We start from the raw sequence: 57,671 nt of genomic DNA, 5'->3' as shown, positions 1-57,671 counted from the left end.
CGGGCAGCCGCAGAAAAACATCTACCAACAAAATTATTTAAGCTTCTGCCTTTGCTAACTCTACAGGTATAGGAACCTTTGTCAGGATTCGTGCTAGGCAAAAGTGCTGGAAAATGCGATTTTCTATTACTATATTTATTGCTATACCTTACAAATAGCTAGACAATATTTTTGCTAAATGATAGAATATCCCTTCTATCCTGCAAGAGCAGAAGACGCTTAAGATCGGCGTAAATATTGGTCTATTTCTCTAGGAACTATCGCTCCTCAGCCTCTTTTAGCAGCAATGAAACACACCCTTTCGGTTTTGGTGGAAGATGAAGCTGGCGTGTTGACCAGAATTGCCGGACTGTTTGCCCGTCGCGGATTTAACATCGAGAGTCTTGCAGTTGGCCCAGCAGAGCAAGTGGGCATTTCGCGGATTACGATGGTAGTGCCTGGAGATGACCGCGTGATCGAGCAGCTGACTAAGCAGCTTTATAAACTGATCAACGTGCTGAAAGTGCAAGATATCACCGATACGCCGTGTGTAGAACGGGAGTTGATGCTGGTTAAAGTTAATGCCAGCAGTTCCCATCGCTCGGAAGTTATTGAACTTTCTCAGATTTTTCGCGCTAGGGTGGTAGACATTGGTGAAGATTCCCTAACTCTAGAAGTGGTGGGAGATCCGGGCAAAATGGTTGCGATCGTGCAAGTGCTAAACAAGTTTGGCATTCGCGAAATTGCTCGTACTGGTAAGGTTGCTCTCGTCCGCGAGTCGGGAGTTAATACAGAGTATCTCAAGTCTTTGGAAGCAAAAATTTAGAATGGGTTAATGAGTTTTGAGTTGAATGATAACTAGCGCGATCGCTCCATAACGTTCCTTTAGACACAGCAGCAGCCCTAAGAGTCTGAGTTAAATTTAGGTAAAAGAAACTCCTATAAACTCAGAACTTGCTGCTATGCTATCCCAAATCGTGCGGCCAATGGTACGCACCCAAATCAGAATGCTAGCTAGCTCTCAGGCTACTCGCGACACCCTCATTGGAACCGTAGCTCAGTGGCTGGGGTTTTTGGGCGTGAAGTCACAGGTTACTCATCTTGAGGGCGATTCAGATGACAAAATTCGCATCTGTCTAACAGTAGATAAGCCCGAAGGCTGCGACAACCAAGACTGGCAACAGATTCTGCACAATATCAACAAAACCCAGAACAGATCTGCAACCTCCCAGCTAACACCCCAGCAACAGAGTAAATTGCAGCGATTGTTCGCCTACCTGATTCAGGTAGCGGAACCAGAATTAAGAGTTGGCTGGGATGTGCGCTACGGTCAGCTTAAGGCTCTGGGGTTGGACGAGCAAATGCTGCTAGGTATAAAATCGGCGCTAAAAATACCGCAGTCTTTACAGCAGTTGATGCAAGGACTCGATGCAGAATTAGCAGCGATCGCCCTTCCCAAAGCAGTAAGCATAGTATGGCTTGACGGACAGGTCAACCCCGACGAAGACGACGCCTTGACAGCACTGTTGCAGGTAATGAAACAACCCGCCGAAGTTCAACCTACTATTAATCGTCGATAAGCAAAACTATTTTGCCCCTTATCGATCCAGCTTCTAACATCTCGTGGGCAGCAGCAGCCTCCTCTAGGGGGAAAGTTTTGCTGACGTGGATTTTCAGCTTGCGCTCATCAATTTGACGCGCACACTGTTCGAGAATATCAGCCTGATGTTTCTGTGCTTCCACCAACCCTTGCAACATCGGTGTCAGCATCAGTTCAAAACTAATCCGCTGGTTCCGCAGTCTGGCAGTTTTCCAGTCAGTAGCGGGGTCTGCTTCTAGAATTGTCACTATATCGCCATAAACTTGCACTGCGGCGAAGGTTTTAGAAAAGATTTCTCCGCCTACGGTGTCAAAAGCTAGTTCTACTCCCTCTCCTTGAGTCCAATCCAAAGTAGCTTGTACAAAGTCGGTTTGCTTGTAAAGGATGGCTAAGTCAGCACCGAGTTTGCGGACAAAATCAGCATTTTCTTCTGAACCGACAGTAGTACAAACTTCAGCACCTTGCAGTTTAGCCAGTTGGATAGCGACATGACCGACACCGCCAGCACCAGCGTGAATGAGTATTCTATTGGTTGTAGAAATACGATTCATTCCATCTCTCAGTCGTGCCCGGTCATAAAGAGCTTCCCATGCAGTAATTAAAACTAAAGGTGCTGCTGCTGCTTCAGCAAAGCTCAGAGATTCTGGCTTGCGAGCAACAAATCGCTCATCTACAACAGCAAATTGAGCGTAATTCCCCAGTTTAGCGCCGATTCCACCTTGGCAGAAATACACGGCATCGCCGACACGAAAGCGGCGGACATTTGCACCGACTGCTTGGACGACGCCAGCACCATCACACCCTAAAATAGCTGGCATTTGGTCTGGGTAAAATGTGCCGCGCTTGCGTAGTTTAGTGTCGATTGGGTTAACACCTGCGGCGTGGAGTCGCACGAGGATTTCTGTGTCTTTTTCGATGGTGGGGTCTGGCACTTCTTGAAGTTTTAGAACTTCTGGTTTACCAGGGGCTGTCATTAATACTGCTTTCACAAGGTTTTCCTGGGGTTTGGGGCTAAAGGCTTTTATGAGAACTCTACCGCAACTGGGAGTAGCACAGTGGTGCGATCGCTTCAAAGAACCTTGCGATCGCACCACTCAACTATTTGCTCTAACCAAACTCCGCTCTTTAGCCAAAGCTTTACTACGCAGTTGAGAAAAAGCACTGCGCGGCAAAACTCGCAACACTTCCTCAACCGTTGTCACGCCCGTCGTCACCTTTTCCACAGCTGCCATACCAAACGAGGCGAAGTGAATTTCCCTCAAATACCGCTGCAACTGAGTCATCGTCCCTTCATAAATAAGATCCCGCACCGTATCATCAACATCTAGCAACTCAACGATCGCTTCTCTCCCCAAGTAGCCAGAATTAAAACACTTAATGCAACCCTTCCCGCGCCGCCATCTGGATAAATCTGCTTGCTGCCGTTCTATCCCCAATACGTGCAAATCTGCATCAGTTGGCTTGTAAGACTCCGCACAATGGGGACAAACCTGCCGCAACAAACGCTGTGCTACAATCCCCAACAGCGCGTCGCTGATTAAACCAGGATCGGGGCCAATATCTTTTATCCGAGGAATTGCACCGGGAGCATCGTTGGTGTGCAGCGTGGTAAATACCAAGTGTCCCGTTAGCGCCGCCCGCACCGCCGTTTCCGCCGTCTCTTTGTCGCGTATTTCCCCCACCATGATAATATCTGGGTCTTGGCGCAAAATCGCTCTCATCCCAGCCGCAAAAGTCATCCCCGCAGTTTCGTTAACCTGGGTTTGAGTAATCCGAGCCAAGACGTACTCTACTGGATCTTCTACAGTTACTACGTTGACGTGTTCCGTCGCTACAGCTTGCAGGCTGGTGTACAGCGTACTGGTTTTACCCGAACCAGTAGGGCCAGTCAAAATAATCATTCCTTGGGGCTGCTGCAACCAACTTTTGTAAATGTCTAGCGTCTTCTGGGAAAATCCCAAGTCTTCAATTTTAGAAAAGGGGTTTTGTCGCGGCAGCAAGCGAATTACGGCTTTTTCCCCGCCAACGCACGGCAAGGTACTCACCCTCATATCCATTCCCAATTCTGCTTGTTCGGCGGCTGCATATTTCTCGCCGATTCTCCCGTCTTGGGGTCGCCTACTTTCTGCAATGTCCATATCTGACATAACTTTGAGGGCGACGACTACTCGACGGCTGATCTCTAAGGGCAGTCTGGTAATATCCCGCAAGACGCCATCAATGCGATAGCGGACTCTTAAGCCTTCTTGCATGGGTTCGAGATGGATGTCGCTGGCGCGGTTACGCAATGCACCAGAAATAAGGGTTTTAATTCTGCCAATCTGATTGACGGCTTTGGAGAGGTATAGATCTGTTGTTTCGCCAATGTCTTCTTTCTCCAACTCGCCTGTCAGGGGATTCACCAGGGGGGCTGAACTGATGCGGTTGGGGTCGAGTTTTTCTTTGTGAAACCAACTGCGATAGCTTTTATCGGCGACGGGGATAATTTTAATTTCCGTCAGGGTGCGATCGCTCAGTTGTTTAACGATCTCTGGTGTCAGCTGTACGGGGCTGCCCAGGTAGAAGCAGTTCCGCCACAGCAGTAAGGGAATTACTGGCGGTAGAGAATTCCTATCCTGAAATTCCCTTAAAAATCGGAAGCTTACTTCTCTGTCTAGCAACGTTGGGTTGACAACTCCATGCTCGTCTACCAGGAGTTTCAGCGCTTCTTCTATGCTAATTTCTCGATTTCTCAGCCTAACCCAGGCGGATGCATTGGTAACGGTAGTCTGCATTTTTGTGTCCAGCTAAAAATTACAGCTGGGTAAAGGAGTTCCTTAGCCTAGCTTAGGCGATCGCCTTGGGTGCTTAAGTTGGCGCTCTCGCTGACTTCTTGAGTAGCCGCTTAAGCAGTTCCAACATCTCTAGAGGCAATGCCCAAAAGTTTTAAAGCTTCTCTCCCAAACCCCGGTTTCTTGTTTCCACCTAAAAATTCACGTTTATACAAGCTTCCACAAACCCTGGTTCTCAAATTTCGTGTTTGTGTCAGATTGCTCGCCTTCTCATAACCTTTATAAATACTCTTCTCTATATAATTTTAATATAAAAATTTTTCCTAGCTTTATGGCCTAAAAACTTATTGACTTTATTCTCAACTATTGACGAAGGCACGCCATTTGAGGTACTTTACATAAAATAATACTCAGGGCGCAGTGTGAGAAATTTTGTACAAGCAAGGCTGTAATTATAATAAACTCGTGGAATTAAGGCTGATTTTGTGATTTTAGAGCGCGATCGCCCAGTGCAACTGAAAACAATTTTTTCTATATAAGATTGACTTTGGCTTGACTAATACTTATTTCTATGATATTGAAAAAATATTTTTAGTAATGTAGAGGTGGGCGCTGCCCACCCTACGATTGTAATCTAGGGCGGGCATTGCTAGGCCGAAATGCTACATAGTCAAAGACTGAGCATTAGTCTCAATCAACTTAGCCAAATCTTGCAGGAACGCCGCACCATGAGCGCCGTAAATAATCCGGTGGTCGGCTGTGAGATTTACCTGCATCTGTTGCCGCACGCCCAACAATCCGTCAGCAGTAGCTACAACAGTAGGACGCGATGCTCCAATCGCCAAAATTCCACCTTGGCCGGGTGGCAAAATAGCATCAAAGCGGTCAACGCCGAACATCCCCAAATTAGATAGAGTAAACGTGCCAGAGTTGTACTCTTGAGGCTGCAACTGCTTGCTCCTAGCGCGTTCCACCAAATCCTTCCAGTTGCGAGACAGCGAGTAGATATCCTGCTGGTCGGCATTTTGCAGAACTGGGGTGATTAAACCACCGTCATCCATAGCTACAGCTACAGCAACGTTAATAGCACCGTGATACTGGATGCCTGCATCGGTGTAGCTGGCATTAACCAAAGGATGCTTTTGCAACGTCACGGCAACCGCCTTGGCTAGCAACGCCGTCATCGTCACGCCTTTAGACTTAATCTGCTTGTAGAGCTTGTCCAGATTATCGGTCGTGATGGCGTAACCAACGTGGAAGACAGGCACTTGCAAACTTGCCATCATATTCCGCACGACAGCGTTTTGCAGCGTCGTCAACGGCACGGTCTGACCGGGGACTGCGGCGGGTGCTGCTGGTGCTGGTGCTGCTTTAACGGGTGCTGCTGGTGCTGGTGGCGGTGTAACGGTTGGGGCAGCAGGTGTCGCAGGTGCTGAAACAGCGGCGGCAGGTTGTTTACCTTTATTGGCGGCGCCTTCTACATCAGAGGCGACAATCCGACCGTGAGGGCCGCTGCCTTTGAGGGAGTTCAAATCGACGCCCATATCTTTGGCTAATTTGCGGGCGCGGGGCGAGACAATGGGGCGTCCGTTTTGACGAGCTATTGGCGCTACTGCCTCTTGAATTGCAGGGGCAGAAGTTCCTTGAGTTTGGGCAGGTGCGGGAGGGGTTTCGCTTGCAGACTGGGAGGGAACGCTAGAGCCTGGTGCCTGTTGTTTGGCCGTTTCTATTTCAGCTTCGGTTTCTGCTACCAGAGCGATCGCCGCACCAACAGGAGCAACGCCTCCAGCAGGAACAACTATGCTGGCAAGATAACCTTCGTAGAAGGACTCGACATCCATATCGGCTTTGTCGGACTCGACAACCACTACGGTTTCGCCTTTTTCCACTTTGTCACCAGGCGATTTAACCCAGGAAACGATTTTTCCTTCGGTCATGGTTGAGCTAAGAGCTGGCATGAAAACTTCGTGGATCATGGGGTGGTTTCCGAATCGACTGTCTATTAAAACAAAGGTTAAGCCAGATTGAATTGTATCTTGAAGCTTAGCGCGATCGCTATCAGACCACAAAAGGTTCTATGAAGTTGTCTGGCCGCTAACCCCTTGTCGTTAAGATCCTCCGGAGGCGGGAGCATCTGGCTAGAATGTGGTTAGCATCAGTGGTTGAAGGGGCGAATGAATCTGATGTTTGGCAAATTTAAAATTTCGCTAATTGTTTTAGCAAGTATTGCTGCTACTCTTGCTGCTTGCCGCACTATCGATACTAGCACTCAGGTAGCCCCAACCCCGCCCCCCTCTAACGATGGGCAAGGACCTGGAAAACTCAGCCAGAATGCCCCAGGTACTACGGAAGGGCGATCGCAATACAAAACTATTTCATTACAAGATATTAAGCCCGCTGAATCTTTAAAAGGCACAGATCCAAAAGCGATCGCTCTCAAAGCATTTGGACAAATCGAGTCCGAAGGTGGATCGCGCCAAGTTGAGATGACCAACCCCCAACCCAATAAGGCAGTAGTTACCATCACCCAAACTGGCGTTGCAGATGACTCTATTGGTGCTATAAGATATCGCGTTGAATTTGTCAGCACTTCTGGCACAGCCCAGACTGGTAAGCAATGGCAAATGGTATGGGCTGGCTCCCAACAAAAGTGTCATGTTGGGCGAGGTCATCAAGATTGGTCGAATGAAATTTGTCGGTAGATGACCCAAAATCAAGTTATAACAAGTTGATTGTTCATCGTTCATTGAGGGAATGCCAATGAACCATGAACTATGAACCAACAGCGCTAGGAATTATAAATCGCCGCGAATCTCTTCAACAACTCCATCGCGCAAGAGAACTTCTACCTGCATTTTCCGCACCAAGTTGTCTCCCGGTTCCACTCGGAATAAACCTTCAATCTGACCGTGATTTACCTCTTGATTGAGTTCGATCATTTGCACTTGTTGCAACTGTTGGAGTAGTTGATTTTTCTCCTCTAGCAGCTCGCTTTTCTTTTGATTGACCTGAATTTGAATATTGTCAATCTGCTGCATCACTTGAGGCCCTGGGGGTTGTAGGTTCTGCTTTTGTAGTTCGGAAATTGCCCGCTGACCTTGCATATCTAGCTGTTGCAGTTGCGAGTCAAGTTGGTTGATTTGTGATTGAAGTTGCTGTTGAGCCTCCTCCTTCCAACGGGGGGTGACAACGGCTTTGATAGTAACAGGCCGCTTTAGGAGTAGGTGTGATTGAGAAACATCCATAAACATTTAGCTTGGGAGTGGATTTGAGAAAAGAAGTTGATTGGTATGGGTAATTGGTAATGGCGAGATTATGACCCATCCGCGTTTTGTTTGTGCTGCACGCGGATAGCACCGCAATCTTGTGCGCCAATTAATCATCACCCATAAATAAATTATCCGTGCATCCGCGTTCGGAATCCGTATGGTGCGCCAAATACTACTTTTCAAACATCCCTGAGATCATATCGCGATAGCGTTCCATTACGACGTTGCGGCGAATTTTCAAGGTTTGGGTCATCAAGCCATTTTCAGTGGAAAACGGCTCTAGGATCAATTTAAAGGGGCCAACGCGGTCATCTGCACGGTAGCCAGGACGGTTTTGCACCTCGCGATTCAATTCTTGACGGAACAAGTCTTGGATTACTTTACTATCCAGGGCAGATGCTTCCTGGGGAGTCGTTAGTTTATCTGGAATGTGGAGGGGTGGGTTTTGCAAAGCAGCCCACTTGGAGAGTGATTCTAGATTGGGCACGATCAAAGCGCCAAGCGATCGCTCATCTTGCCCTACCAGCATAATCTGGTCAATATACGCACTCCGCAGGCAAGCATCTTCTATCGGCTGCGGCTCGATATTTTCGCCATTAGTTAAAACAATCGTATCCTTAGCCCTTCCGGTCAGCACCACGTCATTTTCAGCCGTTATCCAACCCAAATCCCCCGAATCAAACCATCCTTCTGCATCAATTGCCTTGGCAGTGGCTTGGGGATTTTGATAATATCCCTGCATAATTTGCGGGCCTCGCAACAGCACCAAGCCAACCTTACCGACGGGGAGAGGTTTGCGGGTTTCCGGGTCAACAATTTTAGCTTCTGTCCCTGGAAGCGGTTTGCCAGATGAACCCCGCATATTACTCCAATACCGCCGTGCGTGGGTAACGGGGGAAGTTTCTGTCAAACCGTAGCCTACCAGCACCTCAAGCCCGACAATTTCAAAAAAGTTTTCTAGGTGCATGGCCAGGGAACCACCGCCGCTAATCACGTATTTCAGCTTTCCTCCAGTCGCCTCCCGCACTTTTTTATATACCAACTTTTCTGCAACAGCGTGGAGAGGAGCAAGAGCAGCGGTTTGTATCCCAGCTACTACCCGTTGGGGAAGTGAAGCGGGTTGGGGAGATAACGATAAGGCTTGAGAAACGCGCCTGCTTTCAATGTAGCGCTGACTTAAACTCAAGAGGTTGTTAACCAGTCGCTGCTTGGATGGGGGTTGTTCGCGGAATTGTTTTTGCACCCCTTCATAAATGGATTCCCAAAGTCGGGGAACGCCTACTAAATATTGGGGTTGAAATTCTTTTAAGTCTTTTTTGATGTAGCGGATATTAGTGTAAACTTGGGTGCAACCTTGTGAGAGGAGAAAGTATTCGCCAGTACGTCCGAAGGTGTGCCAAGTAGGGAGGATTGTAAGGGCGCGATCGCCTAATTGCGGTTGAATTACTGCCCCTATTGTAATAACTTGGTGCAGCAAGTTACCGTGAGTTAGCATTACGCCTTTGGGTTTGCCAGTAGTGCCGGAAGTGTAGAGTAAGGTTGCTAAGTTTTCCCGGTTTCTACTAACTGGCTTTAACGTGTTTTTTGCCCCAACTTCCGTTACTTGGGCAAAGTTGAGCATCTTGAGGCTGGAGTCGCGTTCTGGCTCTTCATTTGACAGCAAGATTACCAGTTGAATGGGCAGGTCGTCTAGGCGCTCTCTAAGTTTTTTCAGCGTCTTGCGGTCTTCCACTACTAAGGCTGTGCTGCCGCTATTTGCAAGTATAAATAACAATTCTTCGCGCTCTGCCTGCGAACTACGCACGACATCAGCTGCACCCACTGTCATAATGCCTGCATCGGCGATGAACCAGCGGGGACAATTATCGGAAAATAAAGCAACGCGATCTTCTGGCTGTACTCCTAATGCTTGCAACCCAGCGGCAAATTGTTGAATTTGTTGGTATACCTGGGTGTAAGTTAGACTAACTTCTGGTTGGCTGTGGGGGTCGAGGAGGGCGATCGCATCACCAAATCGTTCTCGCGCTATTGACCAAACCTCTGGTAAAGATTGCGCTGAGGAATAGTCTACCAAACGCGCTAGGTTAGCTCGCTCTTGCTCGGTGAGTTGGAACGAATTGGAAGATTTCGACATACTCAATCCTGGTATGGCTAATTAGTTGTGTTTCTACAATACTCCTGTCTTGGCATAAATTAGCCGTCGTGTGTGGACAGAATACTTTCTGTCTGGTACTTGGCTTTAGGTGATGCTGCACGCGATCGCGCTGCACCCTCTATCCAAAATTAGAACCTAAAATTACACAATATTGTATTGCTTTCTTAATTCTTCAACCGGGCAACTTATAACATCCCAGCTATCCCAATTATCCGATAAATCTATATTCATAGCGGTTCCCCGTAAGAACGCTCTAATAAATTTATCAGGAGCATCCGGTAAATCTAAAACGCCCCTTCTAGCTTTTGATAAAAATCCCACATTAACTCCAAGGTGTTGTTGTAGGAGAATGAAAAAAATTGAAGCAAGGGGATCTCCTGTTTTTTTATACCCCACAGTCATAGCCACAGTCTGGAGTTCTCCTAGAGGACTGGTATCATAACCTGCCAGGATATGTGTTATGTCGTGATAGGAAGTATTTTCATGCGCTCCACCTTTTTCGCCAGGAAAGGGGTATTTGTTCTCTTGGTGAAATTTCCATAACTGATATCCTAAACTTTCTTGGGGCAAAAACTCTAGTTTTCTGTAACTCGAAGCAAGCCTGCTATCCTCCTTAATTCCTGTATAGCTAATCAAACCTTTGAGCAACCATCCAATTCCTTGCTTGTCTACTTCTTGCTTATATTTTTGCCCTATGAAGCAATGGCGATAAACATCAATTTTTAAAGGTAATATTTGCCGCTTGCATAACATTCTTAAATATTTCAAAATATCTTCGGAAACTTCTAGCGCTTTGGCGTAGCTTTCAATAATATGCAACTGTGGAAGCCTAGCTTCACCAGCAGACAAGATAACTACGATCGTTGCCTGCAATAATTGCTGGCGTATTATAGGATCGGTAATGGCGATCGCAACTTCTTCTGGACTGATAAATTCTAAATAATCTATATCATATTCTGTCAACAAAAAGTATTTTTGAATGGCGGTAATAAGGGCACGCGGAGTTGAGGCGAGATGCCCGTCTAGTGTACCTGCAACTTTCATTACCCGCAGTATATATTTTGCCTGGTCGGGAGTTGTTTTGGCGATTTGCATATATTTTCTTCTTTTATATTTGATTAAATTTTATGCTAAGTTTTTAACCAGCGATCGCGCTCCAGCAATTTTACTTTTTAACCTCAAATATAAGGACAACCTATTTATTTAACTTCCTTAACGTCTTTTCCACTTTTCAAACTTAATGATAACATTGGAACTGAATAATGCCCGCCTGACAAAACATAATTCAAAATCGAAGCGACGAACTTGTTTAACAAAACAAAATCAAAATCTGAAAACATATGAACTTTAGCCTACCACTTCTTCCCTGGATGTGGCTTGACATTGTAGGTACGATTTTCGGCAACGGGGTAGCATTGAGTGCTATAACCGTAGCAGCATCGACAAGCCTATTTATGCGCCGTCGTGGGACAGGCGATCGCGCTAGAAAAGACACTACTAACCTGCCAATGGTAAGCATTCTTAAACCACTCAAGGGTGTGGACTATCAACTTGCAGAAAACTTGGCTGCATTCGTCAATTTAAAAGGCCACCCTTACGAAGTTTTAATAGGTATTGCTGATAAAAACGATCCAGCAGTTGCAGTTGTCGAGCAATTTATTACCGAGAACCCCAACGCGCCTTTTAAATTAATTATTACGAGCGATCGCCCCAGTTGCAACCCAAAAGTTATCAACCTCATTGGTTTAGAAACGCACGCCAAAGGTGAGATAATTATTATCAGCGACGGCAACACCAGACCTCATCAAAACAGCCTTTTACGCTTAGTCGCCGTATTTGACGATCCGCGTGTTGGATGGGCTTGCACTCCCTTTTTCGTGCGTAAACCTAGTACCCTCGGCGCGCAGTTGCGGGCTGTACATATTGGCACCGAATTATTATCAATTCTCTGCGGCGTCTATTATTTAACCGGAATCCCGCTAATGATGGGCAAGTGGATGGCGGTCCGCAAACAAGCACTCTTAGATATGGGAGGATTTGCCACATTAGAAAGCTACTTAGGAGAAGATGGTGCTATCGGCCCGATATTAACTAAACTTAATTGGAAGGGCGCGATCGCCCCCGATATTATAGATATATATTTTGGTGACTGGCGCATCCAGCAAGCTTGGGCGCAATTATTGCGGTGGGGGCGACTTATTCGGTCTTTTAACCCAGCAGGCCCTTTTAATTTACTTTTGTGGAACGGCACGTTTTGGTTATTTGCGGCTGCTATTTTTTGGCTTGCAAAGGCACGTTTGGGTGCGGCATTTTTGGCCTTCGCTGGTATTGCAAGTTGGCTTTGTAATTCTTTCACCTACGTGAGATTTGGCGGCGACGCAAGGCATTTGATTACTTTGCCTCTTGCGGACATCAAAGCTATATTAATTGTGCTTTTTTCGTATATTAGTAGAGATGTTATATGGCGCGGTCAGCGCTTTCGGTTGGGCAAAAATTCGCAAATTTTATCGTCTGAACCCATTACTTTTAAGGACGGTGCTACTAAATCAAATGATGATTTAGCAACAAATAGCAGATAAGTTAATACTTATTTTTCCTAACCTTCAACTTAGTTGGAGGAGGATATATAAAATTATGCAAAATGAAGGCAAGATCGCCGACTTCTTAAAGAAGTCGGGTATCTGAAACTTTGACATAGATGCGTTTTAAATCGAAAGACCATAGTGCTGGCGATGCGATCGCCACTGATATAAAAAATGCTAATTATTAACGACTACTATAATTTTCTGGCAATTTAAGAGGTAAAAGACAAGGCACGGGCATCATGCCCGTGCCTGTCAATACATTTATAGTAAACTATAATTTCAAGAGTTTGTCAAGCAAATTGTTGATGAATTAACAAGCTTTAATTTATCACTTTCAACGCCTATTCTGCTGTCGCCACCAACTGCGTACAAGTTTGATTTCTTCATAGCTAATCTGTTCGCCCAAATGGGTATAAATCGGCTTCAAAACATCAGCCCCAACTGCTTTAATAGCCTCCAAAATGTGTAATTGACGTTCTGGCGAAACCATCTGAGTTATATCCACAAGCTGATTAATTTCAATCAACTCGCATAAGTGATTGACGATAGTAGTAACGCGCACATTGCGTTTTTCTGCAATTTCTTCAACCGTAAAACCTTGCCGATATAATTCCAGGGTATTTAACTGCGTGTATGTTGGTTGGGGAGTAATGCTTTTATTCTTTACGGCTGGTTGTGCTGTTAGCCCATGTTCTTGACAATAACCTTGAATTTCCCTAAGAAAAATATCACCATACTGCGCTAATTTATAATCGCCTACACCAGAAATTTTGCCAAATTCTGATAAAGTTTGCGGACGTTGCTGCGCCATTAACTTGAGAGTGGAATCAGCAAAAACTACATAGGGTGCAACCCCTTGAGAATCAGCTAGCTGTTTGCGTAAACTTCGCAACCTTTGCAGCAGCATTTCTACTTCCGCTTCCGCCCTATCTCTATATTCTAAAGTAGGCGTTTGTTGTGCGGGTACGGCAAGATAAACCTCACGCTGACGGCGGAGAATTTGCCAGCTCAAATCGTTGAGTTTTAAAACAGAATAACCATCAGCAGTTTGTTCAACTAAATTTTGATGCAATAGCGATCGCGCCAGCATCTTCCACTCATCCGCACTTTTATCCTTACCAATTCCATAAGTAGAAAGTTCTTGGTGTCCGTTCTGGGCAATCTTTTGATTTTTAGCTCCCCGCAGCACATCAATAATGTAATTAATCCCAAATCTTTCTTTACAACGGGCTACGCACGATAAAAATTTCTGCGCTTCAATAGTCCAATCTTCTTGCGGTTTTGGATGGCAGCAATTGTCGCAGTTTCCGCAATTTCCAGCAAAACGTTCCCCAAAATAACTGAGTTGAATCGTGCGACGGCAATCTGTACCTTCTGCATAATCAATTACCCGGCGCAATTGTTGACGCGCAATCCGCTGCTCCTGCTCGTCTGATTTTTGATCTATTAGAAACTCAATAGTTTTGATATCGCCATAATTAAAAAATATAGTACAGCGAGCGGGTTCTCCATCTCTTCCAGACCTGCCAGCTTCTTGATAATAACTTTCTATATTGCGCGGTAAATCGTAATGAATTACAAATCTTACATCTGGCTTATTAATTCCCATCCCAAAAGCAATAGTTGCCACCATAATCTGCACGTCATCGCGCAGAAAGCGAGTTTGATTGGAACTACGTTCTTCATCGCTCAAACCAGCATGGTAGGGCAGCACTTTTACCCCATCTTGCTTTAAGCGAAACGCCAGTTCATCAACTTTTTTGCGACTGAGACAATAGATAATCCCCGAACCATCTGTTGTGCGGATTTGCTGTAATAATTCTGAGTAGGATTGTTTGTGTTTTGGTCGCACCTCATAGTAGAGATTGGGGCGGTTAAAGCTGGCAATATGAATGGTGGGTTGACGCAGCGCTAGCTGTTGGCTGATATCTTCGCGGACGCGACTGGTAGCGGTAGCAGTCAAAGCTATAGTGGGGACATTTGGGTAACGCTGGCGCAGTTGTTGCAGTTGGCGATATTCTGGGCGAAAATCGTGTCCCCATTCAGAGACGCAGTGGGCTTCATCTATAGCTAGTCTAGAAATGCCAATTTGGTGCTTAACGAGATCTAAAAACGGCAGGAATTTTTCACCCAGCAGTCGTTCTGGAGCAACATAGAGTAGCTTAACCCTACCAGCGAGAATCGCTTCTTCACGCGATCGCACCTGTGCCCAACTAATACTGCTATTGAGAAATGTCGCGCCAATGCCGTTATCTTGCAAGGCTTCTACTTGATCTTGCATCAAGGCAATCAACGGCGACACCACGACCGTTAAACCGGGTTTTAGCAGTGCTGGCAGTTGAAAACACAAAGACTTCCCGCCGCCGGTCGGCATAACAACTAGCAAATCTTGATTTTGAAGCGCTTGTTCTACGATTTGCCGCTGTCCCGGACGGAAGGTGTCGTAGCCAAAGAAGTGTTTGAGGGCGTGTTCTAGGGAACGAAACTGAGCCATGATTGACGGGTTGTGTGCGGGAGGCGGTAGTGCCCACCCTACATTAATTTGCCATTAGCTTCATAATGTAATTTGTAAACTTTCTTTAACAACGTTGTTAATTATGGCCAAAGCAATTTGGAACGGTACTGTTTTAGCACAAAGCGATCGCACCGAAGTTGTAGAACGCAACCACTACTTCCCGCCTGAAACCATCAACAAGGAGTATTTCAAAGACAGCAGCACTCACACCTCCTGTCCTTGGAAAGGCGTCGCCAGCTATTACACCATCGTTGTAGATGGGCAAGAGAATAAAGATGCTGCTTGGTACTATCCCCAAACCAAAGATGGCGCCAAGAACATCGAGGGATATATAGCCTTTTGGAAAGGCGTCAAAGTAGAGCCTTAAGGCATTGGGTATTGGGCATGGGGAATGGGGCATTGGTACTATTCCTATTCCCCATTCCCTATTCCCCGTCCCCACTACTGTGGTTGTAAAAAGGTTTGCACCTTGCCGTCAGGAGTGAGAACCACGCGGATGGTGGGAGAACCGCCAGACTGGACGGCAGAAACAAAAGGTTCGCCCAATAAAGGCATACCAGTGCGGTCTATATAATTTCCAGATGCCTTACCCAGGGGTTTAATGCGTTGAATAGAGCCATCAGGATTGAGCTGCAAACTGTACTCCAGAGTTTGCGTAAGGTCTTTGGGGGGTTGCCAGCGCTGCTGAAAAAAGCTTCTAGCTTCTGCTACCTGGGGGATAGAGTCAAGCAACGAGCCTGTTGCCACCTTATTATCCCCAGCGCTACTAGCAGCGCGATCGCCCTGAGCTGATACTGTACCCCTGGTAGCAGCACTTATATTTGCTTGATCGTTCGATAATGTCTCTCCAGACCGATCCGGAACAATAGCAACACCAGGATTAGAGCTTACTTCCGGCAGTGGCTTTATCGCCGTAATTTTAGGCTGCTTCCGCGCAGTAATCCGAGGAGCAGGCGGCAAAGGTGGAATCAGCGGGGCGGGCGCAGGCGCAGGTACAGATGCAGCTTCGTCAGGGGCAGATGTATCTGCACCCAGATTGGGTAAAGGTGCAAGTGCCGCAGCGCCCTCTTCCTGATTAGGCGGCTCCATCGGAGGTAGCTCTTGCTCTGGCGGTGCGACGATGCGGGGGAGGTTGGACTCTTGTGGGGCAGTTATCCGCCGTAGAGGTGGCGACTGAGAACTGCTAGGGCGGCGCGGTAGCTCCGATTGAGGTATTAGCACCCGTTGCGAACTAGAACGGGGAGGCACATTATCGTTGTTAGTTTTAAACGTTGGTTGCGAATTGGAACGGGCAGATCGATTATCGTTGTTAGGTATCAATACCTGCTGCGAACTGGAACCAGAAGAGCGTGGGGCTGTTCCAGGTATTTTCAAAGACTCCGACCCCGAAGGCGCAGGCTGTTGAGCCGAGCCACCACCAGGTATATTCAAAGACGGCGGCGGACTCGCAATATTTGGGGCGGCTACAGGAGACGGTGGCTGTAATTTTGGGGGGAACGGCAACGGCGTCGGTACTGCTGTCGTCGGTAGTGGCGAACCAGTCGGCAGCGGTGGTGTTGGCAGCCCTAGTATTAGTGGGGGTGGCGTTTCTGTTGGTGTTGCTTGGGCGACAACTGTCGGCGAAGTGGCAGGGCTGGGTACCAGTACCACAGTTTGGGTACTTGGTTTAGGCTTATTAAGCAGCGCGATCGCCCCTGTGGTCACGCCGACTCCCAACACAAGCATCGCCGCCACATTAGTCCAAGCAGGGAAAGGTTGACGCCCTGCGGTGCCCAGAGCAGGTAACGCTAGCAATTCAGCAGCGTATTCATCTAAAGCTGTCGCTAGGTCAAATAATTGCAGCACGCTCAGGGGAACTACTGGCCCTGATTCTGGCGTCGCTAGCCTTCCCAGGAACAGATCGTGCCCTAGCAAACCGCGTGGTTGCAGATAAGGGATGAGGAGTTGGGGCTTAGAAGCGTGTCGCCCTGAAAGTTCTAAATTGCCGTTTGATGATGCTGTATGTGGCGATCGCTCCGAGTTGGAATTTTCTTGCCCATTGCGGTACGCAGACATATCTCGCACGTTGTCGCGATCGGGAATTGAAATAATTTTTTCCTCTTGGGGCAATTCCTCGGCTGGTTCCATTGCCTCGTTGTAAGGCTGCTTTGCCGCGATCGCTGTATCTTCTTGTCCAAGCGATTCCCTTGCCCCGTTGCCATCCGCGTCACTATGAGAACGTATACTGCCAACAAGCTTGGCAGCGCTGCCCAGCGGCATTTGGGCAGGGGACTGTTCGAGGAAGTCCTGCACGTAGGTAGTAACGGCTTCGTGCAAAGCTTCTAAGTCAGCGCGATCGCCAAAAATTGAAATCCGTTGTTCTTCTGGTTGCCTTGGATCGTCGAAGCGAAGCTCAAAGCGCAACTGCTTGAATACTGGTCTCCTCGCCCATCGAGACAGGGGCGAGTCTTTCGCCTGAATTTCCAGCGTGCAAGTGGGTGGGGTGTATCTTCGCAAAACCATTTTAAAACAGGGGTTAGGGACTACTGGCTGGGCTGGGAAAGCAAAAAAAGAAATAATAATAATTTTTTCTTTTCTACTTCTTGCTTTTGCCCTCGTTCCCAGGCACAGCCTGGGAATGCTTTTGCCTTTCTATCGGGCGCGGTCGAGGAGTGCTAACCAAAAACGCCGATGGCCATTTGGGCCGCTGTAAAATAACAGATCGATCAGCAGTTTAAGTGCCAACCCATTCAACTGTTCGGGCGATACATCTTCCACCTCCTCCATGCGATCGGAGTAAGTGTTGCTGAAGGCATCGAGATAATCTCCTAGTAAAGCTGTGCGGTGCGGTTCCTTGTTTTGCTCTGCTAGTTGTTCTAGTAGGGCAACAGCACGACGAATTAGCTCTTGGTGCTGTTTAGCTAAGTGGCAGACAATGAGAACCAGCGATCGCGCTTCTTCCACATCCAGCTTTTTCCTACCGCCGGAACTCTTCCTCATTGGGTTTGACTGTCTCAGCCGCCACAAGGCCACCCTATCTGCGATGGTTGACTCTAGATTCAGTTCGGCTGCTGCCTGGAGCATCGCCTCAGAACCTATACCTGCTAATGCTTCTATTGCCAACAATACTAAATCCAGTTGGGCTTTGATGTTGTCCCACTGTACCAAGTCGGGCGCGGAAGTAAGGGGCAAATCTGACCACTGGGGAGTTGGCGAGGGCATCTTTACAGTCGAGGTCATATATTCAGAGTAGGTGACGACACTAATTGGAACTTCACCGTTACAAGTCTTGAAACCAGACTACCTCGGTTTTGCCAAAGTTTCTTTTCCTAGTCTAGTTTGGCATTTGGCAATTAACGCGATCGCTCTGGGATTCACGTTATTAGTCTAGATCGGTTATTTTCCCAAGAGCGCAGGCAAAATGTGCGCCATTGGCGCACATTTTTTCCTAGCGAACCGTACAGAGAAAAAAAAATGTCCACATTTGTGGACATTTTGTGCGCGGGGTTTAATGGCTATTTAATATAAACAACTGTCACCCCAGCGCCACCATCAGCCGACTCAGCTAAATCAAAACGCTCAACTTGAGGATGCTGCTCTAAAAAGGAATGTACTCCGCGCCGCAACTGTCCCGTACCCTTGCCGTGAATAATCCACAACGGCTCTCCTGACATTTTCCCTATTGTGCGATCTAACTCCATCTCCGCATCAGCTACCCGGCTGCCGCGAATATCAAGCGTATTTTTGCTAGTCCGAACTACTGGTGCTGGTTGCTGCTGGACTACTGCTGCTGGCGGTGGTGCAGGCTTTGCTTTAGCTGGCTGTTCAACTTTCTGCCCGTCGAGGGACTCAATATCCGTCAGCGGTAGGGTCATTTTCATCAACCCAAATCTCACAGTCAATTGCCCATCCGCTTCAGAAACGCTCAACACTTCGGCTGTTTGTCCGAAATTAGGCAGGCGGACGCGATCGCCCTCTTTTGGTTTAAAGGCAGGTTTCGGTTTTGCGGGTTGCTGTCTCGACGGCAAATTTCGCTGTGCAATTTCATTAAGGGCATTAGTTGCACTTTGAGCATCGCCAGCCGTTGCCGTTCCTTGCTGCAAGCGGCGAATTACACTGGCGATTTCACCCTTTGCCTGCGCGATCGCATCCTGCACTGCCCGTTCTTGGGAAAGCTTTAATTCCCGTTCCCGTTCCTGCAATGCATTTGCTTTGCGCGAAACCTGTTGATGCAGTTGTTCTGCCTGTTGTAACAACTTGGCAGCTTCTTGCGCCTTGGTTTCCTGACGCCGCCGCTGCGCTTCCAACCCAGCAATCACCTGGTTTACGTCCTCAGATGCTTCACCTACATGGGTTTTAGCCTCTTCGACAATTTCTGGCTTAAGTCCCAGCCTTCTGGCGATCGCTAGGGCGTTAGAACGCCCTGGAATTCCCCACAGCAGGCGATAAGTAGGCGAAAGACTTACATCATCAAATTCTACCGATGCATTTTCAAATCGCTCGTCTTCATATTTCAGCGCCTTGAGTTCGCCAAAGTGCGTGGTGGCAATACTCAGCGTCGCATTGTCAGCCAGATAATGCAAAAGAGCGATCGCTAACGCACTCCCCTCCGCAGGATCGGTTCCTGCTCCCACTTCATCGAGCAAAACTAAAGACGATTTTAGATTTTGGATTTTGGATTTTGGATTTGATGGTCGATCGTTAGTTTCCGAGGATTGTGGATTTTCATCATTATTCTCCACTTCCAACTCGCCAGACTCATCAGTTTTAATCGCATCCAAAACGCGACTTATGCGACGAATGTGACCAGAAAAAGTAGATAAACTCTGCTCTAGCGACTGTTCATCGCCAATATCCGCCAGCACCAAGTCGAACCAAGGCAGTTCCACTGGCTCCCGCGCCGCTACAAATAATCCCACCTTCGCCATCAGCGCTGCTAATCCCAGCGTCTTCAGCGTGACAGTTTTTCCACCTGTATTCGGCCCCGTAATGGTTACAACCCGAATTTGCGGCTGAATTAGCAAATCTACCGGAACCACCGCCGTGCCTTGTTCGTGCTTTTGCTGCCAAACTAGCAAAGGATGGCGCAGTTGGCGCAGGGTGATGGTTTGTGCGATTTTGGAATCTGTGAACTCTTCCTGTTGCCTGTCGTTTCTATTAATAAATCTAGGTGGATTAGCTTCTAACCAATAGCTGTAACGTGCCCTAGCTGTTGCTAAATCCAAAGTAGTAGCAACTGCTAACACCTGCTCTAAGTCGGGTTTAACTGCTGCCACTTGCATAGTCAAAGCACTCAGAATCGCTTCAACTTCTGCTTGCTCTCGCCGCTGTTCTTGCCGCAGTTGATTGCCTAACTGGACGATCGCCTGCGGTTCTATATATAGTGTCGCGCCGCTAGCAGAAGTGTCGTGGACTATACCGGGAATCGCGTCTTTCTGGGGTGCTTTGACAGGAATCACGAAGCGATCGCCACGTTGGGTAATTACCTGTTGCCCAACTGCATTCGCTTTTCGTTGCAAAATTCCTTGCAATACGCTGTAAATTCTGTCTCGCAACCGCCGCAGTTCGATGCGAATTTCGGCAAGTTTGACACTAGCCCTATCTGCGACATCGCCCCGTTCGTCTATGCAGCGGTGAATTTCTTGTTCCAGTTCTGGGTAAGTCCGCACTTCGGCAACTAATGCCGTTAATACTGGCATATCCGTCTGGTCGTCAATTATGCGACGCAGACGCCTGACGCCGGAAAGAGTAGTGGCGATCGCCAATAGTTCTTCCCCAGACAACATCCCCCCCAGTTCTGCTCTTTCTAGGGAATCTCCTATGTCGCCAATGCCTTCAAAGGTCAAAGCGTTGGGCTGTCTGCTTTCCAGGTTATAGACTTCTTGAGTTTGGGCTAAAAGATTGCCCGATTCAGCTTGAGTCGTTGGAATTTGCAGATGACGAGCAGCGATCGCCCCCAGTTTAGTAGCGGCAAAAGTAGCTAGGTGCTGGCACAGACGCGGCCATTCTAGTAGTTCTAGAGTCTCAGATTGTATCAAAGCCTAAAAGCTAATTGGGGAACGTTAAGTACCTTTAGTTTCAGATATTGCATCCTTCTAAGGGCAGACTATGAGCCTGTTATATAAGTGGTATGAAACGCAATGCCCGTCCCAATATCGAATAGTGCAAAATCTGAATCTATATTAATTTTAAGCTTTGATTACTTGGAGTGCGGGGGGATTGCCCTACCTCTATCGGGGAGAATGGGTTATGGATAATTGATAAAACTTATGAATTGTGACCGATAGAATTATTAAATTTAATTAACTGCTCGTTCATCAATTATCCATCCTGCGATCCCCCCTCGCGAAACAGGCTAGGCTGGAGAACCAATTTCTTCCCAAGACCCCAAGAAAGACATTGCTTCGGACTCCCAAACAATTTCTGGCTGTTCTAGTTGAGTGGCGTCCAAATTCTGGAATACGTCATCTAAAGCCTTCCAGTCCTCCTGGCTCAAAGGCATCAGGGGTATGGCGTGATTGACAGTAGTTGTAGACATAGTAGATGCACCGAGATGATTTGACAGTTCGATTATTTCAAGCTATCCCTCTTAAGGCTGTCGCGCTTCCATCAAGTTGCTTAAACTAATTAAAAAATTTTTCTTTTTCCTTGAATAAGCGTGGAAGCCCAGCTATGTTGGCAGCCAAGCCACTTGTTGCGATCGCATCCAAAACATCCATACTATCTAATACCAACCAATTTCCCACATTGGCTGTTTATTCGCATGGGAGTTCTGTTGTGTGTATCGACCGTTACTTCTTTAAGAGAGATGCAGATGTAGATGTAGATGCGAATACAGACGGTTATAAAGGTGGGTTAGAAATACTAGGATTGGTTAGTACTGCTACAAGGCACCTGAGTTTGTTAAGGGCAATACATTTTAGTTTCGTTGCTTCATTGGCTGGATTCTCGAAATTTGGGTAGAGAGTATCCCTGAGAGCGTTTTATTGGGGTTGAGGGTATGCAGTATAGCTAGCTATAAGCCTATCTAGTGGTAGTGGAATTGCTAAAACTGTTGGGAAGATTGTCGCATCTTTTGGCAAAGATGCAAGTAGCGATCGCTTCAGTGGACAATCGAATGTGTGAGTTTCGCCCTAATTTTCTCCACTATTGGGGCAAAATTGGTCAAATTGACGTTATCACTCCAGCAGGTAAGGAATAAAATTTATAGTTATTGAGATTCTCAATAAAAACCTATATGGCGATCGCGCTCTGATAGTCAGTTGCCAGTGCATTGGTTACAAAATTTCACCAAACACGCCTAAACAGCGATCGACAACCTTAATTACAGTTTTTGTCTAGATTTTTATAGTTTTAATAAATTGAGCTAAGGAAGCGCGATCGCGCAATTACATATTATAAAAAATGTAAAATATATTATTCATCTCAAATAATCGTCCCCTGTCGCGGGTTGTCATTGTGGAAAGGCAGTATTGAGTCGTTTAGCAAGTTGAATACTCGTTGAGTTAGTCATAGAATTAAAGTTGCAAGTGCCCAAGAAAGTAAATATGTTTTTGATAAGTGCGCGTAACTGAATTTCTTACTTTATATTCAGGCTAGCATTACCAGATTAGCCACTTGGGTAGGGGCGATCGCGCTTTTACTCCCTAGCCCGTAGCAACCGCCGCTACACCTAACAACATTGCAATATACTTTCTTACCCAGACACATTTTCGCTGCAAATTTGATACTCTAGCTTAAATAATCTTGGGAACGGGTAGAAGAGCGTGGACATTCAAATTGGGCGGGGTAAGACAGCTCGCAGAGCTTACGGTATTGATGAAATAGCCCTAGTACCAGGGACTAGGACGCTAGACCCTAGTTTGGCAGATACTCGGTGGCGCATCGGCGGGATTGAGCGGGAAATCCCCATTATTGCCAGCGCCATGGATGGCGTGGTAGATGTACGCATGGCAGTCCTCCTATCTCAACTCGGAGCATTGGGCGTACTCAACTTAGAGGGCATCCAAACTCGCTATGAGAACCCAGAGCCGATTTTAGATCGCATCGCCAGCGTCGGTACAACTGAGTTTGTCGGGCTGATGCAGGAACTCTATGCAGAACCAATCAAGCCAGAACTAATCGAAAAGCGGATTCACGAAATTAAAAGTCAAGGCGGTATTGCCGCAGTAAGCGCTACCCCTGCTGGCGCAACTAAGTACGGAGAGTTTGTCGCTAAAGCTGGTGCTGACTTATTTTTTGTCCAAGCTACCGTCGTCTCCACCGCTTATTTGTCACCCAGTTCGATAACGCCGCTGGATTTGGCGCAATTCTGCCAGGAAATGCCCATCCCAGTTATCTTAGGCAACTGCGTCACCTACGAAGTAACTCTAAGTTTAATGAAGGCAGGCGCAGCAGCGATATTGGTGGGAATTGGCCCTGGCGCAGCTTGTACTTCGAGGGGTGTATTGGGTGTAGGGATACCTCAAGCAACAGCAGTTGCTGACTGCGCTGCGGCTAGAGATGACTATTATCAGGAGACTGGCAACTACGTCCCAGTCATCGCCGATGGCGGTTTAATCACTGGTGGCGATATCTGCAAGTCTATAGCCTGCGGTGCTGACGGTGTGATGATTGGCTCTCCGTTTGCCAGAGCTAAGGAAGCACCAGGACGGGGATATCATTGGGGAATGGCAACGCCCAGCCCAGTTTTGCCGCGTGGTACTCGCATTCGTGTCGGTACTACTGGTACACTAGAACAAATTCTCCGAGGCCCAGCAGTACTCGACGATGGTACTCATAATTTGCTGGGAGCCTTGAAAACCAGTATGGGGACTCTGGGGGCCAAGGATATAAAGGAGATGCAGCAAGTAGAAGTAGCGATCGCCCCCTCCTTGCTTACCGAAGGCAAGGTTTACCAAAAAGCACAGCAATTGGGCATGGGTAAATAAACTCACGGCCGTAATTGCAAATATTAAAATTTTCCGGACTCCCTTTAGTGAAGGCTGGAAAATCTCAACCTGTCGCTTACAATAAAGAAAGCGGAGACGCATGTTTCCGTTCACTCCTCACACCACACTCCGCCCGGACAGAGTTCGGGCGGTTCCTTTTTTTTTGCCTGAAAATAGCTATGCACCGCGATAAAAAGCTGCCAATAGTAGAAGTTATGTCTAAATGTATATATTTTCTATAGAAAACGTCGGTTTTCGCTGTGGTAGAATTTGCTAGAAACATAGATACAGTTACGCAAGGATTTCCAGGCAATGTCAGCAGCAGCACCAGTTACAGACGCCTCGTTTAAGCAAGATGTGCTTGAGAGTGAAATTCCAGTTTTAGTAGATTTTTGGGCACCCTGGTGCGGTCCTTGCCGTATGGTTGCTCCTGTAGTTGATGAAATCGCCCAGCAGTACGACGGTCAGGTGAAAGTCGTAAAGCTAAACACCGATGAAAACCCCAACGTTGCTAGCCAATACGGTATTCGCAGTATCCCCACTCTGATGATTTTCAAAGGCGGTCAGCGAGTTGATATGGTTGTGGGTGCAGTTCCCAAAACCACATTGGCTAATACTTTAGAAAAATATATCGATCCCGCCTAACACTCGCTCCAGTTTCAATAAACCTGATGGCTTTGGCAACGCTACAGGCCACAAGCCTTACTGGACGGTCAACTCTTAAGTTGGTCGCTCAATTCTGGCATCTACCCAAACAACCCGTAATAAGGGAAGTATGCTGGCGCGAGACTTACTAGCCCAATTAACATGGCCGGGTGTTCCCCCTGGTATTCCCCCGCTACAATCGGCGCCTTGAGGCTAATGCTTCAAGGCGCTTTTTGCATTTTACTGCTGGGGCAGGCTAACAAGGCAACATAAATTTAGTATTCTTTGATACAAAAGGCTACCAGATCGCCCCTAAATCTAGCTAGAATAGAGTCCCGCTTTGAGACAAGTAATGACCATCACTCCTCCTACCACTGAGCTTGAGTCGCTAGAGACAGACATAGCTGCACTGATTGAGCAGTTGCCTTCCCTAAAGAATGGCAAATGGATTCAACGGGCACTGAGTACCTTAGTGCGGATTGCTGGGAGCGAGATCGATCGGTTGGACTGGAAAATATTAAGTGCATCCCTGCAAGATATGGAGCGGGGGTTTCAAGTCTTTTATCCCTATCGACACGTCCGCAAAGTGACTATTTTTGGTTCGGCTCGCGTTTCACCAGAAAGCGGGGAATATCGCATGGCTGTAGACTTCGCTCGTTATGTGACGCAGCAGGGATACATGGTGATGACGGGAGCTGGCGGCGGGATCATGCAGGCGGGGAATGAAGGCGCGGGTGCAGAAAAGTCTTTTGGTTTGAATATTCAGCTACCGTTTGAGCAAGGGGCAAATCCTTTTATTGAGGGAGATCCCAAGCTGATTCCGTTTAAGTATTTTTTCACGAGGAAGCTGTTTTTTCTGAGGGAAAGCGATGCGATCGCTCTCTTCCCCGGCGGTTTTGGCACTCAAGACGAAGCCTTAGAGTGCTTGACGCTCTGCCAAACTGGAAGATATGGCCCCGTGCCTATGGTATTAATCGACCGTCCCGGCGGTACATACTGGCAAGAATGGGATGCGTATATTCGCAAAAACTTAGTCAAAACTGGTTTAGTCAGTCCCGACGATCCCAGCCTTTACACAATTACAGATAACTTAGACGTAGCGTGCGAGGCGATCAATAGCTTTTACCGGGTTTATCACTCAAGCCGCTTTGTGCAAGATAAATTTGTCATCCGCCTCAAGACAGAAATATCCGATGCCTGTGTAGAACATCTGAATGCTCAATTTAAAGACATCCTAGTAAAGGGACAAATTGAAAAAACTCAGGCGTTTCCCGAAGAAGCAGGCGATGAAACTCTAGACCTACCCCGCTTGGTTTTGTACTTCAACCAAAGAGGCTTTGGGCGCTTGTATCAAATGATTGCCGCGATTAACAGCCTGTGTACTCCGCCACCTGCTGTAACAGCGCATCCAGAACTGAAGTAAAGGGATTGGGGATCGGGAAGAAACAAGAATAATGAAAATTCTCCCCGTCGCCAGCCCCTAAAATCCTAATCGTGGATCGAGCCATCAGGCATCGTAGCATCCTGTAAATTGGCGCCCTTTAGGTCGGCACACCCTGAGTTATCATCCATGTTGAAACCAAAGTTGACGCCCCTATCGCTAGCATTCAGGTTAACCTTAACGTCGTTACCCAGTTTGAAGCTTAGGTTTGCACCCTCGTCGTTGGCATCAAGGTTAAAACTCACATCGTCACACCCTAGATAAGCGCCATTCAGGTCAGCAGCTTGTAAGTCAGCGCCCCGAAGTTTTGCACCCTGTAGGTTAGCGCCCTGTAGCTGTGCAGCTCTAAGCTCTGCACCCCGAAGTTTTGCACCCTGTAGTTGGGCGCCACGAAGTTTGGCATTGGCTAGATTGGCGTTGACGAGGTTCGCACCCTCTAGATCTGCACCCTCCAAGTTGACATCGCTGAGGTCACACTCCGGGCACTGTTTAGTTTCCAGCAAGCGAGCAACGCGCCCTTGCTTGAGGAAATTTGGCAGCGCGATCGCGCTCATAAAGCATAAACTCGTCAGCAATACAGCAGCGGCTATAGTTTTTGGTTTCATAGGACTCGCTACAAGCCTCGCACGATTAACCTCAATCGATTTGAGCGATTCTAGAGCAGCCGCAGCATTATCAAAGCGATTTTTTAGGCTGGGTGCAACCATTTTTTCCAGCCAGTTAATAAACTGTGGATTCAACTGCGTTACCAATGGCTTGAAGTTGATGCTATAAGTTTCATCAATTAAATTGCCAACTTCAGTTGATTTCGTCTTAGTCAGCAAGCATATCAGCGTCGCGCCAAGACCATATAAGTCTGATGCTGTGGTTAGTTGGCGATTAAATAGCTGTTCTGGCGGCATAAAACCCAACGTGCCTTTAATGGCGCTGCTAGCAGCGACTTGACCGCCGCCTGCGCGGGCGAAACCAAAATCGACTAAGTAAACCTGCATTTGCTCATCCACAAGGATATTTTCTGGTTTGATATCGCGGTGAATGATCGGGGGATATTGTTGTTGCAGATAAACTAAGACTTCTAAGAGCGCGATCGCAATCTGTTTAATTTCTTCTGGCGTAAAGGATCGCGGATGGGCTAATGAAGGGGCGTGTTTATAATCCTGTACCAGGCAAAATCCAGCGCTCGTTTCAAAGCAATCGAGGTAACGGGGGATGCTGGGATGATTTAGCTTTTGCAGCAATTTAATTTCTTGCTGATGCGCTTGGTATTCTGACCAGTTAGCACCAGATTTGGCAAACTGAAACTGCTTAATAACAACCGATTGTTGAGTTTTGCTACTGAAAGCTTTGTAGGTGATTCGACCGCCAGTGCGGTTTTGCCCTAACTCAGTTTCGACTTGATAGCCGTAGCGGGAAAAGTCTGGGAAGTTGCTCATAAGTGTAGGGATGGAGATAGGTTGCGATCGCTTAAGTAGGCGGACACAATTAAACGTAAAACCTTCTACTTAGCGCGTCATAGCTTAATCGTTCTTGACTGCAAAATTGCCTGCAAAAGTTTCCCATCCCCTGTCCCCTCTCAACACAAGTAAGGGCGAATCTTATGTTCGCCCTTAGTAGGTTTGTTAATTACCAAAAATGCTTTAATCGTGGATTGAACTATCGGGCATTTTTGCCCCCTTCAGCTTCGCGCCCCGCATATCAGCACCCAGAAGGTTAGCAGCCCTTAAGTCAGCACCACGCAAGTCAGCAGCCTTAAGATCCGCACCCCTTAAATCTGTTCCCCTCAAATCTGCACCTCTTAAATCTGCACGCACTAAGTCCGCACCGCCCAGATTTGCATCCTGTAGATTCGCACCGCCTAGTTCCGCACGCACTAAGTTAGCGCCTCCTAGATTAGCACCTGCAAGGTAGATACCTTGTAGTTGGGCATTCTTTAAGTTACATCCCGGACAGTGACGATTTTCTAGTAACTGTCTTACTGCTTCTGTGGGAATTGTCCTCTTAGCAGTAGTAGACATTTTGGAAAGATTTAAAGTTGTGCCCAACAAGGCGATAAAGCTGATGCTGGCTAATCCTAGAAACGTAACTTGCTTGGTAAGATTTGCGCCACGCAATACGATATCTTGAGCTTGAGTTGTTGCATTCCCTACAACGTTTTTAATACTTTGAAGTGCTTCTAGTGCAGCGGCTGCATTAGGGTAGCGATCGCATAGGCTGAGTGCGGTCATCTTTTCCAGCCAGCTAATAAACTGCGGGCTTAGTTGGGGCACTAGATGTTTGAAATTGAGGCGATAATTCTCATCAATTAAGTTGCCGAGTTCGGTTGATTTTGTCCCAGTCAGCAAGCAAATTAGGGTGACACCAAGGCTATATAAATCGGATGCTTCAGTGACTTGACGATTAAATAGTTGTTCTGGTGGCATAAACCCCAAAGTGCCTTTGACGGCGCTGCTAGCAGCGAGTTCGGCGCCTCCTGTGCGGGCAAAGCCAAAATCTACCAAGTATACTTTTAGGTTTTCATCAACGAGGATATTTTCTGGTTTAATATCGCCGTGAATTATTGGGGGAGTTTGCTGTTGCAGATAGACTAAAACTTCTAAGAGCGCGATCGCGATTTGTTTTATTTCTTGCGGTGTAAATTGGCGCGGTTTCGCTAACGAGGGGGCTTGTTTATATTCTTGTACGAGGCAAAATCCAGCATTTGTTTCAAAGGAATCGATGTAGCGGGGAATGCTGGGATGATTCAACTGCTGTAACAGTTGAATTTCTCGTTGATAAGTTTCGTAGTCCGACCACGAAGAATGGGATTTGGCAAACTGAAACTGCTTGATAACAACAGGAACCCCCCCTTCATCCCTCCCTTGGTTAGAGGGGGATAAAGGGGGGGTTTTAACAGCGAGATAGGTGACTCGACCACCGGAGCGATTGTGTCCTAGTTCCCGTTCGCCTTGATAGCCTAACTCGGAAAAGTCTGGGAAGTTGCTCATAATAATGGTAAAGATTATGGCTGACGCGCTTTCATACCATCTTGGCAACAAAATCGGCAAATGCGATCGCCTTCAAGAAAGCTTCATGCGATCGCCGAGTTCATGCACTTCAGCGCGTTTCACAGCCTCACCTTCCCAGAATTTTATACCCGCAATTACCGAGGAATGCAAAACTGGCTTGTGTGCAGTATAGCTTCACCGTGATTTGGAATCCACGCTACCCATTCCTCATCTGAATGTTCGCAAAGTAACAGCGCTTCATCATGGCTGTAATCGCTGGGAAGTTCTAGAAGCTTCACCCAGATATCACCGCCCTCTTCCTTCACTGACGGCGTTTCGTCTGCCTTAAAATCGCAAAAATTGAAGGGATACGGTGCCTGTGGCACTTGCTTGGGGCGAGCCAGATTTAGGACAGATCCAGTACTGTATGAAGTTTTATTCATCTTGTTTTTTCCTTATGTAAGTAGCACCCCCATCGGCTTACTCATGTTCTTTACCTTGAGACAGCCTAAAGCGGTAGACAACAAAAAAATTTATTTCTGTAACTTATGCTACCGATTTTTCATCAATTTAATCAAGCGAATGTTGAATAACTTAACTTAAGACGCAAATGCACATGGGGGTAGGGGTACGTTTTCCCTACACAATGCGGTAATTGGGCGGGAAGCGGGTCGGAATACCGCCCAATGGCAGACCAATGGAAGAATAGCCCAAGGCTAAAATAAAAAATAGTTAACATTAATTAACAATTTTTCAACCATGCAGGCAACTCCAGTCGCCGATACAGCCCCTATCCCCGGCATTTACTGGCAGTGGCGGGGGCAGTCCATTTACTACATCAAAGCCGGAGAACGCAAACCGGGACGCCCACCACTGCTATTAATTCATGGCTTTGGTGCTTCCACAGACCACTGGCGCAAAAATATTAGCGGACTGTGCAACGAGTTTGAAGTTTGGGCTATCGATCTGCTGGGGTTTGGGCGTTCAGCCAAACCTGAGTTGCAGTATGGCAGCGACCTATGGCGCGATCAGTTGCATGACTTCATCACCCAAGTTATTCGGCAACCAGCGGTATTGGCAGGAAACTCCTTGGGCGGCTATGCAGCTTTGTGCTTAGCAGCGCAGCGTCCCGAATCTGCTGCGGGTCTAATATTAATTAATAGCGCGGGGCCATTTACCAGAACCGAGCCTGCACCGGAACCTCATCCTTTCCAAAAAGTGCTGGGGGAAGTAAGAACTTCTATTTTTCAGCAATCTTGGGCGAGTTTTCTGTTGTTCCAATACACTAGACAACGTTCGACTATTCGCAGAGTTTTGAAGAATGTTTATCTCGACCAGAGTGCAGTAACAGATCAGTTGGTAGAAGAAATTTATCGTGCATCATGCGATGTTGGTGCGGAAAAAGTGTTTGCTTCAGTTTTTAGAACGCCCCAAGGTGAAAACATCGACGTGTTGCTGCAACAGCTAAAATGTCCGCTTTTAATGCTGTGGGGAGAAGCAGATCCCTGGATAAATGCCAAGGAAAGAGGCACTAAATTCCGGGAATATTATCCTCAACTTACAGATCATTATTTAAGAGCGGGTCACTGTCCTCATGACGAAGTGCCAGATCGAGTTAACGAGCTTATTCGGTCTTGGGTGTTGAGTTTTGAGTTTTGAGTTTTGAGTTTTGAGTTTTGAGTTTTGAATTAATAACTCATAACGCGATAAATCTGCGTCTTTACAAACTCCTAACTCGATTTAATGGCCTAATTCTGGTTTGGGTGTTAAAGAAGATGATTGCGATTGGGGATTAACTACTTCATCCCCAATCCAAAATCTAAAATCATCCCAGCGGAGAAACTCCGACGGGGCAAAATCCAAAATCGTAATTACCAAGGGTTGCCAATCATGGTGAACGCAGCCCAGTAGTAAGGATGGGAGAGGTCTTTGCCTTTGAGTTTTGCTATTTCTGGCAACACTTTGGTACTTACAGATTGAGCGCCTCCCTGTAGCATGGCTAACTGCGATCGCCGCAATGCTTCTGCTTTAATTGGGGCTGTTTTTAATTGCTCGTAAAAATCTGTTATCAGCCTTAAAGTTCCCTCATCATTGCCACACCACAAACTGGCTAAAGCAGATTTTGCTCCAGTATGCATAGCTAACCCAGCAAAGCCTAATTCCGCCTGCTCGTCTCCCATCGTCGAGCGACTCGCACTCAGTACCAACAATTCTACTTGTGAGTTTTTCCAACCCAACTCTCGCACCAGATCTAAGCTTAATTTCGTATCCCACAGACGCAGGTAAGAATTGCTAAATACCCCAGAATTAAATTCGCTGCGGCTGGCTAGGTGAACAATGCCAAATGGTTGTTGCAGAACCTGCGCTTTGAGATTATCTAAGGTGAAAGCTTCGTTGAGGAAAAACTTGTTTGTACCGCTTGCGATCGCCTGCAACTCGACGGGTACGCTGGGAAGCGGAGCTTCACCCGTTAAGCGGTCGGCTCCCATCGCCAAAACTTTTGCTTGACGCAGGTTAGCATAGCGCGTATCTGTCAAGCTGAGACTGGGCATCAAGCTGACGCTGTATTTTTCTACTAGGAATTCTTGACCGTTGTAGAGAGCGGCGATTGGTAGCGATCGCAAGCCTGCATCCATCAAAAAGACTAGATTTTCGATTCCCCGCGCTTGTAAATCTGCTTCCATAGGCGCTAACAACCACTTATAAAGTTGTTGGGAAGGAACCAAATAATCTTGCGTTTTCTTGGGGTTGCTCAATTTTGTGCTAAATTCTTTAGCCACTTGCAAGACTTGCGATCGCGATGCTCCCTCAACTCGCTTGCGAATCGGCTGACCTTGCGCTGTTACTATCACCAATTCCAATTCTTCTTCAGAACTTTGGCCTTGAGATTTTAGATTTTTAGTTCTTGACGCTACTTCTGCTGCATCCGTCGAAGAAGCAAAAACTACATAGATGAATGCCGCTCTTACTCCCGTTGATGCCTCAGTTTGCCGCAGCGTTTCACGGGCTTCTGTTATGGTTTTAATCGGAGTTTTAGAATTGGCACCACCATATTGTTCAAACTGGCGCGTGAACGGCTCGTCTAACTGAGCTACTACTAAATCTAATTCAGCATTGGGTACGCTGGTAGATTGTTCTAATTCTGATGCTGGAGTGATTTGAGGTGGCGCGGGTGGTATTGGTGTAGTTATCGAAATATTGCCCTGAGTGTAATCGCGCCGAATAATTTTGGGAGGCAAAATTATATTTCCAGCGCTTGTAGTAATTCCAGCAGCCGTACCGTTAGTAGTGGCATCTCCTACGACAAAAGGAACGTTTCTAATCCCACCGCCATGCTGCATTGCGATATCTCCACCAGCGCCGCCGTCTGCTGTGGAAATACTCGCTAATTGCCCGTTTTGGTCGGTGAACGTGCCAGTAACGCGGAGGAATTTGCCAGTCGAAATGTCTACCTTGCCGCCTAAACCGCCGCCGCTAGCTTGCGTATTAATTGAATTAACTTCAATGTCGTTTTTAGCTTTGAGGGTGACAGTGCCAGCATTGCCAGAAGTCGCACTGGTGTTAATTTCACGAGCCGCGATCGCGTCTCCAGCGGTCATGCTTAAGTTTTGATTCCCCTCAATCTTGCCGTTGATAGTAATGTTGCTCTTGCTATCGAAAGAAACGGCGTTAGTTAAGCTGATAGGACTGTTAAATTGAATGCTAGCAGCCTTAATATTTCCACCAGTGGAAACGCTGCCAGTACCATTTTGCGCGAAACTTCCCGTAAGTTTCATATCTGCGCCATTAGCAATTTTCAGCAGTCCTAAATTGTTAATGATTAGACCGCCTAAAGCTTCTTTGCCTCCTACAATTCCATTGAAAGCAACTTCCCCACTACCAGCATTCAATGTTAGAAACTTTCCACCATCAAGCGTACCGTTGAAGTTTATATTGCCGTCGTTAGTGGCATTGTCAGTATTAATCGTAATATCTGAACCCAACTTCACCGGATCGTTCAGCGTTATATTATTCCCCGGCGCATCAGCAATTTTAATGTCGCCATTGAGAGTAATACCACCTTTGCCACCAATATCTATTGCCGCAATTTCGTTACCGCTACCAATCGCACCCACGTTGACGCTACCAGTACCAGCCTGTACTTTTAGAGTTTCGTTACTTGTACCGCGCACGTTACTAAGAGCAATATCTCCATTGTTGCTAGTAACAACAAGGTCTGAGCCATCAGCTAACTTAATAGTGCCAACTTTGAAGCTAATTGCATCGCCGCTAGAGGTAAAGTTTGTAGTCTCTCCAGAATTGACTTTAAATTGATTTCCTGCGGTGTAGCTTTGTTGGTTGGCGTTGTATGTCTTGCCATTAAAGTTGATATCGTTGCTGGCGCTAATATTAGTGCCGCCGCTTACACCTTCAGCGGAATTAGTACCAATATCTGCGAGTGCGATATTGCCAGCACTTAAGTTTAAAGTAGATAGCGCAGTCTTGCCACCAATCGTATCGGGGAAGTTGATACTACCCCCTCCGGAGTTAATAGTTAAACCGCCGTTTCCATCTACCGTACTGCTGAAGTTGACGTTGCCATCGTTAGTAGCGTTGTCGGTGTCGATAGTAATATTTCCGCCAACGTTGACAGCGCCTTTAAAGCTGACGTTGTTCTCTGGCGCATCAGATGTAGCGATGTTGCCCGCTAGGTTAATACCGCCATCAGCTTCGATGTCTACAGTATTAATTCCATTGCTGCTGCCAATCGCGCCAATATTGACGCTGCCACTACCAGCTTTAAGCTTCAAATCTTCTGAACTGGTGCCATCGACGGACGCGATCGCTATATTACCGCCGTTGCTGCTTACTATTAAATCGGAGTTGTCGCCTAGCTGTATTTTGCCGTTATTGAAGTTAATTGCATCGCCGCTAGATGTAAATGTTGTTGGTGCGCCAGCAGCAATATTAAACGTTTTTCCTGCTGTATAGTTCTGCTGGTTGGCATTAACTGTAGCGCCAGTAAAGGTAATGTTGCTGCTTGCATTTAGATTGACACCGCCTTTCACTCCCTCGGCTGCATCACTCCCAATATTGTTAACAGCAATGTTGCCGCCAACGAAGTCTATATTGCTTAAGGCAGTTGTGCTACCAATTGCGCCAGCTACACCAATATTACCCGTTCCGGCAGTTAAAGTAAGAGAGCGATCGCTATTCACTCCACCATTAATATTGATATTGCCGTCGTTAGTTGCATTATCAGTATTAATCTTTAAATCGTTCGGGAAAGTAACGGGGCCATTTACAGTTACATTATTTCCAGGCGCATCAGAAGTAGTGATATTGCCATTAAGAGTAACGCCGCCACCACCGCTAATGTCTACGGTATTAATCTCGTTACCGTTGCCAATCGCACCCACTTTAACCGTTCCAGCAGCAGCGTTAAGATTGACATCTTCCGAACTCGTACCGCGTACATCCTGCATGGCGATCGCGCCACCGTTGCTGTTAACAGTTAAGTCAGAACCATCTTTTAGTTGAACTGTACCGACATTAAAGCTAATCGCGTCGTTACTAGAGGTAAAAGTTGTTGGCGCACCAGCAACCATATTGAAGTTTCTGCCAACTCCCACCGTGTAATTCTGCTGATTTGCGGTGTATGTCGTGCCAGTAAAATTCAGATCTCCCTCTGCATTAATAGTGGTATTACCGTTAACACCAGCTACGGCATTAGTACCAATATTGGCGATATTAATGTTGCTTCCAGTTACATCTAAACTGTTTAGCGCCGCAGTACTACCAATTGCGCCTGTAGTGGTAATAGTGCCTTTACCCGCCGTTAAAGTTAAGGCATGGTTTCCGTCGGTAGTGCCATTAATATTGATGTTGCCATCAGTATTAGCATTGTCCGTCTTAATCTTAATGTCTGTGCCTAACTTCACAGGGCCATTCAGATTAACGGTGTTACCCGCAGCATCAGAGGTAGTGATATCGCCATTCAGGGTAATTCCCGCATTCCCTTGGATATCTACCGTATTAATTTCATCAGCATTACCAATTGCACCAACGCTGACACTACCTCCTGCTGCTGTAATATTCACGTCTTCCGAACTCGTGCCGCGCACCGTCGCCAGCGAAATATTACCGCCATTGCTGTTAACAATTAGGTCGGAACCATTTGCAAGTTTAGTAGTTCCAGTGTTGAAACTAATTGCATCGTTGCTAGAGGTAAATGTTGTGGGTGCGCCAGCGAGAATATTGAAATTCTTCCCTGGTGCGACCGTGTAGTTTTGCCCGTTGGCGTTGTATGTCGTGCCAATAAAATTCAGGTCGTTCGTACTATTTAAACTCGTACTGCCGTTAACACCCGCTGCTGTTGTTGTACCAATATTCGCTAAGGTGATATCCCCAGTTAAGTTAAGATTCTCTAGGGCAGTAGCGCCGCCAATTGTTCCCGGAACTGAAATTTTCCCTTGTCCTGAAGTAACAGTTAAACCTGCGGGGCCGTTTATCGTACTGCTAAAAGTAACGTTGCCGTCAGTAGTCGCATTATCGGTGTTAATAGTAACGCCAGTTGCAATGTTAACGGGGCCAGTCAAAGTAACATCGTTACCCGCAGCATCAGAAGTGGTGATATTTCCCTTCAGGGTAATGCCGCTATTTCCGGTTACGTTTACCGTATTGATTTCATTGCCGCTGCCTATTGCACCAACGCTGACGCTACCTCCTGCTGCGTTTAAAGTTACATCTTCCGAACTCGTTCCCCGGACGCTAGCGACGGAAATATTACCGCCGTTGCTGTTAACAATTAAATCCGTACCATCGGATAATTTTGCCGTTCCGTTGTTGAAGCTAACCGGATCGTTACTAGAGGTAAATGTTGTTGGTGCGCCTGCGACTAAGTTGAAATTTTTGGCGGTGTAATTCTGCGCGTTGGCGTTGTAGTTCGTGCCAGTAAAGGTGATGTCGTTGATAGCAGTCAGACTGGTGGTTCCGGTTACTCCGGGTGTCGTTCCAGTGCCCAGATTGTTTATGGAAATATTGCCAGCGCTGAAGCTTAAATTATTCAGGGGTGTGGTAGTACCAATTGCACCAACCGCGTTAATAGTGCCAAATCCTGCTTGTACTTCCAGGGTTTTCGCACCGTCTATCGTGCTGTTAAAAGTAACGTTGCCGTCATTAGTTGCGTTATCGGTGCTAACTTTAATGTCGGTTCCCAGTTGAATCGGCCCAGTCACCGTTACATTATTACCTGGTGCATCGCCTGTAGTGATATTGCCATTAAGACCGACGCCACCAGTTGCGGTAATATCTACTGCTTTAATTTCATTGCCGCTGCCAATTGCACCCACCTGAATTGTGCCAGCGCCTGCATTTAAACTCAAGCTTTCTAAGCTGGTACCGCGTACAGTTGGGAGGGAAATATTACCGCCGTTGCTGTTAATTGCGAGGTCTGAGTTGTCCCCTAGTTTAACTGCGCTAGTGTTGAATGCGATCGCATCCCCGCTAGAGGTAAATTTCACTGGCGCACCAGCATTAATATTAACTGCCGCTGCGGTATAAATCTGTTGGTTGGCGTTAACTGTTGTTCCGGTAAAATTCAGGCTTCCCGTTGCACTTAAATTCGTATTTCCCGACACTCCAGCCGCCGCATCCGTGCCAATATTCGCGACTGAAATATTAGCACCACTCATGTCTAAACTGGTCAGTGCAGCCGCGCCGCCAATGGTACTGGTTACACCGATATTACCCGATCCGGCTGTTATCGCTAGCGGTGCATTGCCATTAATAGAACCGTTAATTGCAACGTTGCCATCGCTACCTGCCGTATCCGTATTTATGGTTATGCCCGTTCCCAGGTTTACCGGGCCAGTTAGACTAACGTTGTTCCCAGCAGCATCTGAAGTTGTGATATTACCGTATAAATTAACACCGCTAAGTGCCGTAATATCTACAGTGTTGATGCCGTTGCCGCCGCCAATCGCGCCCACAGTTACGCTGCCAGCACCAGCGTTAACAGCCAAATCTTGATGGCTGGTTCCCTGGATATTTGTGAGGGCTACGTTACCGCCATTACTGGTAACATTTAAATCCGAACCGTTACTTAGCTGGATGTTGCCATTGTTGAAGGCGATCGCGCCACCGCTAGAAATAACGTTCGTCTTCGCGCCACTTACAAAGTTAAAAGTCTTACCCGCACCACTTGTAAAAGCGTGCGAACCCGCGTTGATATTCGTGCCAGCAATATTAATATCGCCCTTAGCAGTTAAAATGTTGCTGCCAATAACACCAGAGGCGATCGCGCTACCAATATTAACCACATTAATATTGTTGCCAGTTGCGTTTAAAGCGGTAAGCGCAGTTACTCCGCCAATTGTACCGAATGCGTTGATATCACCCGTACCCGCACTTAAATTTAAAGCAGCAGGGCCATCTACCGCACCATTAAGATTGATATTGCCGCCGCCGCTAGCACCCGTATCCAGAGCTACATTTTGACCGACTAAAACGTTGCTATTAATGTTGATATCGCGATCGGCTGTAGTAATGCCTGCATTCAAAATTGTGCCGACACTGTTGAGAGTAATCGAGGCATCGCCTTGACCTGTAATTTGTCCGTTTACAGCGATCGCGCCCCCAGGCGACTGAATTAACAATGAGTCGTTTACCGTCAGCGGGCTAACTGCAACGTTGCCAAAACCATCAGCGCGTCCGACTGTAATTAAAGAAAAACCATTCTGCAATTTATCCAGCGCCGCAGTCGGATTCCAACTACCAACAGAACCAACACCAATGGCAATATCCTTAGCAGGACTAGACGGCTGAAGCAAAGCAGTATTGCCAAAAACCTTATCAGTCAGATTAATAATCCCATCGGCGGTAATTTTAATGGCATTAATTTCGCCTGGATTGCCAATCGCACCCGCAGTCACCGCGCCTGCGCCTGCATCTAAAGTAACATCAGCGTTGCGGGTTCCGCGCACCGCACCCAAGGTAATATTCCCGCCGCCGCTGACGGCACCCAAACTGCTACCCGCTGCGAGTCTAATGGTGTTATTGATGGTAAGCGGGCTGCCATTAGAGTAGAAAGTTGTTGTTGTCCCGCTATTGATATTTAAGTCTCTGTTATTGGCTACTAAATAATTAGCCTGAGTAGCGTTGTACGTGTCGCCGATGAGGGTAACGTTACCTTGAACTCCGGGATTTAAATTAAAAGTTCCCGTAAAACCCGGCGTGGTAGGAGTGCCAATATTGCCGACGTTGATGTTGTTGTTAAAGCCAAGAAAAGATAAGTTCGTAAGCGGCACACTGCCGCCGATTGTGCCTTTTGTTGTAATAGCGCCGCTGCCTGTACTGAGGATAAGGCTGTGGTTTCCGTCAACATTACCATTAATAATGATGTCGCCAGGAGCGCGTTCGCGGGTATTGAGTTCTACATCCTTAGCCAGAGTTACATTTCCATTGAGGATAATGTTTTGATCGGGTGTCGTAATGTCGGCATTAAGAGTGATATTCGCAGCGGTGAGTTCATAGGCGGCGTTATCTACCCCTGTAAGAAATCCATTAACAACCATCGTGCCCCCCGGTGATTGAATTTTCACCGGGTCTACTATGGATGATATAGAATTAACCGTCACCGGCCCCGTACCATCTGCCCTACCGATGACGATTTGTTCAAAGTTATCGATGAATTTGCTTAAATTCGCGGTTGCATTCCAATCACCAGGGGCACCATCGCCAACCCCGATACTCATACTGGGTGTAGAAGGTTGCAGCAGTACCCTCTTGCCAGAAACAAAATCGTTTAGGTTGACGCGATCGCCTGTCAGTGAAATTGAGTTAAGCTCATAGCCGTTGCCGATACGCCCTTGTACTGTCAGCGTCCCCGTGCCTGAATCTAGCGCTACATTTTCGCCATTTCTGCCCCGCACAGTCCCTACATTGAGGTTTCCGCCCCCCGTACTGGCACTCAAACTAGCCCCATTTTCCAGCTGGATTAGGGCGTTGAGATTCATCTCGCCCTTAGCCGCACTGGTGTTTAGGGCAACATTATTCCTTACGCTTACATTTGCTTGCCCGCCGTTGCTGCTGGCAAGACTCAAGTTACCCCGGACGTTAATCGGGGCATTTAAATTTAGATTTGGGGCGTTTAGGCTAAGGGAGTTGTTGCTAACATTCCCAGTCGCGTCGATAGCGCTATTAACGCTGATGCTGCTATCGGCAAGAAGCGACACATTAGCCAAACTTAGCTGCGACACCAACGTGCTGGCTGCTATTTGTTGCGTTGTAGCATTGCCACCATCTATGCCGTCGATATTTATATTGGAGGGGTCTAATAGTAAATTCCCGGTTTGTCCTTGAGGAGCAAGCAAGTTAACGAGTCCATTAAAATTAAGAGACTCTTTGCCGGAAACTTCCACAAAACCGCCATTGCCGCTATTTTCGCCACCTTTTGCACTAATAAACCCTAAGAAGCTTGTGCTATTGTCAGCCCAAGCGATTACCTTGCCACCATTACCGCTGCTTCCAGCATCGGCATTAATCGTCACGCCCTTGTCTATCGAGGTGGTTGTAGCATTAAACTTGCTGTTTCCCTGGTAATCTCCTCCAATCAGCGCGGTTCCGCCACCTTTATCCCCAGAAACATTAACTAGGGCGTTGCCCGTCAGCTTCACGGACGAACCCAACACCTGCACGACGCCGCCTGTTTCTCCCGATGCATCTAGGGTTCCAGAAACCGCAGCTTCCCCCGCTTTAACATTACCGCCAGTCAACAGCCCAGGCAGAGATAAGGGAGATATCGCCCCCGGGTTTTCAAGTTCTAAACTCAGTACGTTTCCAGCTTTCCTGATGCGGACTGTATTGGTTCCAGGTACGGCGGCGATGGTGATGTTGCCACCTGGCGACTTCAACTCCCCGGTATTTACAACCGCGCTACCCACCAAGCTTAAATTTTTCCCGTCATTAACGGCTAAATTCCCAGAATTGGTAATTGGACCGCTAGCAGACGCAGGGAAAGAAAAAGCGCTAGGGTTGCCGTCCAGCGCTGCGTAGTTATTAAGGCCATAGGCATTAAACCAGCCATTAGCAAAGCCAATGCCGCTTGCAGTCGTGGCGGTGAAATCGCCCTGGACGTTTAGACGCGCATTTTGACCAAATACAATGCCAGCGGGGTTCATCAAGAACAGGTTGGAATTGCCGCCTGTAACCTGAATCAGCCCGTTAATTACTGAAGGGTTGCCACCGTTGACGCGCCCCAGAATGTTCTTAATAGCGTCGTTTGAGAGAAAGTTGGCAATTTGGTCTTGTGTCAGGCCAAATTCAGTGAAGCTGTGGAAGAGGTTCTGCCCGTTACCCGACAGCGTGCCACCCGTGATATCTATGCGGTTGCCTGCGGGACTGACAACCGTGCCCGTGCCGTTGGCATCTGGAATAATCGATTGTGCCTGGGCTGAGTCACACAAAAGCGTCCCCATTGCCAAGCAGGGAAGCAGGGCTAAATGTGCCTTTAAAGGCGCAATTGCTAATGAACTATACCAACTAAAACTGCTGCTATTGTTTAGCTTTTTGTATGTTTTGCTACTTTTTGATTCTATTTTTTTTCTACTACTAAAAATAGTGAATGTTTTTAAACTGTTGTTGCGTGCGACGAGTAGATTAATATTTTTTTGGGAAACAGCCATAAAATTTATCCCTACCTGTAGATGTACGCCCTTAAGCAGAATCCCATAGCCATATCGGTTCTTCATCTATCAGCAGTTAGATGAATTCACTTAAAATATAAGCCTTTTGGGATATAAGCAGAAATTTTACCATCCTGCCTATATCGGTGGATATACGCAATTTATAAAGTTTTAATGAAGTTTAATAATTACTTTATGATATCTACATATATAAGAATGTAAGCAAGAAAACAGCAGGCGATCGCTCTTGTAATTTGTTTACAGTAGCCACGCTCTTCATAAGGTTAGTAGTAAGTTTGAAGCAAATCTAAATATAGGGTTATCTATTAAAATAAAAATTTTTTGTAATTATAATAGCTAAGTTTATTTAATATTTATTGCATTCAACCGTCAGGGGAGATGAGGCAGAGGGGGAATTACCAGCCTTTCCAATTACCCATTGCCCATTTACAATTAGCTATTACTAATACTTAATTATTAAATTACCAGGGATTGCCAACCATCGTGAAACCAGCCCAGTAGTAGGGATGCGAGAAGTCTTGGTTTTCTAACTTCGCTAGTTCAGGCGGCACAGTCAGTTCAATACTCGCAGTTTGCAACTTCCCCCCGGACAGGCGCACTTGGTTTCGCAGCATCGCCAGTTGCGCCTGTCGTAACGCCTCAGCTTTGATGGGAGCTTTTTTAAGTTCGTTGTAGAAATTAGTCATCAGCCCCAAAGTGCCCTCATCGCTGACGTACCATAAACTAGCGACTGACGACTTAACCCCCGCCGCAACCGACAAACCTGCAAAGCCTAACTCCGCTTCCTTATCCCCCAAAGCAGTGCGACAAGCACTCAGCACCAATAACTCTACGGGTGGCGCATCCCAACCCAACTGTCGCATCTGGTTAAGTTTGAGTTGGGTATCCCAAAGCTGGATATAAGATTTTTCTGGTCGTCCTGCCTTAAATTCGCCGTGAGTGGCTAGGTGTACAATTCCAAAAGGTTGTTGGCTGCGTGCGGTCTTGAGATTATCTAAAGTGAAAGCTTCATTGAGAACAAATTTTCCCGGCCACAACTTCTTCGTAATAGTTTGAAGCTCAAGCGGTACAGCGGGTAAAGGATTTTGTTTGGCAAATTTATCGGCTCCCATACCCAATACTTGCGCCGTCTTGATATCAACATAACGGGTATCGGTGATGCTAAGACTGGGCATCAAACCAACACTATATTTTTCCACGAGAAATTGTTGACCATTGTGCAACGCCGCTAGGGGGATAGAACGCAAACCTGCGTCCATAATAAACACCAGATTTTCTATACCCTCTTTCTGCAAATCTTCTTCTAAAGGTGTTAGCAACCACCGATAAAATTGCTGGGCTTGGGGTAAATACTTAGTGCCTGTTTTTTCCAAGGTGACTTGTTCGCGAAATTTCTGGGCAACTTTAAGGACTTGTTCGCGTTTTGTCGCCGGTACTCGTTTGCGAATCGGTCGCCCGTTGGCTGTTATAAGCAGTAATTCGAGGGCATCATTTTTATCTGGAACTGGACGAATTATTTGGCTTCCATTTGCTGCTGAAGGAGCTAGACTGGGAGGAACAAAAAAGACGTATATCAGCGCGGGTTTGACACCAGTTGCAGACTCTATTTGCGAAAGAGTTTCCCTCGCCTCAGCAATAGTTTTAATCCGCGTATCGCCAACTTGCTCTAGATATTCTTCAAAATTATTGGTGAAGTAAGACTCCGGTTGAGGTAGAAGTTCCGGCGATGGGGTATCAACTAGCGGTTGTTTGGTAGGTTGATTGTTGGGATCTGGCAGTTGCGTTTGGATGGATGGCGAAGGGGTAATTATTGGGTCTGGCGGCTGACTTTGGGTTGATGGCAACCTAGTAATTATTTGAATATTGCCTTGAGTATAGTTGGAAATATTATTGATGTCAGCTACAGGAGGTGGATTGTAAGAACCAGAAGCGATCGCATTATCTTTACTACTAGCGATCGCGCCTAAAGTACCGTTATCGCTTGCACTTCCGACTACAAAAGGAGTCCCCCGCAAACCTCCGCCGTGTCGAATAATAATTGCACCTCCTCCAAGTCCGCCTGCTGTAGAAATACTGGCATTAATGTTATTTCGATCGGCGAACAAGTCGGTAGCACTAAAGAATCTGTCAGTAGTAATATCAACTGTCCCCCCCGTTCCCCGCGTTCCACCTTGGGCATTTATTAAACTAACTTGAATATCTCCAAGCGGATCGAGAGTTACATTTCCGCCATTACCAAAATTAGAACTAGAATTGATTTCTCCAGTTGTAATTTGGTTGCTAGCTGAAATAGCGATCGCGCCTCCCCCATTCAACCCTGATGAGTTAATATCTCCACTTAAGATAGTATCTTTGCTATCGATTTGTATATTTCCACCAATACCAGAAGTAGAACTAGAATTGATTTCCCCAGTTGTAATTTGGTTGCTAGCTGAGATAGCGATCGCGCCTCCTTCACTCAAGCCTGATGAGTTAAGATTATTAGTAATAACACCGCCCGTGCTATCAAGCTTAATATTTCCAGCGCTGCCAGTGTAAGGCTGAATACCAGATATTAATACATCAGTCTTTATATCACCAGTAGCAGTGAAAGTAATATTGCCACCAAAAGCGGAATTGATAAGATTATCGGTTCCAAACGTAGAAGTAACATCGCCCCCAGTAGTATCAATTATTCCACCACTTGTAAGATTAATATCTCCGCTGATATTTGCTCCGCTAGAACTTATTCGTTTGGTTGTAATATTACTAGCCGCAGTAAGGGAGATATTACCGCCATCGCCAGAAAAACTAACAAAACTTAAATCATCAGTATTTATATTACCGTCACTCTTAATAAGAAGGCTCCCAGCATTGAGCTTAGAAAAACCATTCGAGCTAATTTTATTAGTAGTAACATTGCCAGCGGCTTGTAGCGTAATATTTCCACCATTTCCATTAACAGAACTAGCATTCACATCTCCTGCTGTCGTGTTAATTTCTCCCTTTAAACTGGTGATATTGATATTACCGCCGTTACCAGAACCAGAAGATTCAGAGATAAGCGTATTAGTAGTAATGTTTCCCGATGCTTTAAAAACTAGCGCTCCACCATTACCAGCATTGTCATCAACCGAGCTAGATTTCACCTCTCCTGCTGTTGTATCAATGGCTCCTGAAATGCTTGTTAATGTGATAGAACCAGCATTAGTGCCAGAACCCCTAGAGCGAGAATTCACTTCAGCACCAGTGGTAATGTTTCCATTAGCAGTAAGAGCGCTCGCTCCTGCATTTCCACTCACAGAACCACCGAATAAAACTCCTGCTGTTGTATCGATGGCTCCTGTTGTGGTGTTAAGAATAATATTACCACCAGTGCCAACGCCGGGTGATACAGATATCAAATTAGCAGTAGTAATATTGCTATTAGCACTGAGAGCGATCGCACCTCCTAAGCCACTATTAGAGTAAGAGTTAAAAGTTCCCGATGTAGTGTCAATCGCTCCCGCTTTACTAATAAGAGTAATATTACCCCCATTGCCGGAACCAGTTGAGCGAGAATCAATATCAGAAGTAGTAATGTTGCCATTAGCAGAAAGCGCGATCGCTCCCGAATTGCCAAAGGTAGAGCTAGAAAATAAACTTCCCGCTGTGGTGTTTATCGCTCCTTCCTTGCTAGTGAAGGTAATGTCACCCCCATTTTTAACAGAATCAGGCGAACTAGATTCCACTTTTGCCGTCCTAATATCGCCTTTAGCTTCAAGTGCGATCGCGCCGCCATTGCCATTAATAGAACTAGAGTTTAGGCCACCTTTAGTAGCATTAATGCTGCCGCCGCTGGTTAGCAATTTAATATCGCCGCCGCCTAATAAGCCATTGGAATTAATATTACCCGTTGTAATATCGCTTGCCGAATCGAGAGCGATCGCGCCACCTTTACCATTAGTAGAACTTGAGTTTATAGCCAGTTGCCTAATATCAATTATTCCACCGCTTTTAATATCGATATTTCCGCCATCTAGAAAGGCACTCGAATTAATATCACCCGTCGTAATATCGCTTTTGGCATTGACAGCGATCGCGCCACCTTTACCATTAGTAGAACTTGAGTTTAAAGAAATTCTGCTAATTGTTCCATCGCTTTGAACATCAATATTTCCGCCACCAGCAGAACCAGTACTGGTGAGTGTATTTGGAATATCAATTGCGATCGCTGCTTTAAGAGTGATATTTCCACCCTTGCCACTACCACCAGCGCAAAGTACAGCACCACTGCTAGAACATGAAACTATACCACCTGGGGTATTTAGGGTTGTATCAGTTTTGAATGTGTCAATCGTCCCGCCGCTGATTAGGGTGATATCCCCACTCTTTAAAGAACCCATAGAAAAGATATCATCGGTGTAAATATTCCCACCAGCATTTATAGTGAGATTGCCGCCATTGTCTCCATCAGAGTTGGCATAAATATCTAAGCCGACAACGTTTCCACCAGCATTTATATCGATGTTGCCAGCATTGCCACTAATACTTTTAGTCGAAAGGAAATTATAATTAATATCCCCATTGGCAGTAAGAGCGAACGCTCCTCCATTGCCAGAACCCGATGAAGTATTAATATTTCCAACAGATAAAGTTGCTCCTGAAATAGATAGCGATCGCCCATTTGTAGCAATAGTATCTGCTGAATTCATCAAAAAAGAGCCAACACCATTACTATCAGCGTCCGCCTTAAAAACAATTGACCCACCGCTAACAAAATTCAACGATACGCCTGGGTTAATTGTGATATTATTACTCGCCTCCAGCAACACATTACCGCTCTGATTTTCCAGTGCAGTTTTGGAAATTGTAAACGAAGAAGGATAATTATCAGTATAGGAAAAAGAGGGCAACTTGCTGTCTTCCGATGCAGCCGTAGCGCTTACTATCGTGATATCAATTGGGTCAAGCAGCAAAGTACCCGCATTACCATTAGTCGCCAGAGTATCAACTTTACCTCTAAAAATTAGGGTGTCTTTACCCGACACTTCCACAAATCCGCCGTTACCTAAATTACTGCCACCCTTAGCGCTAATATTACCTAAAAATTCAGTTAATTTATCAGCCCAAACAATAACACGACCGCCATCACCGTTAAGAATACTATCTGCATTAATAACACTATCTTTACTAACGTAAGTGCTTGCGGCGCGAGGCACTTTACCCTTACCCTGGTAGTCGCCGCCAATCAGCACGTTACCCCCATTATTAGTACCTGAAACCTTAATATTAGCGCCTAATAATCCAACTTTGTTACCAAAAATTTGCACATTTCCGCCGCTTTTGCCTGATGCATCAATACTGCCAGATACAATAGCAATACCCGACTCTGTGGGAATGCTAATCCCTGAACCAGTTAAGATTACCTCACCATTACTATTAACTGTAAGTCCCGTAGCACTACTTGCACCGCCACCAGTCAATAATTCCGGTAATGATAGGGGATTTTGGGTTGGTGATGGGGTATTAGGATTCCCCGTCCCTATTTCTAAACTTAGAAGGTGTCCCGCTTGGCTCAAGCGAACTAAATTTTCTCCTTTTACAGCCGCTACGATAATATTACCCTCGGGCGCGGATAAATTACCCGTATTTATAACAGTTCCGCCTACCAAAACTAAATTTTTTCCTTCTCCCACTGCTAAGTTGCCAGCGTTAATAATTGCCCCTGGCTGACTCATCGTAAATGCAAAATTGCTGGGCGTTCCGGTGAGAATAGCGTAGTCATTAATATTAGTCGAATTAAACCAATTAGAGCCAAAGCCAATAGCATTGGCTGTTGTAGCTGTAAATCCAGCAGGTACATTTAAGCTAGCGTTGCTGCCAAAAATAATCCCTGCTGGATTCATTAAAATTAAGTTAGAATTGCCGCCCGTAACTTGGAGTAAGCCGTTAATTACTGATGCGTCTCCGCCCTTTATTATTGCAAGAATATTCTGAATGTTGGGGTTGGAGATAAAGTTTGCAATTTGGTCTTTGCTTAGGCCAAAGTGGGTAAAACTATGGAATAGATTTGCACCATCGCCTGAAATCTTACCGCCACTTATGTCGAACTGATTGCCATTCTGGGTGGTAATGGTGTTAGCGTTATCTGCGGCTGGGATAATAGATTGCGCCTGCGATCGCCCTTTCTCTATACCTATGCTAACCATAAACGAAAGTGCGACCACCAGCAGACTAACACGCGATATACTTAATTTCATAACTTGGAATAATTTTCAATTATCTAGCTATACATTATGCAAATACACCTTTTTATATTTCGCCAATATTAATTACTATTTATATAGTTAAATAGATTAATTAATAAGAAAGTATAGCTATAATCTAAATTATCAAGATTAAAGCCATTTAGCCCTGACTTAATGCCTAATTAGAAACACGTCCCACCTTTGGCATTGCTTTAAACTGAACGGTTCATAGTACTCAATCCTCAATAACCTGCCAGTTTTAATCCTCTACTTTTTTTTCGGCATCGACAGCTTTATTTGCTCCATTAGACAAATGATTTTTTTAGCGATCGCCCTGATATTGGAAATAAAAAATAGGCACGATCAGATAATTAACACAATTTATCTACTTGAGCTAGTTTGCTCTAGGTTAGATGCAATAACCCAGCCAAAGCCTAAAACGCACTTTGCTACATTGATTTATTATTGGCGAATTGGCGATGCAGCTATCAATCACCAGCAGCCTATCCTGTACTAAGTTGCACCCCCTTAATAGGAAATCCTCTACCTCTAAAGACATATTTTCTGGGTTAAAAAGTGTAACTCATAACCCAAATTGATGTCAGAAATAGGTTATGGGAATAAAAGCGTGAGATTGTGAATAATGCTGAGTCTCTCAGTGGATAGAGGTGTTTTTCCCAGAAATTTGGGATAATTAGAAATATAACTTTGAAGTTTAATCATTGAAGAGGCGCAACATGAGCAAGCGATCGCTGTTGTTAGTTAATCGCCACGCTCGGCGCGGAAAAGATACTTTATCGGATGCACTAAACCAATTAAAATCGCTTGGCTTTGAACTGTTTGAAGAGTCAACAGAAAAACCCCAGCAGATATCAGATATTATCCGACGATACCGCGATCGCGTTGATATGGTAATAGTCGGTGGCGGTGATGGTACGTTAAATGCTGCCACAGCAGGGTTAATTGAAACTCAATTGCCCTTGGGAATTTTACCTTTAGGAACCGCAAACGATCTTGCTAGAACCCTGGGAATTCCAAATTCTTTAACCGAAGCTTGTAACATTATTGCCAACGGTGAAGTAAGGCGGATTGACATAGGCGGCGTCAACGATAAATACTTTTTCAACGTTGCCAGTATGGGGCTAACTGTACAAATAACGCGCAATTTGAGTAAAGAAGCTAAACGGCGTTGGGGAGTTTTAGCTTATGCAGCCACAGCAATGCAAGTTATATCGCGATCGCGACCATTTAACGCACAAATTACTATAAACGGCGCTTCAGTAGTAGTAAAAACAGCCCAGATTGCAGTAGGTAACGGTAGATTCTACGGCGGTGGTATGGTCGTTGCCGAGGATGCAACCATCAACGATGCTAGGCTAGATTTGTACAGTTTAGAATATAAGCACTGGTGGCAAGTTGTAGGGTTGCTGCCTGGAATGTGGCAAGGGACGCAGGGGAAATCATCGGCGGTGCGTGCGCTCCAAGGTCAAGAAATCGAAGTTAATACTAAGACCCCACGCCCTATAAGTGCTGATGGTGAAATCATCACTTACACCCCGGCTAAATTTCGCGTCATTCCCCAGTCGTTGTCGGTTATCGTCTCCAAATCGCCTGAAATTCCAGGGTTGCAAGAAGAGGGGGTAGAAGAAGGGGAGGGAGCAGACACAGCGCTCAAAAATTAGCCAGGGGAGAAATTAAGAGTGGGTTAGTCCGAAAGTGACTTTTCCTCACAAAACGCACCTTACAATGCAGGCGGGCGCGATAATAAAAATTTTAGTGGTATATGCTGGTCTGCAAGTAAACCAATAGGATACTTATCAAAACAATGCCCTATTTCCTAGTCCTTAGTCACTCACAACGCTGACTTAAAGCTCTATTATTGACTGCTAGTAGGTTCTAAAGCATAAGTCGCCGTGAGTTTATCTAGTTATTCAAATTCTGTGCCAGACGTGGCAAGACATTGGCATACTCTGGAAGTTGACAAGACGCTGGAGTTAATAGGTAGCGACGCCGCATCGGGACTGACATCCCAGCAGATACAAGAGCGATCGCAGCACTTCGGCCCAAATGAACTCCAAGAAACCGCTGGTCGCAGTTCCTGGCAAATCCTCCTAGATCAGTTCACTAACATCATGCTGGTGATGCTGATCGCAGTGGCATTTATCTCTGGAGGTTTAGACCTGCTGGATTGGCAAGCCGGAAATTTGAAACCCGGTGAAATACCTTTCAAAGATACAATCGCGATTTTATTGATTGTCATCCTCAACGGCGTCTTAGGCTACCTCCAAGAAAGCCGTGCAGAAAAAGCCCTCGCCGCCTTAAAGCAACTCTCCTCCCCCAAAGTACGAGTTATCCGCGACGGCAAAACCTTAGAAGTGGATGCCAAGGAACTTGTACCGGGAGACATCATGCTGCTGGAAGCTGGCGTACAAATACCAGCAGATGGCCGTCTGATTGAAGAATCTAGCTTGTTAGTGCGAGAAGGAGCGCTGACAGGCGAGAGCCAGGGCGTCAACAAGCAAGCACGGGTGCAGCTAGGTGAAGACACTTCCTTGGGCGATCGCGTCAACCTGGTGTTTCAAGGAACCGAAGTCATAAACGGACGTGCTAAAGCCGTTGTCACTGGCACGGCGATGCAGACAGAACTCGGAAAAATAGCCGCCCTCTTGCAATCGGTGGAATCCGAGCCTACCCCTCTGCAACAGCGCATGACGCAGCTAGGTAACGTACTGGTAACTGGCTCTTTGACCCTAGTGGCCATAGTCATTGTGGGTGGCACCATCCACGCGGGCGTCACCAACGGATGGAATTTGAATAAGCTGGGTAACGTTGTTAAAGAACTGGTGGAAGTGTCTCTGAGTATGGCAGTAGCCGTAGTTCCAGAGGGCTTACCAGCCGTAATTACCGTTACCCTAGCGCTGGGAACTCAACGCATGGTGCGTCGCAACGCCCTCATTCGCAAACTCCCAGCTGTAGAAACTTTAGGCAGCGTCACCACCATCTGCTCGGATAAAACTGGAACCCTCACCCAAAACAAAATGGTGGTGCAACGGGTGGAAACGGCAAGCCAGACGTTCGCTGTCACGGGCGAAGGTTATGCGCCAGCGGGCGAGTTTAAACTAGAAACTCAGACAGTCACAGCAGATCAATATCCAGAACTCCAACAGGTATTGTTTGCCTGCGTGCTTTGCAACGATGCCCTGTTGCAGCATGAGGAAGGCCAATGGACGATTTTAGGCGATCCGACAGAAGGAGCGCTGATTTCACTTGCTGGTAAGGGAGGCGTTGACAAAGAGCCTTTGATCCAGAGAATGCGGCGCGTTGGTGAGTTTCCCTTTTCATCCGAACGCAAGCGGATGAGTACGATTAGCGAGGCAGGGGATATACGACTGGGAATAGGGGACAGGGAAACGCCCAATCCTCAGTACGTGATGTTCACCAAGGGTTCTCCAGAGTTAATTCTGGAGCGCTGTACCCAAATTCAGATAGGTGGCAGGCTAGAAGCCATCTCGGATGCACAGCGAACTCAGATACTAGAGCAAAATAACCACATGGCGGGGCGCGGTTTGCGCGTGTTGGGGTTTGCTAAAAAGCACCTAGACACCATACCCCCAGAAGGCTCAGAGGAAACTAATGAGCGCGATTTAGTGTGGTTGGGACTGGTGGGGATGCTGGATGCGCCGCGACCTGAAGTGCGGGACGCGGTAGCGAAATGCAAGAAAGCGGGGATTCGAGTTGTAATGATTACAGGCGATCACCAGCTAACAGCGCAAGCGATCGCCATAGATCTGGGAATTGCCAAAGAAGGCGATCGCGTCCTCACTGGTCAACAATTGCAAAAACTCTCTCAAGAAGAACTCGAACAACAAGTAAACGACGTTACCATCTACGCCCGCGTCGCCCCCGAGCACAAACTACGCATCGTCCAAGCGCTCCAAAATCAGGGCAAATTTGTCGCCATGACCGGAGACGGCGTTAACGATGCCCCAGCCCTCAAGCAAGCCGATATCGGCATCGCTATGGGCATCACTGGCACCGATGTCAGCAAAGAAGCCAGCGATATGGTACTGCTAGACGACAACTTCGCCACCATAGTCGCTGCAACCGAAGAAGGGCGGACTGTTTACAGCAACATTCGCCGCTTTATTAAATACATTCTGGGCAGCAACATTGGTGAAGTTTTTGTCATCGCCGCCGCCCCCTTATTGGGTCTGGGAGGAGTGCCACTTTCGCCGTTGCAAATTCTCTGGATGAACTTAGTTACAGACGGTTTGCCAGCCCTCGCTCTAGCAGTCGAACCAGCGGAACCAGACGTGATGGAGCGTCCTCCCATGAATCCCCGCGAGAGTATTTTTGCCCAAGGTCTGGGGTCTTACATGATCCGCATTGGTATTATCTTTGCTATTATCACCATTGCTTTAATGTGGTGGGCTTATCAGCATACCAATGCACCAGGCTATCAGGGAGATAAAGATACCTGGAAGACTATGGTGTTTACTACCCTCTGTATTGCACAGATGGGTCACGCTCTTGCGGTTCGCTCTAACACGAGGCTGATCTTTGAGTTAAACCCCTTCTCTAACCCCTATCTGCTAGCAGCGGTAACTGTAACCACAGCCTTGCAACTGGCGCTGGTTTACGTTCCACCCCTGCGAACTTTCTTTAATACTCACCCACTGAGTTTGGAGGAACTGGGGGTTTGTTTTGGCTTCAGCGCCTTAATGTTTGTTTGGGTAGAGCTTGAGAAAGTGTTTATTCGCTTATACAGAAGTAGGGGGTAATGGGTAATGGGTAATTGGGAATTGGTAATAGCGACACCCAATTCCCAATTCTCAATTCCCAATTGTCTATGTATCTTAAGACCCTTCACCTGCGACAGTTCCGCAACTACAAAGATCAGCGGATTGACTTTAGTGCCCCCAAAACGATTTTGGTGGGGAATAACGCTCAGGGGAAGTCTAATGTTTTGGAGGCGGTCGAGTTACTAGCGACGTTAAAGAGCCACAGGGGGGGACGCGATCGCGATTTTGTCCGCGAAGGTGCATCGGAGGGCAAAATCTCCGCCACCCTAGACCGCACCAACGGTTTGAGCGAACTTGCTTTAACTCTACGCATTCAAGGGCGTCGCACCGTTGCCCTCAACCAGGAATCTTTACGTCGCCAACTCGACTTCTTGGGTGTCCTCAATGCCGTCCAGTTCTCTAGTCTAGACTTAGACCTAGTGCGGGGTGCGCCCGAAAGGCGGCGCAACTGGCTCGATTCCATGCTCACTCAGCTCGAACCCATCTACGCCCACATTTTGCAGCAGTACAACCAGGTTCTGCGCCAGCGCAACGCTCTTTTAAAAGCACTGAAGAATCAGGACTCAGACGCGCTCGATCGCATCTCTGCAAATCAGGACTCAGAACTAGCTCTGTGGGATGCCCAATTAGCGACAGTAGGCTCCCGCGTCACCAGACGACGATCGCGCGTTTTGCAGCGGCTGGCTCCCCTCGCCACCGCTTGGCACGCTAGCATCAGCGGCAAAACTGAGGTGCTAGAATTGACCTATGCTCCAAATATCCCCCTAGAGTATGATGACGCCGCTTCTGTACAGCAATCCTTTTTAGACAAAATACAGCAGCGTCGCGTCGCCGAACAGCATATCGGCACAACCATAGTGGGTCCTCATCGAGACGATGTTGACTTTGCTATCAACCAAACGCCAGCAAGAGCTTATGGCTCCCAAGGTCAGCAGCGAACGCTAGTTTTAGCCCTCAAACTGGCAGAGCTAAAATTAATTGAAGAAGTCGTTGGCGAACCGCCGCTGCTACTGCTTGACGATGTTTTGGCTGAACTCGATCTCTTGCGTCAAAATCAGCTCCTCGACGCCATTCAAGACCGTTTTCAAACCTTGATCGCCACCACCCATTTAGGCTCTTTCGATGCCCAGTGGCTGAATTCTTCGCAAATTCTATCTGTCCAGGCGGGGCAGATAAATACGTGTTAATTGCAACGACTGTAAAGACTTTGATTTTAAACTTTAGAAATTGTCCTACTTCACATATCAACGGATATAGCAACCAACTTAAAAAACTTGGATAACTGACACATCTCATCGCCCCTAAACGTCATACTAATGCTAGTTAATTCAGGAATACTATTGGGCTAAAAATTCTGAGAGGCTTACCCGGACTGGAGTTTTTATAAACTGTTAGTACCTCTAATCCGGAGACGCTAGCACTGGCAATGTATCTATATTTATGTATGTTTTAGCTACTTGCCAGCCTCACAATGATTAATTATTACAATACTAACCGCGCTTCTAGGAATCGACTGTTTACATTTATGGATAAAAAGGAAATTGAGGCACTGGGTACTTCCTTGCGACGGATTTCGCAGAAACTCTTGAGCCAAAACTCCCAAAATGGCACTAAGAGAGTTTGGTTTCAAGGCGGAGAGGCTTATTTCGATCTGGTGATCGATGTGCGAGATGATGAAATTCAGTGGTTTCAATTTACTTTGCGCGGTAAGTCAATTTCATGGAATAAGCAAAGACCTGGTTTGCAAACCGGAATAACAAATGAATTGAGGGTGGATGACATGACATTTTATCCCGCTAGCAAATTAATACAGACTGATAGCAAAGAGGATAGTGAATTCATTGGCTTAGCCCGCTCTATTTTGCAAACCCGTGTTGGAGAAGAGTTATTCGATAAAATGCTGGCAGTGTTTGATACGCACTAACGATTAGTTATGCAGGCGGCGGACGCAATTAAATTTGGCGCGGTAAAAAACAAAAAGCCGTTTTCTTTGAGAGAACGGTTTTTTATCATCTAGTCGGCTTTCAGCAGTTATAAATAGACGGATATATAAGAATCAATTGTGGAAATTTTATGTTATAAAATCAGGTAAAATATACTTTGCAGCAAGCTAATTACACTAAGAGCTAACAGTTAATTAATAAAGTGATTAGATTTTTTCGCGGATTATTTGCTGGCGCAACATACCACTTGCGGGCGCTGGCTATATTGAACGATACACCAGAATTGCGCGGCTATGTGCTAATCCCTATTTTGGTGAACGTCATCATTGGCGTTGCGCTTTACGTGGGATTGCTACTTGGTGGCGTTCATATTGTTGATATTTTGATTGCTAAACTGTCACTCCCCAATTGGGCGAGTGCGGCTGGAGTTGCTCTGCCCGTTTTGGAGTGGCTGCTGCGTATACTGTTGGGGGTGTTACTGCTGATTGTTACGGCGTTCTTGCAGGTGCAATTTGGTGTAGTCTTGGGGGCGCCCTGGTATGGAATGCTATCGGAACAATTGGAAAAGATACGCATCGGTCAATTGCCGCCTGTTGTGGCGGAGAGTCCTGTAGCTATTTTGGGGGATATAGGGCGATCGCTCTTCTATGAGCTAAAAAAATTGCTGCTTGTCATTAGCTTCGGGGTACCTTTATTTATAATTGGTTTTGTTCCACCAATCGGCCCACTAATTGCTAGCATCGGTGGCATCCTGGTATCGTCTACGATTATCTGTCTCGACTTTTTCGACGCACCCCTAGAAAGGCGTCGCCTGAACTTTCGCACTAAGCTGGCTATTGTGCGCCAAAACTTGCCTGCTAGCAGTACATTTGGCTTAGTATCCCTGTTTTTAGTTACCATCCCCCTAATTAACCTCTTAAGCATCCCCCTGTGCGTAAGTGCTGGAACGCTGTTTGTATGCGATCGCGTTTTGCCGACTTTACCCCAAGGCAGCCAGGAAAACGTTAACGGGTAATGGATAATAGCCTATGGAGATGGGAACTCCAAACTCCAATGGCTAATTCCCAATAGTCAATCCCTAATGCGTCTACTATGATTTAGCGCCACTATCAGTAGTCGCATTTTGGTTATTTGAACATAAAATAACATTAAAATTATGTAAATCTTTATTAAGACAAGTTAATAATACTGGCAAGGCTGCCTGTATAAAGCCTTACAATTGCCAGCAATACCCTGTCCCAATAAATACATAAATAAATCATGCAGCCAAGCGGCCTGCCTTTTAATACCTTAGGCATAGACTCTGCAATCGATCGGCATCCTCTGACCGTTGCACCTGACACCCCCTTGGTTGAAGTCTTGGGGTTGATGAGTAAGTTACGGAGTAGTTGCATCATCCCCGTATGTAGTTCAGTAACAAATCCTCTTGAAGCATCCCTTAGCAGCACCTCTGGTGGTGGATTGCTAGATAGGGAAAACGAGAAGGTTCTGGACGCCGCCCATAGCGCTGGTGGATGCGTTTTGGTGATGGATGGCTTGCAGCTAGTCGGCGTATTCACCGAGCGAGATATGGTCAGGCTAACAGCAGCCGGAGCATCACTTGCAGCCGTCAAAATACTTGATGTAGTCACGCAACCACCTTTGGTGCTAAAACACTCAGAGGTGAAGGATGTCTTCACAGTCTTATCTCTATTTCGCCAACATCGTATTCGCCACCTGCCGATTGTTGACGATGGGGGGAGTCTGGTGGGAGTGGTGACACAAGACAGTATTCGCACAGCGCTGCAACCCGTCAATCTGCTAACGCGGTTGCGATACGTCAGGGATGTTATGACCCCCTCCGTAGTTCATGCACCGCTGACCGCCTCTGTAATGGATTTAGCCCAGTTGATGGCGAGGCAGTTAGTTAGCTGTGTTGTAATTACCAAAGAGGCAAGGGGTAATTGCACAGAAAGTTCCAATTCTCAATTCGCAACTTCCACCTTGCAATTACCTGTGGGCATTGTCACAGAGCGAGACATTGTGCAGTTTCAGGCGCTAGAGCTGGACTTATCCAAAACCCAGGCAAAAGACGTGATGAGTACGCCATTGTTTTGTCTTAGCCCCTCCGATTCGCTGTGGGTAGCCCATCAGGAGATGCAACGGCGGCGCGTGCGGCGTTTGGTTGTTAGTGGCAGTGGGGGGGAGTTACTGGGAATTGTCTCGCAAACCAGTCTGCTACAAGTGCTGAATCCAGCCGATATGTATGGTGTAATCGAGGTATTGCAGCAGGCAGTAGAAGAGCGGACACAGACATTAAATAATACTAACGAGCGGTTGCGCCGAGAAATTTCTGAACGCAAACGAGCTGAGGAAGCGCTGCGACAGGCGCACGATGATTTAAAAAAACAAGTGGAAGAACGGACAGCCCAGCTGACAAGAGCCAACGCACTACTCAAACAAGACATTATCGAGCGCCAGCGGGTAGAGGCGGCATTGCGGCAATCGGAAGCACAATCGAAAGAACAAACAACTAAACTGGAACAAACCGTGCAGGAGCTGCAAAAAACACAAGCGCAGCTGATTGAAAAGGAAAAAATGTCAACTTTGGGGCAGATGGTTTCCGCTGTTACTCAGGAAATTAATAACCCCATTAATTTTATTTACGGCAATCTGACTTACGCTGGTCAGTATGTAGAGGATTTGCTGTTGTTACTGCAAGTCTATGCTAAAAACTATCCCCAACCAGCGGATGAAGTGCAGGAGGAGATTGATACGATTGACCTAGATTTTATTAAGAAAGACCTACCAAAAATATTGGGGTCGATGCAACTGGGGGCCGATCGAATTCGCAATCTTTTGCTTTACCTGCGGAATTTTTCCCGCGTCGAGGATATCCATAAGATTACATCGGCGAATGTTAAGCAGCGGGTGGAGAATAAAGCTATTAAAAATAGCCATTATCTCAATTTTTAATAGGGATTTTGCTGCAAATTAGCTGGTAGTCATGCACCAAATTAGAGAAATTTGGTGATGCATATAGACAGAAGTAGCAAGCGGGCGATCGCACTGCTCGTTTGAGTTGACCACTTAACTTAAATTACTAACGCAGTCGTAGCGATTGGGGTTGGGTTTCATCGGCTTGGGCATTGCCAAGCGCATCCCTCGCCTTATCTGATTTCTGGGCGAAAATTTGGTTTTGCGATTAACCACCCTGTAGGAGCATTGGGGACGTGCGATCGCCCTGGCGATCGCAGGGTTCCTATAGCGGGGCTAGTTAGGCTGTCAGATAAGGCAATGCTGGGAGATCTGCCGTGCCAGGTGTGGTCTTTTTTAACAAAAGGCAGAGCGATCGCCCCCGGTATATCCAGCCATAATATACTTTCATCCCAGTCGAAAAGAATTAGATTAGAAGAAAGTACCTGTATCGCTGTCCTTAAGCCCGAAAACTATGAGTTTATCCCTAAAACAGCTGACCACCTATCTGACTTTGCTGGCTATCGGCGGCGGTGCAGGATTTGTCGGGAGTCGCTATTTCAAGGCAGAAAACACAGGTATGTCACAGCCCTCCCAAGCGCTTCCGGCGGTGCTACAGCAATTATCTCCAGGGCAAAGTCGCAAACCCTCTAATGACCTAAACTTCATTGCCCAAGCCGTGCAAAAAGTCGGCCCAGCCGTAGTGCGAATTGATTCTTCGCGCAAAGTGTCTTCAAATATTCCCGACCAATTCAAAAACCCATTTTTCAGGCGCTTTTTTGGCAGCGAAGTGCCACTACCCCCAGAAAACAGGGTAGAACGCGGCACTGGCTCTGGGTTCATTCTCACCCCGGATGGTCGCATGATGACAAATGCCCATGTTGTTGCCGGGACAGATACGGTTAAAGTGACGCTTAAGGACGGTCGGGTGTTAGAGGGCAAGGTGCTGGGAGTCGATCCGGTCACAGATGTAGCTGTGGTCAAAATCAAGGCAAACAATTTGCCAACAGTAGCGCTGGGGAACTCGCAGAACTTGATACCTGGAGAGTGGGCGATCGCCATTGGCAATCCTCTCGGCTTAGACAATACAGTTACCGTAGGCATCGTCAGCGCCACAGGTCGTTCTAGCTCCCAAGTCGGCGTCCCCGATAAGCGCGTCAGCTTCATCCAAACCGACGCCGCCATCAACCCCGGTAACTCCGGTGGCCCGTTGTTAAACTCAAAA

General features: G+C 46.7%; 36 protein-coding genes (1 of these 36 running past the window's edge). 20 read left to right on the top strand and 16 right to left on the bottom strand.

Going from position 1 to position 57,671, the window contains the following annotated elements; translation table 11 throughout:
• The first annotated feature begins 286 nt into the window (after window positions 1-286).
• On the top strand, window positions 287-805 hold the full coding sequence (gene ilvN / locus H6F77_RS19670) for an acetolactate synthase small subunit (protein WP_190490284.1): 519 nt from the start codon (window positions 287-289) through the stop codon (window positions 803-805).
• A 136-nt stretch (window positions 806-941) separates the two neighbouring features.
• Window positions 942-1,559, top strand: coding sequence for a hypothetical protein (locus H6F77_RS19665; protein ID WP_190490282.1), 618 nt, complete (start codon window positions 942-944; stop codon window positions 1,557-1,559).
• On the opposite strand, the gene H6F77_RS19660 is transcribed toward H6F77_RS19665, so the two are convergent.
• From H6F77_RS19660 to H6F77_RS19650, 3 genes are all read right to left on the bottom strand, one after another.
• A complete protein-coding gene (locus H6F77_RS19660; RefSeq protein ID WP_190490594.1) occupies window positions 1,546-2,568 on the bottom strand; it encodes a zinc-dependent alcohol dehydrogenase family protein in 1,023 nt (340 codons plus the stop codon). The genes H6F77_RS19665 and H6F77_RS19660 overlap by 14 nt on opposite strands.
• A 105-nt stretch (window positions 2,569-2,673) precedes the next feature.
• Window positions 2,674-4,353, bottom strand: a complete 1,680-nt coding sequence (locus tag H6F77_RS19655) for a GspE/PulE family protein (RefSeq protein ID WP_190490280.1) — start codon at window positions 4,351-4,353, stop codon at window positions 2,674-2,676.
• 659 nt (window positions 4,354-5,012) lie between these two features.
• Window positions 5,013-6,326, bottom strand: a complete 1,314-nt coding sequence (locus H6F77_RS19650; RefSeq protein WP_190490592.1) for a dihydrolipoamide acetyltransferase family protein — start codon at window positions 6,324-6,326, stop codon at window positions 5,013-5,015.
• Between the two features lie 198 nt (window positions 6,327-6,524).
• On the opposite strand from H6F77_RS19650, the gene H6F77_RS19645 reads away from it, so the two are divergent.
• Window positions 6,525-7,052: a hypothetical protein gene (locus H6F77_RS19645; protein WP_190490278.1), complete on the top strand. Its 528-nt coding sequence runs from the start codon at window positions 6,525-6,527 to the stop codon at window positions 7,050-7,052.
• A gap of 93 nt (window positions 7,053-7,145) precedes the next feature.
• Here the strand turns inward: H6F77_RS19645 and H6F77_RS19640 are convergent, their stop codons facing one another.
• The 3 genes from H6F77_RS19640 to H6F77_RS19630 all read right to left on the bottom strand — a co-directional run bounded on the left by H6F77_RS19640 (window position 7,146) and on the right by H6F77_RS19630 (window position 10,818).
• The gene (locus H6F77_RS19640) at window positions 7,146-7,595 is read right to left on the bottom strand and encodes a YlqD family protein (RefSeq protein WP_190490276.1); all 450 of its coding nucleotides are present in this window, start codon (window positions 7,593-7,595) and stop codon (window positions 7,146-7,148) included.
• 196 nt (window positions 7,596-7,791) lie between these two features.
• Window positions 7,792-9,753: an AMP-dependent synthetase/ligase gene (locus H6F77_RS19635; RefSeq protein ID WP_190490274.1), complete on the bottom strand. Its 1,962-nt coding sequence runs from the start codon at window positions 9,751-9,753 to the stop codon at window positions 7,792-7,794.
• Window positions 9,754-9,915: 162 nt separating this feature from the next.
• Window positions 9,916-10,818, bottom strand: coding sequence for a hypothetical protein (locus H6F77_RS19630; protein ID WP_190490272.1), 903 nt, complete (start codon window positions 10,816-10,818; stop codon window positions 9,916-9,918).
• Between the two features lie 296 nt (window positions 10,819-11,114).
• Here H6F77_RS19630 and H6F77_RS19625 point away from each other — a divergent pair, with 296 nt between their 5' ends.
• Window positions 11,115-12,353, top strand: a complete 1,239-nt coding sequence (locus H6F77_RS19625) for a glycosyltransferase (RefSeq protein WP_190490270.1) — start codon at window positions 11,115-11,117, stop codon at window positions 12,351-12,353.
• Between the two features lie 340 nt (window positions 12,354-12,693).
• Here the strand turns inward: H6F77_RS19625 and recQ are convergent, their stop codons facing one another.
• Window positions 12,694-14,853: a DNA helicase RecQ gene (gene recQ, locus H6F77_RS19620; protein ID WP_190490268.1), complete on the bottom strand. Its 2,160-nt coding sequence runs from the start codon at window positions 14,851-14,853 to the stop codon at window positions 12,694-12,696.
• Window positions 14,854-14,956: 103 nt separating this feature from the next.
• On the opposite strand from recQ, the gene H6F77_RS19615 reads away from it, so the two are divergent.
• Window positions 14,957-15,241 (top strand): DUF427 domain-containing protein, encoded by a 285-nt coding sequence (locus H6F77_RS19615; RefSeq protein WP_190490266.1) that lies wholly within the window; start codon window positions 14,957-14,959, stop codon window positions 15,239-15,241.
• A 74-nt stretch (window positions 15,242-15,315) separates the two neighbouring features.
• Here the strand turns inward: H6F77_RS19615 and H6F77_RS27475 are convergent, their stop codons facing one another.
• Window positions 15,316-17,376 (bottom strand): DUF4335 domain-containing protein, encoded by a 2,061-nt coding sequence (locus H6F77_RS27475; protein WP_199321426.1) that lies wholly within the window; start codon window positions 17,374-17,376, stop codon window positions 15,316-15,318.
• Between the two features lie 129 nt (window positions 17,377-17,505).
• Window positions 17,506-18,093: a DUF3038 domain-containing protein gene (locus H6F77_RS19605; RefSeq protein ID WP_190490264.1), complete on the bottom strand. Its 588-nt coding sequence runs from the start codon at window positions 18,091-18,093 to the stop codon at window positions 17,506-17,508.
• Between the two features lie 13 nt (window positions 18,094-18,106).
• On the opposite strand from H6F77_RS19605, the gene H6F77_RS19600 reads away from it, so the two are divergent.
• Window positions 18,107-18,244 carry a hypothetical protein gene (locus H6F77_RS19600; RefSeq protein WP_190490262.1) on the top strand — a complete coding sequence of 46 codons (138 nt, stop codon included), beginning with the start codon at window positions 18,107-18,109 and terminating at the stop codon, window positions 18,242-18,244.
• A 124-nt stretch (window positions 18,245-18,368) separates the two neighbouring features.
• Here the strand turns inward: H6F77_RS19600 and H6F77_RS19595 are convergent, their stop codons facing one another.
• The gene (locus H6F77_RS19595) at window positions 18,369-20,891 is read right to left on the bottom strand and encodes an endonuclease MutS2 (RefSeq protein WP_190490260.1); all 2,523 of its coding nucleotides are present in this window, start codon (window positions 20,889-20,891) and stop codon (window positions 18,369-18,371) included.
• A 317-nt stretch (window positions 20,892-21,208) separates the two neighbouring features.
• Window positions 21,209-21,391, bottom strand: coding sequence for a hypothetical protein (locus tag H6F77_RS19590; protein ID WP_190490258.1), 183 nt, complete (start codon window positions 21,389-21,391; stop codon window positions 21,209-21,211).
• 134 nt (window positions 21,392-21,525) lie between these two features.
• Between H6F77_RS19590 and H6F77_RS19585 the strand changes: the two genes are divergently transcribed.
• The 5 genes from H6F77_RS19585 to H6F77_RS19565 all read left to right on the top strand — a co-directional run bounded on the left by H6F77_RS19585 (window position 21,526) and on the right by H6F77_RS19565 (window position 25,851).
• On the top strand, window positions 21,526-21,816 hold the full coding sequence (locus H6F77_RS19585) for a hypothetical protein (protein WP_190490257.1): 291 nt from the start codon (window positions 21,526-21,528) through the stop codon (window positions 21,814-21,816).
• A gap of 73 nt (window positions 21,817-21,889) precedes the next feature.
• A complete protein-coding gene (locus tag H6F77_RS19580) occupies window positions 21,890-22,054 on the top strand; it encodes a hypothetical protein (RefSeq protein ID WP_190490255.1) in 165 nt (54 codons plus the stop codon).
• Window positions 22,055-22,619: 565 nt separating this feature from the next.
• Window positions 22,620-23,783: a GuaB3 family IMP dehydrogenase-related protein gene (locus H6F77_RS19575; protein WP_190490253.1), complete on the top strand. Its 1,164-nt coding sequence runs from the start codon at window positions 22,620-22,622 to the stop codon at window positions 23,781-23,783.
• A gap of 312 nt (window positions 23,784-24,095) precedes the next feature.
• Window positions 24,096-24,428, top strand: coding sequence for a thioredoxin (gene trxA, locus H6F77_RS19570; RefSeq protein ID WP_190490251.1), 333 nt, complete (start codon window positions 24,096-24,098; stop codon window positions 24,426-24,428).
• Between the two features lie 352 nt (window positions 24,429-24,780).
• Window positions 24,781-25,851 carry an LOG family protein gene (locus tag H6F77_RS19565; RefSeq protein WP_190490249.1) on the top strand — a complete coding sequence of 357 codons (1,071 nt, stop codon included), beginning with the start codon at window positions 24,781-24,783 and terminating at the stop codon, window positions 25,849-25,851.
• A 65-nt stretch (window positions 25,852-25,916) separates the two neighbouring features.
• Here H6F77_RS19565 and H6F77_RS19560 read toward each other — a convergent pair whose 3' ends face one another.
• Window positions 25,917-27,302, bottom strand: a complete 1,386-nt coding sequence (locus H6F77_RS19560) for a serine/threonine-protein kinase (RefSeq protein ID WP_190490248.1) — start codon at window positions 27,300-27,302, stop codon at window positions 25,917-25,919.
• Window positions 27,303-27,506: 204 nt separating this feature from the next.
• Window positions 27,507-28,853 (bottom strand): serine/threonine protein kinase, encoded by a 1,347-nt coding sequence (locus H6F77_RS19555; RefSeq protein ID WP_190490246.1) that lies wholly within the window; start codon window positions 28,851-28,853, stop codon window positions 27,507-27,509.
• A gap of 16 nt (window positions 28,854-28,869) precedes the next feature.
• Here H6F77_RS19555 and H6F77_RS19550 point away from each other — a divergent pair, with 16 nt between their 5' ends.
• Window positions 28,870-29,046, top strand: a complete 177-nt coding sequence (locus H6F77_RS19550) for a hypothetical protein (RefSeq protein ID WP_190490244.1) — start codon at window positions 28,870-28,872, stop codon at window positions 29,044-29,046.
• Here the strand turns inward: H6F77_RS19550 and H6F77_RS19545 are convergent.
• Window positions 29,009-29,296: a hypothetical protein gene (locus tag H6F77_RS19545; protein WP_190490242.1), complete on the bottom strand. Its 288-nt coding sequence runs from the start codon at window positions 29,294-29,296 to the stop codon at window positions 29,009-29,011. The genes H6F77_RS19550 and H6F77_RS19545 overlap by 38 nt on opposite strands.
• A gap of 316 nt (window positions 29,297-29,612) precedes the next feature.
• Between H6F77_RS19545 and H6F77_RS19540 the strand changes: the two genes are divergently transcribed.
• Entirely contained in the window at window positions 29,613-30,512 is a 900-nt protein-coding gene (locus H6F77_RS19540; RefSeq protein WP_190490240.1) for an alpha/beta fold hydrolase, read from the top strand.
• A 212-nt stretch (window positions 30,513-30,724) separates the two neighbouring features.
• On the opposite strand, the gene H6F77_RS19535 is transcribed toward H6F77_RS19540, so the two are convergent.
• A complete protein-coding gene (locus H6F77_RS19535; protein WP_190490239.1) occupies window positions 30,725-40,516 on the bottom strand; it encodes a CHAT domain-containing protein in 9,792 nt (3,263 codons plus the stop codon).
• A gap of 482 nt (window positions 40,517-40,998) precedes the next feature.
• Entirely contained in the window at window positions 40,999-46,758 is a 5,760-nt protein-coding gene (locus H6F77_RS19530) for a CHAT domain-containing protein (protein WP_190490237.1), read from the bottom strand.
• 725 nt (window positions 46,759-47,483) lie between these two features.
• Between H6F77_RS19530 and H6F77_RS19525 the strand changes: the two genes are divergently transcribed.
• The 7 genes from H6F77_RS19525 to H6F77_RS19495 all read left to right on the top strand — a co-directional run.
• The gene (locus H6F77_RS19525) at window positions 47,484-48,428 is read left to right on the top strand and encodes a lipid kinase (RefSeq protein ID WP_190490590.1); all 945 of its coding nucleotides are present in this window, start codon (window positions 47,484-47,486) and stop codon (window positions 48,426-48,428) included.
• Window positions 48,429-48,659: 231 nt separating this feature from the next.
• Window positions 48,660-51,527 carry a cation-translocating P-type ATPase gene (locus H6F77_RS19520; RefSeq protein WP_190490235.1) on the top strand — a complete coding sequence of 956 codons (2,868 nt, stop codon included), beginning with the start codon at window positions 48,660-48,662 and terminating at the stop codon, window positions 51,525-51,527.
• 68 nt (window positions 51,528-51,595) lie between these two features.
• A complete protein-coding gene (gene recF, locus H6F77_RS19515; protein WP_190490233.1) occupies window positions 51,596-52,735 on the top strand; it encodes a DNA replication/repair protein RecF in 1,140 nt (379 codons plus the stop codon).
• 338 nt (window positions 52,736-53,073) lie between these two features.
• On the top strand, window positions 53,074-53,472 hold the full coding sequence (locus tag H6F77_RS19510) for a hypothetical protein (protein WP_242022337.1): 399 nt from the start codon (window positions 53,074-53,076) through the stop codon (window positions 53,470-53,472).
• A 221-nt stretch (window positions 53,473-53,693) separates the two neighbouring features.
• Entirely contained in the window at window positions 53,694-54,506 is an 813-nt protein-coding gene (locus tag H6F77_RS19505) for an EI24 domain-containing protein (RefSeq protein WP_309228885.1), read from the top strand.
• A 245-nt stretch (window positions 54,507-54,751) separates the two neighbouring features.
• Window positions 54,752-56,446 (top strand): CBS domain-containing protein, encoded by a 1,695-nt coding sequence (locus H6F77_RS19500; protein ID WP_190490229.1) that lies wholly within the window; start codon window positions 54,752-54,754, stop codon window positions 56,444-56,446.
• 475 nt (window positions 56,447-56,921) lie between these two features.
• On the top strand, window positions 56,922-57,671 hold the 5' portion of the coding sequence (locus tag H6F77_RS19495) for an HhoA/HhoB/HtrA family serine endopeptidase (RefSeq protein ID WP_190490227.1). The gene runs 444 nt beyond the window's last position; only the first 750 of its 1,194 coding nucleotides appear in the window; the start codon lies at window positions 56,922-56,924; its stop codon lies beyond the right edge, outside the window.

The organism is Microcoleus sp. FACHB-831, from assembly GCF_014695585.1.
Lineage (GTDB): Bacteria > Cyanobacteriota > Cyanobacteriia > Cyanobacteriales > FACHB-T130 > FACHB-831.
The sequence above is the reverse complement of the archived record's forward strand: the minus strand, read 5'-3'. Positions and strand labels throughout refer to the sequence as shown.

What these genes read in the sequence shown, in the direction of transcription:
- ilvN (WP_190490284.1), top strand. Translation starts at nt 287, where the DNA reads ATGAAACACACCCTTTCGGTTTTGGTGGAAGATGAAGCTGGCGTGTTG.
- H6F77_RS19665 (WP_190490282.1), top strand. Translation starts at nt 942, where the DNA reads ATGCTATCCCAAATCGTGCGGCCAATGGTACGCACCCAAATCAGAATG.
- H6F77_RS19655 (WP_190490280.1), bottom strand. Translation starts at nt 4,353, where the DNA reads ATGCAGACTACCGTTACCAATGCATCCGCCTGGGTTAGGCTGAGAAAT.
- H6F77_RS19650 (WP_190490592.1), bottom strand. Translation starts at nt 6,326, where the DNA reads ATGATCCACGAAGTTTTCATGCCAGCTCTTAGCTCAACCATGACCGAA.
- H6F77_RS19645 (WP_190490278.1), top strand. Translation starts at nt 6,525, where the DNA reads ATGAATCTGATGTTTGGCAAATTTAAAATTTCGCTAATTGTTTTAGCA.
- H6F77_RS19640 (WP_190490276.1), bottom strand. Translation starts at nt 7,595, where the DNA reads ATGGATGTTTCTCAATCACACCTACTCCTAAAGCGGCCTGTTACTATC.
- H6F77_RS19635 (WP_190490274.1), bottom strand. Translation starts at nt 9,753, where the DNA reads ATGTCGAAATCTTCCAATTCGTTCCAACTCACCGAGCAAGAGCGAGCT.
- H6F77_RS19630 (WP_190490272.1), bottom strand. Translation starts at nt 10,818, where the DNA reads ATGAAAGTTGCAGGTACACTAGACGGGCATCTCGCCTCAACTCCGCGT.
- H6F77_RS19625 (WP_190490270.1), top strand. Translation starts at nt 11,115, where the DNA reads ATGAACTTTAGCCTACCACTTCTTCCCTGGATGTGGCTTGACATTGTA.
- recQ (WP_190490268.1), bottom strand. Translation starts at nt 14,853, where the DNA reads ATGGCTCAGTTTCGTTCCCTAGAACACGCCCTCAAACACTTCTTTGGC.
- H6F77_RS19615 (WP_190490266.1), top strand. Translation starts at nt 14,957, where the DNA reads ATGGCCAAAGCAATTTGGAACGGTACTGTTTTAGCACAAAGCGATCGC.
- H6F77_RS27475 (WP_199321426.1), bottom strand. Translation starts at nt 17,376, where the DNA reads ATGGTTTTGCGAAGATACACCCCACCCACTTGCACGCTGGAAATTCAG.
- H6F77_RS19605 (WP_190490264.1), bottom strand. Translation starts at nt 18,093, where the DNA reads ATGACCTCGACTGTAAAGATGCCCTCGCCAACTCCCCAGTGGTCAGAT.
- H6F77_RS19590 (WP_190490258.1), bottom strand. Translation starts at nt 21,391, where the DNA reads ATGTCTACAACTACTGTCAATCACGCCATACCCCTGATGCCTTTGAGC.
- H6F77_RS19585 (WP_190490257.1), top strand. Translation starts at nt 21,526, where the DNA reads ATGTTGGCAGCCAAGCCACTTGTTGCGATCGCATCCAAAACATCCATA.
- trxA (WP_190490251.1), top strand. Translation starts at nt 24,096, where the DNA reads ATGTCAGCAGCAGCACCAGTTACAGACGCCTCGTTTAAGCAAGATGTG.
- H6F77_RS19565 (WP_190490249.1), top strand. Translation starts at nt 24,781, where the DNA reads ATGACCATCACTCCTCCTACCACTGAGCTTGAGTCGCTAGAGACAGAC.
- H6F77_RS19560 (WP_190490248.1), bottom strand. Translation starts at nt 27,302, where the DNA reads ATGAGCAACTTCCCAGACTTTTCCCGCTACGGCTATCAAGTCGAAACT.
- H6F77_RS19555 (WP_190490246.1), bottom strand. Translation starts at nt 28,853, where the DNA reads ATGAGCAACTTCCCAGACTTTTCCGAGTTAGGCTATCAAGGCGAACGG.
- H6F77_RS19550 (WP_190490244.1), top strand. Translation starts at nt 28,870, where the DNA reads ATGGCTGACGCGCTTTCATACCATCTTGGCAACAAAATCGGCAAATGC.
- H6F77_RS19545 (WP_190490242.1), bottom strand. Translation starts at nt 29,296, where the DNA reads ATGAATAAAACTTCATACAGTACTGGATCTGTCCTAAATCTGGCTCGC.
- H6F77_RS19540 (WP_190490240.1), top strand. Translation starts at nt 29,613, where the DNA reads ATGCAGGCAACTCCAGTCGCCGATACAGCCCCTATCCCCGGCATTTAC.
- H6F77_RS19535 (WP_190490239.1), bottom strand. Translation starts at nt 40,516, where the DNA reads ATGGCTGTTTCCCAAAAAAATATTAATCTACTCGTCGCACGCAACAAC.
- H6F77_RS19530 (WP_190490237.1), bottom strand. Translation starts at nt 46,758, where the DNA reads ATGAAATTAAGTATATCGCGTGTTAGTCTGCTGGTGGTCGCACTTTCG.
- H6F77_RS19525 (WP_190490590.1), top strand. Translation starts at nt 47,484, where the DNA reads ATGAGCAAGCGATCGCTGTTGTTAGTTAATCGCCACGCTCGGCGCGGA.
- recF (WP_190490233.1), top strand. Translation starts at nt 51,596, where the DNA reads ATGTATCTTAAGACCCTTCACCTGCGACAGTTCCGCAACTACAAAGAT.
- H6F77_RS19510 (WP_242022337.1), top strand. Translation starts at nt 53,074, where the DNA reads ATGGATAAAAAGGAAATTGAGGCACTGGGTACTTCCTTGCGACGGATT.
- H6F77_RS19500 (WP_190490229.1), top strand. Translation starts at nt 54,752, where the DNA reads ATGCAGCCAAGCGGCCTGCCTTTTAATACCTTAGGCATAGACTCTGCA.